This window comes from uncultured Anaerobiospirillum sp. (genome assembly GCF_902485895.1).
GTDB lineage: Bacteria > Pseudomonadota > Gammaproteobacteria > Enterobacterales > Succinivibrionaceae > Anaerobiospirillum > Anaerobiospirillum succiniciproducens.
The window spans coordinates 1-57,671 of sequence record NZ_CABTML010000109.1; the positions used below are offsets into that span (position 1 = coordinate 1).

General features: G+C 43.7%; 34 protein-coding genes (1 of these 34 running past the window's edge). 15 read left to right on the forward strand and 19 right to left on the reverse strand.

Annotated features, from left to right (window positions below):
- Positions 1-809 (forward strand): transposase (locus RDO37_RS09170; protein ID WP_308498861.1); only part of this gene is annotated, 809 nt, incomplete at its 5' end.
- A gap of 162 nt (positions 810-971) precedes the next feature.
- Here RDO37_RS09170 and RDO37_RS09175 read toward each other — a convergent pair.
- The 10 genes from RDO37_RS09175 to RDO37_RS09220 all read right to left on the reverse strand — a co-directional run bounded on the left by RDO37_RS09175 (position 972) and on the right by RDO37_RS09220 (position 15,579).
- Positions 972-2,315, reverse strand: coding sequence for an MFS transporter (locus RDO37_RS09175; protein ID WP_308498862.1), 1,344 nt, complete (start codon positions 2,313-2,315; stop codon positions 972-974).
- A gap of 1,232 nt (positions 2,316-3,547) precedes the next feature.
- Positions 3,548-4,516, reverse strand: coding sequence for a type IV secretion system protein (locus RDO37_RS09180; protein ID WP_308498863.1), 969 nt, complete (start codon positions 4,514-4,516; stop codon positions 3,548-3,550).
- Positions 4,517-4,781: 265 nt separating this feature from the next.
- On the reverse strand, positions 4,782-5,513 hold the full coding sequence (locus RDO37_RS09185) for a hypothetical protein (RefSeq protein WP_308498864.1): 732 nt from the start codon (positions 5,511-5,513) through the stop codon (positions 4,782-4,784).
- Positions 5,514-5,824: 311 nt separating this feature from the next.
- Positions 5,825-7,306: a hypothetical protein gene (locus tag RDO37_RS09190; protein WP_308498865.1), complete on the reverse strand. Its 1,482-nt coding sequence runs from the start codon at positions 7,304-7,306 to the stop codon at positions 5,825-5,827.
- Between the two features lie 376 nt (positions 7,307-7,682).
- Positions 7,683-9,020, reverse strand: a complete 1,338-nt coding sequence (locus tag RDO37_RS09195) for a TrbI/VirB10 family protein (RefSeq protein ID WP_308498866.1) — start codon at positions 9,018-9,020, stop codon at positions 7,683-7,685.
- 310 nt (positions 9,021-9,330) lie between these two features.
- Positions 9,331-11,598 (reverse strand): hypothetical protein, encoded by a 2,268-nt coding sequence (locus RDO37_RS09200; RefSeq protein WP_308498867.1) that lies wholly within the window; start codon positions 11,596-11,598, stop codon positions 9,331-9,333.
- A gap of 85 nt (positions 11,599-11,683) precedes the next feature.
- Positions 11,684-12,913 (reverse strand): TrbG/VirB9 family P-type conjugative transfer protein, encoded by a 1,230-nt coding sequence (locus RDO37_RS09205; protein ID WP_308498868.1) that lies wholly within the window; start codon positions 12,911-12,913, stop codon positions 11,684-11,686.
- A gap of 43 nt (positions 12,914-12,956) precedes the next feature.
- Positions 12,957-13,634: a type IV secretion system protein gene (locus RDO37_RS09210; protein WP_308498869.1), complete on the reverse strand. Its 678-nt coding sequence runs from the start codon at positions 13,632-13,634 to the stop codon at positions 12,957-12,959.
- A gap of 154 nt (positions 13,635-13,788) precedes the next feature.
- Positions 13,789-14,082 (reverse strand): VirB3 family type IV secretion system protein, encoded by a 294-nt coding sequence (locus RDO37_RS09215; protein WP_027939304.1) that lies wholly within the window; start codon positions 14,080-14,082, stop codon positions 13,789-13,791.
- Positions 14,083-14,220: 138 nt separating this feature from the next.
- Entirely contained in the window at positions 14,221-15,579 is a 1,359-nt protein-coding gene (locus RDO37_RS09220) for a TrbC/VirB2 family protein (protein ID WP_308498870.1), read from the reverse strand.
- A 2,333-nt stretch (positions 15,580-17,912) separates the two neighbouring features.
- On the opposite strand from RDO37_RS09220, the gene ybgF reads away from it, so the two are divergent.
- The 7 genes from ybgF to RDO37_RS09255 all read left to right on the forward strand — a co-directional run bounded on the left by ybgF (position 17,913) and on the right by RDO37_RS09255 (position 33,229).
- On the forward strand, positions 17,913-18,638 hold the full coding sequence (gene ybgF / locus RDO37_RS09225) for a tol-pal system protein YbgF (protein WP_027939302.1): 726 nt from the start codon (positions 17,913-17,915) through the stop codon (positions 18,636-18,638).
- A gap of 503 nt (positions 18,639-19,141) precedes the next feature.
- Entirely contained in the window at positions 19,142-21,628 is a 2,487-nt protein-coding gene (locus RDO37_RS09230) for a BamA/TamA family outer membrane protein (protein ID WP_308498871.1), read from the forward strand.
- A gap of 65 nt (positions 21,629-21,693) precedes the next feature.
- Positions 21,694-27,207: a translocation/assembly module TamB domain-containing protein gene (locus RDO37_RS09235; RefSeq protein WP_308498872.1), complete on the forward strand. Its 5,514-nt coding sequence runs from the start codon at positions 21,694-21,696 to the stop codon at positions 27,205-27,207.
- A 308-nt stretch (positions 27,208-27,515) separates the two neighbouring features.
- A complete protein-coding gene (locus tag RDO37_RS09240; protein ID WP_308498873.1) occupies positions 27,516-29,396 on the forward strand; it encodes an AMP-binding protein in 1,881 nt (626 codons plus the stop codon).
- Positions 29,397-29,555: 159 nt separating this feature from the next.
- Complete coding sequence (locus tag RDO37_RS09245; protein ID WP_308498874.1) at positions 29,556-29,762, forward strand: hypothetical protein; 207 nt, start codon at positions 29,556-29,558, stop codon at positions 29,760-29,762.
- Positions 29,763-29,943: 181 nt separating this feature from the next.
- Positions 29,944-30,909, forward strand: coding sequence for a hypothetical protein (locus RDO37_RS09250; RefSeq protein ID WP_308498875.1), 966 nt, complete (start codon positions 29,944-29,946; stop codon positions 30,907-30,909).
- A gap of 550 nt (positions 30,910-31,459) precedes the next feature.
- Positions 31,460-33,229, forward strand: coding sequence for a serine hydrolase (locus RDO37_RS09255; protein WP_308498876.1), 1,770 nt, complete (start codon positions 31,460-31,462; stop codon positions 33,227-33,229).
- 322 nt (positions 33,230-33,551) lie between these two features.
- On the opposite strand, the gene RDO37_RS09260 is transcribed toward RDO37_RS09255, so the two are convergent.
- The 3 genes from RDO37_RS09260 to RDO37_RS09270 all read right to left on the reverse strand — a co-directional run bounded on the left by RDO37_RS09260 (position 33,552) and on the right by RDO37_RS09270 (position 37,299).
- On the reverse strand, positions 33,552-34,553 hold the full coding sequence (locus RDO37_RS09260) for a flagellin (RefSeq protein ID WP_308498877.1): 1,002 nt from the start codon (positions 34,551-34,553) through the stop codon (positions 33,552-33,554).
- 200 nt (positions 34,554-34,753) lie between these two features.
- Positions 34,754-35,719, reverse strand: a complete 966-nt coding sequence (locus tag RDO37_RS09265; protein ID WP_308498878.1) for a flagellin — start codon at positions 35,717-35,719, stop codon at positions 34,754-34,756.
- Positions 35,720-36,159: 440 nt separating this feature from the next.
- Positions 36,160-37,299 (reverse strand): alpha/beta hydrolase, encoded by a 1,140-nt coding sequence (locus RDO37_RS09270; protein ID WP_308498879.1) that lies wholly within the window; start codon positions 37,297-37,299, stop codon positions 36,160-36,162.
- A 785-nt stretch (positions 37,300-38,084) separates the two neighbouring features.
- On the opposite strand from RDO37_RS09270, the gene hpt reads away from it, so the two are divergent.
- The 3 genes from hpt to RDO37_RS09285 all read left to right on the forward strand — a co-directional run bounded on the left by hpt (position 38,085) and on the right by RDO37_RS09285 (position 41,828).
- Complete coding sequence (gene hpt, locus RDO37_RS09275) at positions 38,085-38,633, forward strand: hypoxanthine phosphoribosyltransferase (protein ID WP_027938762.1); 549 nt, start codon at positions 38,085-38,087, stop codon at positions 38,631-38,633.
- A complete protein-coding gene (locus RDO37_RS09280) occupies positions 38,620-40,764 on the forward strand; it encodes a S16 family serine protease (RefSeq protein WP_308498880.1) in 2,145 nt (714 codons plus the stop codon). Before hpt ends, RDO37_RS09280 begins: the two co-directional genes overlap by 14 nt.
- 233 nt (positions 40,765-40,997) lie before the next feature.
- Entirely contained in the window at positions 40,998-41,828 is an 831-nt protein-coding gene (locus tag RDO37_RS09285; RefSeq protein ID WP_308498881.1) for a formyltransferase family protein, read from the forward strand.
- A gap of 89 nt (positions 41,829-41,917) precedes the next feature.
- Here the strand turns inward: RDO37_RS09285 and RDO37_RS09290 are convergent, their stop codons facing one another.
- The 3 genes from RDO37_RS09290 to RDO37_RS09300 all read right to left on the reverse strand — a co-directional run bounded on the left by RDO37_RS09290 (position 41,918) and on the right by RDO37_RS09300 (position 44,624).
- Positions 41,918-42,418 (reverse strand): threonine/serine exporter family protein, encoded by a 501-nt coding sequence (locus RDO37_RS09290; protein ID WP_308498882.1) that lies wholly within the window; start codon positions 42,416-42,418, stop codon positions 41,918-41,920.
- 178 nt (positions 42,419-42,596) lie between these two features.
- A complete protein-coding gene (locus tag RDO37_RS09295) occupies positions 42,597-44,213 on the reverse strand; it encodes a threonine/serine exporter family protein (RefSeq protein ID WP_308498883.1) in 1,617 nt (538 codons plus the stop codon).
- Positions 44,214-44,315: 102 nt separating this feature from the next.
- Positions 44,316-44,624, reverse strand: coding sequence for a hypothetical protein (locus tag RDO37_RS09300; protein WP_308498884.1), 309 nt, complete (start codon positions 44,622-44,624; stop codon positions 44,316-44,318).
- Between the two features lie 818 nt (positions 44,625-45,442).
- On the opposite strand from RDO37_RS09300, the gene RDO37_RS09305 reads away from it, so the two are divergent.
- Entirely contained in the window at positions 45,443-46,753 is a 1,311-nt protein-coding gene (locus RDO37_RS09305) for an SDR family oxidoreductase (RefSeq protein ID WP_308498885.1), read from the forward strand.
- Positions 46,754-47,081: 328 nt separating this feature from the next.
- On the opposite strand, the gene RDO37_RS09310 is transcribed toward RDO37_RS09305, so the two are convergent.
- Entirely contained in the window at positions 47,082-47,954 is an 873-nt protein-coding gene (locus tag RDO37_RS09310; protein ID WP_308498886.1) for an NAD-dependent epimerase/dehydratase family protein, read from the reverse strand.
- An 889-nt stretch (positions 47,955-48,843) separates the two neighbouring features.
- Complete coding sequence (pta, locus tag RDO37_RS09315; RefSeq protein WP_273324563.1) at positions 48,844-50,868, reverse strand: phosphate acetyltransferase; 2,025 nt, start codon at positions 50,866-50,868, stop codon at positions 48,844-48,846.
- Positions 50,869-51,686: 818 nt separating this feature from the next.
- On the opposite strand from pta, the gene RDO37_RS09320 reads away from it, so the two are divergent.
- On the forward strand, positions 51,687-52,166 hold the full coding sequence (locus RDO37_RS09320) for a DUF412 family protein (RefSeq protein ID WP_308498887.1): 480 nt from the start codon (positions 51,687-51,689) through the stop codon (positions 52,164-52,166).
- A gap of 77 nt (positions 52,167-52,243) precedes the next feature.
- Here the strand turns inward: RDO37_RS09320 and RDO37_RS09325 are convergent, their stop codons facing one another.
- Positions 52,244-52,963: a hypothetical protein gene (locus RDO37_RS09325; protein ID WP_308498888.1), complete on the reverse strand. Its 720-nt coding sequence runs from the start codon at positions 52,961-52,963 to the stop codon at positions 52,244-52,246.
- A gap of 1,389 nt (positions 52,964-54,352) precedes the next feature.
- Between RDO37_RS09325 and RDO37_RS09330 the strand changes: the two genes are divergently transcribed.
- Together RDO37_RS09330 and phoA are read left to right on the forward strand one after the other, a co-directional pair.
- Complete coding sequence (locus RDO37_RS09330; protein WP_308498889.1) at positions 54,353-55,759, forward strand: ammonium transporter; 1,407 nt, start codon at positions 54,353-54,355, stop codon at positions 55,757-55,759.
- Between the two features lie 788 nt (positions 55,760-56,547).
- Positions 56,548-57,671: the 5' portion of an alkaline phosphatase gene (phoA, locus tag RDO37_RS09335; protein ID WP_308498890.1), read on the forward strand. 328 nt of this gene lie beyond the right edge of the window; only the first 1,124 of its 1,452 coding nucleotides appear in the window; the start codon lies at positions 56,548-56,550; its stop codon lies off the right edge, out of view.

Here is a 57,671-nt window from a genome sequence, read left to right on the forward strand (position 1 = left end):
CTATATACATGAGATATGTTTCCGGCGACATAGTCGACGTCTCTACCTTACTAACCGCTATAGCTGAGCTTAAAGCTATGAAAGTGGATACTAAGTTCGCAATTCTGGATGCAGGATATCTAACACTTGATAGCCTTGATGTTTTGCTAGAGAACAAAATATCCTTCTTATCAAGGCTCAAGAAAAACTGGACACTATACAAGCATATTATTAAAGATCATTTAGCGTCTTTAGAGCATAAAGCTAATATGCACCTATATAACGGTCGCATTGTTTATTTAAAACGAATCCAAGCTACATTACCCTCAGGCAAAACCGTGTATGCCTACTTAGGTATTGACGATGACATAAGATGGTCAGAGAGAAAACAAATCGCAAAGACTGCAGATGAGGATGAGCTAAGCGTAGATGATATTCAGGCTAAGCTTGAAAAGGTTGGCGTCTTTATGCTTTTATCTTCACGAAGAATAGCTACAGAGGACTTATTACCTCTATACTATTCGAGACAAGACATTGAACAGGTCTTCGATATATCCAAGAGTTACGCAAAGGCAATGCCTCTATGTGTTCAGTCTGAAGAAACCTTTAGAGGGCATCTGCTTATGGTATTCATAAGCACAATCATACTCAGAATGTTACAGCAAGACCTAAAGAGCACTACGTACTCATTAGATGACGTGCTAATGATTATGAAGAATCAGAAGGCTAAGGTGTTCGATGATTGCGTCGTTCCCCTCGAGCCAACGAAAAAGCAAAACGACCTGTACAAGCTTATTGGTGTAAAACATCAAACTTCCATCAGTCGATAATGCTATTTCATTGGTATATTTTATGTAGCACTAAAATTAACGCGGGAATTCAAGTTAATCGATATAGGCGCATCAAAGTGCCATAAGGCGCGACCATAGCAAAAAGGCCCAACCATGTTGGGCCTTTTGCGTAATGAAACTAACTTTTTTGCTGGCAATGGCCTAGTCGATAGTGCGCTCTTCGAGATCGTGATTGTTGTGCTTACGCACTGATTTGGTTGCAGCCTGCTCGGCCTCAAGCTGTGAGGCAATTTCTGATGCCACTTGCTCCTTAATCTCAGCAATAGCATCGTGAGAGCGAGTTTCTTTGGCGCAAGTAGATGGCGCAGCCTTTAAGGATGCTGGAGCCTTGAGCACAACAAAAAGAGCAATGCACAAAAGTGTACAGCCCGAGAGTAAGAAGATAGAGGCTAGGTTTAAATAGGTTGCAATCGCACCGCCAATGATTGGGCCAATGGTTCCACCCACCTGCTGAGCAGAGAAGAGCATGCCAAACATCGAACCACGCTCAAGTGGGCTAGTTAAATTGATAGCCATAGAGTTAGCTGATGGGAAGATGCCAGAAAAGCCTAAACCTACACAGAACTGCAGCATGGCAAAAGGCACTAAAGTGTTAGGAATAAACTGCAGTGCAATTAAGAGTCCTGAGGCTGTAAGTCCCGTGACCATAGTGCGGTAAAAGCCAATAGCCTGACCTTTTCGACCCCAAATTGGAGCTGCAATAGCTCCGGCAAAGCCAGATAAAGAGAATACAAAGCCTGAGATCATGATGAGGTTTTCATCCGAGCCGCGTAACTCTCCTACATACAAGGTCAAAATAGGCTGCAAGAGCATGATAACCATGTTGGTAAGGCCGGCAGCAATCAAGATAACCATGACGCCGTCACGATGCAGTAACTCTTTGTAGCTAGTAGGCTTGGCTTTCTTATTTTTGTCAGTTGCAGGTGGTTCTTTAATTAAGACTAAGGTGAGCACTGTAATAATCACTAAGGCGCAACCTGCAATCATGAAAGAGGTGCGAATACCAAAGTACTGTGCGAGTATGCCGCCAAAGAGTGGGCCTAAAATACCACCGCAAATATTGGCTGACTGCATCACACCCATAGAAAGACCAACTTTGTTAGCTGGAGTATAGGCTGAGGTCAGGGCTAAAGATGCTGGCCATAAACCGGCTGCAAAGCCTTGGAAGGCACGGACTAAGAAGAGCTGAAATGGAGTTTGAACAAAAGCACCGGCAAAATAGCTAATGGCAATCATGGTGCTAGAGCGCAGCAACATGAGCTTTTTGCCTTTAGAGTCGGACATCTTACCCCAAATAGGAGCCATGACCGCACATACAGCAAAGGAGACAGCGAAAATCGCACCTGACCACAGATTAAGCGAGTCAGGGGATGCGCCGAGCTCATTTTTGAGGTACAAAGGCAAAAACGGAATTAACATGGTATAACTTGCAGACATCAGCACGACATTGCAGGTCATAAGGCCCAAAACTACTTTCCAGTTCACTAAAAAAGCTCCAGAAGTCCAAAACAATACGATGGCCTAAGTTCCCAAGTACTATGCCCATGGACTCATGGCATATAAATGCATTAATTCCATGTGCTTATCTGTGATTATCAATTCCATCTTGCCAAGTGCTCTTTTCATGTAGCTGTAATGCACGAACTTAAGTTATCTTCAAAGACTTCGTAGCACTAGCTTGATTAATTAAAAGAATACAAGACCGTGCCAAAAGCCCAAGGCCTTTAGCCAGATCTATTGCAAGACTGATAATTAACTACAGATAATCAAGCTCACTTATCATGGCTTAGATGGGTATAAGACTAAGAGCCCTTTAAAGCCATGTGAGCAGCGCTGTTTAGCAAAATAAATACAGTGTTATGTAGAATTTTGTATCTAAGCATTTTTCATTATCAAGCGCCTTTCGATGACAGTTAATAGCATGCAAATTTTTCAAAATCTTGCAGACACTCTAGTCTCTCTAGCGCCTTGATAAGCATCATTGCTTAGTGCTTAATTTGGGAAGCTATTACAAAGTATATGCTCATTTGAGATAGTGTCTAGCTTGATGCAAAACTTTTTTCACTAGCCCTCAATTACAGTCAAAATAAGACTGATTGAACTGAAAATCACCCATCCTCAATGGCATACAAGCAAGCGCTTTTGCAATAAATTGCAAAGCCGCCGCCACCGACTCACCAAGCAAGCTGCGATCAAGCAATAGAGCAATCAAGCAAGCTGCCATCAAGTTAGCAGCCATCAAACAAGCGCTCAAGTATGCATCTATACAGCAATAGAGCTATCAGGCTTGCGATCAAACTGCCCATCAAGGCAGTGTTCATCGAGCAAGCATGGCAAATGGGATACATGTATAGCACTCTTATGCATACAGTGCGGACAGATGCTGTGCTTACGAAGTAAGAGCAATTAACAGCGAGTGAATCTTGATAATCGTGGCAAACGTAACGAGCATGCTCATAGCTTCTCGAGAGCTAAAAGTATCAGGCTTTTGTGTAGTCAGGTAGTAATTGCGGGACATAAATTAGCTGATTTTATGGCTGCAGGTAGGAAAAGATGGTAGGAACTGCTCGCCTGATTAAGTGGGACGAGATAGGCGAGCAGCACTTGCTGGAAAGATAGGTTGTAAGGCTTTAAGCTTGCCAAACGGCAGCAAGCTATTAAGTGAGCTTGGCAATTAGGATGCAGAGGAGTCTTTTGCTGCTGTTTAGCTTGATTGGCTAAACAATGTGGTTATTTGGGCGCAAGCTTAAGCGCGTAAAATAGTTAAAGGAGCTTACAGATACCAAGGATGACATCATGCTAGGTAGCTTAAATCCCATGCCAACTACAAAAAGCATGACCATAACAATGTAGCCAGCGTCCTGTAGATGGATAGTGCCACCAGAGGCAATATAGTTATTGATTCTGACTGTAAGCAGTCTAATCACGTCTATACCAATGATGTAGATGATGGTGAGGGTCATCAAGGCTATACCTGTAGCTAATACGGCTCTAAAGTAGCTAATAGCTAAACCACGAGTAGAGGCAAGAGCACCAAAAGGAATAAGAATCATGCCGGCTACACACAAGAGCATTGACCAGACGTAGAGAGTGACATAGCGCAAGATGAAGGCAACTAAGAGCACAAACATTACAGTTAAGAAGACGTAATAATAAACTTTGCTCTTGCCGGCCATTTGCTTGGCGTAATTGTCAGCTAAGGTAAAGAACGACTCAATTAACTGCAGCATGCCCTCTAAGTTTCCTCTATGCTCATCACCAGCACCAAGTTGAATTAATGAGTTGATGACATCCGAGGCAAATTCATAGCCATTGAAAATGAGAAAGTAGATCGCACCAAAAGTTAGAATAATGCGGATCATGGCTGTGAAGATGTAGAAGTAATCGGCATGCCTTAAGATAGCCTTAGACCCCTCGATTACCAGGCTAATAGCGCCTAAGTAGAACATCATAGTCTGACAAAAACTCATGATGCTCATACGCATATCTAAAAGCTTGTACTCATAGAGCTTAAGCACTTCTGCAAGACTGATTTCATCACTAAGACTAGTGCTTGCTGCCTTGCACTCAATGCTCATTAAAGCAAGGACAAGCGCAGTAAGCACAAGATAAGCACCACACACATAAAGAGTGTGCATTGCGCTTTTATTAGGCTGTGCATTGCCGTATTGCTGTGGCAACACCATATCTTTAACCTCACTCACCATGCACCTTTGCATTTTGCACATGTGCATTAACTTTGTGGATAGAGCACCTTCCACAGTTTTGGATAAATTGCCATCCATAGTTTTTGGATAAAACACCTTCCATAGTTTCTGGAGAAAACATCATCCCATGCAGGTAGATAAAACAAGATAACAAGCAACAGCCACAAAGTGCGCCTATCTTGCTTAGATGAAGGCTGAGCTACTAAGCTAAGCTAGGCTGAGCTGATGGGGCACTGCTGTGTGGCTATGGCAAGCGAGTGGGAAGAGTTTCTACTTTTTTGGAAGTGCTTTTGGCAACCTCTCTAAAGTAAAACTCATCTGCCAGGGCTTGATTGCTCTGCTTAGCTAGTGCATGTCCTTGCAGCTTAGTAAGCTGCGCTACTTGTGCATTGAGATCAATCATGGAGGAGGCTACTGAGCCGTTAATCTTTGACAGACCATCTAATGTGGCAGCTTGCGAGTTAGTGTTTTGTGTTTCATCTGCAATGCGTTGGAGCTTATCAATCTGCACTAAGAGTTTGTCATTCATTTGCTCGGCATTTTTATAAGCCTGCATGGCCTGAGAGATGGAGCTATCCTCAAGATTTTGTAAGGTCTGAGAGAAAGTACAATTGCCAGATTGCATGCACTGATCCCAAGCCTGAGCTTTTCTAAATGAAGTGTAATAGCGATTAGCTGAGCCAAACTCATCCCAGATTGCTTTGGAAGCGTAGAGCATGGCCATAGTGTCTTGCTGCAGCTTGTGAATATACTCCCAGGTGTATTTGTTATCCATGGTGTAATTCTTGTCCATGAGCATTTGCGTATCACTAGCAATGGTATTACCTGAGAGCAGCTCATTAATTTGCCTAGCCTGATTGATGTTATCGCGAGCCCATTGCTCTACGGCTAGCACTTGTTCCTGTATAGTCTGAGCAAGTACAGCACCATCAAAGACCGGCATTGCTCCATGAGCATTGGTGTAATTTAGTGCCATAAAAAGAGCCACAGAAAGCTTAATGCTAGATGCTGCACGGTAAGATGGGCCTCTTTTGAGCTGCGATGATGCTTTTGATGCAAGGCTTTGCGGAGCCTTAGACTCATGCATATTTACCAAAAAAGGCTTGATGGCGTTGCTAAACAATCTGCGAGCAACGCTTAAGGCAGAAAATAAAGAATCTTGGTGCTTAGACATAGTTAATCGGACCACAAGGGCCATGAGCATAGTCAAGCTCTCCGCCCCTTGGAGCCGTCCTCCTAAAAAAATATAGAGTTACAAGGGCTTTTGTCCCGATCTAGAGCTTTATATCAACAAGTAGTGGCAGCTTTTTGCGTGAATGAGTTTGCCTGTAAGTGCTTAACAAAGCGCTGCCGTGCATTGATATAGGCAGCGATAGCTAAGAAGTTTTCAAACTTAATAGCTCGTTCATTAGTGATATGGTGCAAGCGGCAGTCATACAGCAGGCAAGCATCGTTATCTAACAGCTCAGGGCTGCTAAAGAAGCGCTTGTTCTCTTTGGAGCGATTGATATCGTGCTCAATTTGCATAGCGGCTAAATCATGAGGCACATCTTTGATGGCATCGCGATTAAACAGCTGTGCGGCGGCATAGTCTCTAAAGAGAGTGAAGCTATCTTGCATGATGGAGCACCACTCATTGTCCTTGCTGTAATCAAAGCACAGACGATAAAGGCCTAGGAGACGTACAAACAGACGGATCTTGGGGCTGACTTCCACATCAAGCGGCATGGCGCTAACTTCATAGTTATTCACTGGTTCAAAAGGCACATAGTTATGCAAGCTACGATGGGCACCATCTAAAGCACACAGAGTTTCATAGAGCTGTGCAATGAGTTTGATACTCATATAACGATAGCCAGCCTCAGTGAAAATCTTCATAACCTCATCTTGGTAGCTCTGTTTGGCAAGAGCTGCACCGCCATGCTGCTTCTTGTTTTGCAGGGCACAGCTATACTCACTAGAGAGCGACTTAACCTTTAAGCTAATGTCATGTACTTCATCTTGAGAAAAGGCAGCTTGTGAGTCGTACAAATGCTTTATATAGCCTTTGTTTTCAAAGGAGTGAAAGTACGATCCATCAGATGCTTTGATGTTGATAAACTTGCCGTTGGACAGGGCATACACAATAGGACGCAAAGTAGTATCCGAAGCATACTGGCTCATGGCATTGCAATTGAGTGCCTCTTCAAAGCCATGCTCAAACTCATCGCCATGCACAAGCTTTGCAACCCCTTCAAGTCCATTGCTAGTAGCCTTAGCAACACCTTCAAGTCCATTGCTAGTAAACTGAGCTCCATCTTCAAACACTGCCATGGCATCACTTGGTATGTTCATATCGCTAAGTGACTTATCCACGCTGCAAACAGACTTAGCAGCAGCGGCCTTGGCAGAAGATAGAGCACGCTTTGATGTAGAAGTAAGCTTAGATGGTTTGCTCTTTACTGGATTCAGCTTGTCAAAGTCTGGGAGTCTGTCAAAGAGCACTTCTTGTATAGCGCGTTCTTTAATGGCATTGAGGTGCTCAAAGACTCTCTCTACGATAGCTGCAGCAGAGGTAATGCTATGTGACAGAGTGAGGCAGTCATTAGATTCAAAGTGCTCAATGAGCTTGAGGCCTTCTTCATAACAAGAGCTATCTAATGACTCATCGTTTAAAGAGACGAGTACATTGTCGATAGTGCTCTTAGCTTTGAATTTTGGCTCATAGCTTACTTTGCGCTTTAACTTGTTCCATTCGATCGTTGGGGCAACAGCTTGAAGTAGTCCCATATCCACGCCACTAGGTAGTACATAGCTAATATGTCTATGATCGTACATACGCAAATCAGTGCGTAGCCTCTTGTTAAAGAGGCCCGTGTGCTGCCCTCCAATGTAAAAGTTTTAAAGTTTGCCAAGAGCACAAACAAATCCGTTCAACAGTGAACGCTGCGCCAACATAACGAAGCACTAAGCTACGTCGCACTAAACTACATAGCACTAAGCTACGCCGTACACGAGCAAATATGCAAATGCTAGCGCTTGTAACAGCAATCATTAGCTATCAATGAGGCATGACTTAAATAAGAGTCAGGAATTAACCTCGCTTAAGTGATGCGCTATGTGCTTATGCTTGGGCTTGGCAAAAGGGTTAATGGTTTAAATCAACTTACTGTGCAAAGTTGATATCTTGCATGAGCGTGATATTGAACTCATAGCCTGGTTTGATAGTCAGTGTCGGCGCGATATTCATATTGCGCTCGATAATCTGCGTGATGACACGACCCACGGATTGGCCAAGGCCTTGGGAAAGAGCTCCGTTGAGAGTGAGATCGCCATTAGCGTCACGATTGTTATCATCAACGCTCAGAGCAATGCCGGCAGTGACACCGCCTAATAAAATGGCATTGCCAAGAATTTCAAAGAAGCGATTGTCTACATTAGCGCCAATGCCGGCATAACCATCTCGTGAACTTGCAGGCATTGATCCTAATTGCATAGAGCGACCGTTTGGGAAGATAAGGCGATTAAAGCCAAACATCATGCGCTTTTGGCCACGCATTGGACCTGAAGCGTACTGGCCTAAAAGCTTTGAGCCTTTAGGAATGAGTACATGCTCGCCGCTAGTAGAGTCATAAACATCTGAGATTACCTGGGCTTGTACCATGCCTGGAACATCAGAGTTAACGCCAGTTAAAAGTACGCATGGAACTACTGAGCCTTGCATTAAAGTAAAGGCAGAGGCTGCTTTTTGCATGGTGGTGTCAAAGTGTGAGCCAGCATAAGCAAGCGAATTATATGCATCCATAGTTCTGCCATCTAAAGCAGTGCCTAAAGAGTTTGCACCTGATGTATAAACGCCACTGTCGCTAGCTAAGGAAGCTGAGTTAAGGGCATTTAATCGTGCTGAGGCATCACTTAGATATTGCTGAGCATTAACCCCAACTGCATGACCATCACGTGCTGCTTCGTAGCCATGGCCAGAGACAAGCTTTGCAGAGGTAGCAAGATTGGTCTTATCTTGCATAACAGACTCAACTGCTACAGATGAGGACAAGGCCTTAAGTAGCGCTGAGGCACGGCGCTCTTGTAGTGCTTTGACAGCTTTATCGTGGGCACTCTCAACTACTACCTCTGGTGCTTGGCTCTCAATTTGTACCCGTGCAACTTTCTCTTGAGCTTGTGGCAGTAGCTCCTCAGCTTTATGCTCATTAAAGCTTGCACCTTCATAAAGTCCGGTGTAGTTAACTAAGTCGCTTAAGAAGTCATCAGTTGAGGTTAAAGCGATATGCTCTTTTTCTGAGGATGACTTAAGCTCAGTTAAGATGGCAGAGCTATGGGCAGTTGTTATCGCATCCTCTTCATCTTCCATAGTTTGACTACGCTCAGATTGGCCTAAGGAGCTGAGCATGGAGAGCACACTGACGCCTGCAGATATACCCAAAAGCAGGTACAAAGGTGCTTTAGTTGCTCGTGAGGAGCTAACTTTTTGATTAAGGCATTCCATAACAATTACGCAATCACACCCAAAGCACGCCCAGCCCAGCCATAAAGCCAAGCCTGTCCAAACCAAGCTAGCCGTAAAGCCAAGTTAAGCTAAACCCAGCACAGCACAGCACAGCTTAGTGAAGCAAGCCTAGCGAGCATGCCATCAAGAAAGGTGAAATTGCGTCTCCTTTTTATAGTTTAAGAATATGTACAGCAAGATCTTGGTCGTTAACTCATGGCTAGAGATTGCTAATATGCTCATTGCCATGAGATAAGATTTGGCAATGAATCTGTGTGCAAGACCAAGAGTTAAACCTGCTTGCAAGGCGCTAAGCACTTAGTATTTGGTGCTCATAAGCAGCATCGTTAGGTTTAGCGGTTAAGTGCTGTACATAAGACTTAGTTAAGTAATTCATGACATCTTTTGATAAATACTTAGATAAAGCAAAGTGGCCATAGTAGGCTGCAGGGCAATCATAATGTGGTGCACTATGATCCTCATGTGGCTGCACGTACTTGAATATCATTAAGTTCTTGTAGTCATTCATCATCAGCTGCTCTTCATATGGAGCGAGGTATTTAGTTAAGTACTTAGAAGAGGCAAAGTCCGACAGATCGGTTAAAGGTTTTAAAGTTAAATCGAGGGTTTTACCTTCTTTAACCATGGTAGTGACCTTAGCAAAAGTAACTTCATCACTATCGGTAACTTCCCAAGGGTATGCATCTGGTACAGTTCTTTTCTTGGCCTCATGGATGGCTGCAGCAAACTGACGGCTAAAGATCTCTTCTTCCTCCTTGGTGTACTTAGTTCTAATAGTGCCATCATGAGCAAAGTAAACCTGATGCTCATCAAAATTGAAGCCCTTGGCATCCAAACGCTCTTTAATCCAGTACTTATCCTTTGTATGAGCTATTGGTGAGACATCATGTAAAGCATCCTGCTGCTCTTGTGGATGGACCTTAATACACATGTAGTTAAGGTAATCAATATCGGCCCTGAACAGGTCAGGATTGGTCTTAGCTGCATCAAGTGCCAGCATTTGCTCAAGCTCAATACGTTTAGCTTCTTGTAATTCAGGATGAAACTTCCAGATTACAGAGTTGCCATATAAGTTTTTGTATTGAATATCTCTGACAAATCCTTCAAGCGGATTGGTGTTACTTACCTTTTGTGGCTTAATACTCACTTCCTTAAGTTGGTCAGGGATGGGTATTGGATCTTGTTTGCTCGCTAATTGTCCGGTGCTGGTATTTTCTAGTTCTGACTTTTGCCTCACCGTATCCTTAGCCAAATCCATAGCCTCACCAAGCCCCATGGCGTTGGCAGATGATATGCCCAAGAGACGACTTAGCCAATTTGCTCCAATAGATGACTTGCGCTCCTCGCTCTTTACGCCATTATCTTGAGCACTCAAGCTGCTATCAGGCGCACTCATCCTAGTTTTGGTCTCATCAGCAACACTTCCCTTAACCTCGGCAGCACCTTTAGTACTGATTGACTCACTTACCAGCATGCCAGTTAATGAAGATCCCTCGACATTCTGATTCACTCTAAGCTTTGCGCTCATCGTGTCTAAAGCCGGAAAGAGACTCTCACTGCGCTTGCTAGCGCCTGCACTCTCACCAATCTTAGATGCTGCACTAACATCATTAACTTGAGCTAGTGAAGCACCTTCGCTCTTGGCATTCGAGCTAGCGATAGCATTGGCATATGCAGATGCATTGCTTGAGGTAGCTGATGCAGATGTTGATGCGTAAGCTGCTGGAGATGCAGAGTTTGTTGTGGTGCGGGCGATGGCCTTGCTCTTAGTCTTGTTTACTGATCTTGATTTATTTGAGGCCTTTAACTTAGTTGATTTGCTTGCTTTAGTTGCTGTGCTAGTTGAGGTGGCGGCAGCAGCGATTGCACCAGTGATGTTTGCAGTGGCCTGAGCGTTTTCATCAATGAACATATCTTGAGTTTGCTCAATGGTCTGTGCACGGTATGCATTTAACAGTTGCTCTTGTGCTTGTGCCTCAAAGTCTTGAGCGCTGCGGTATTGATTAGGCTCGGTAAGCTTGCTGCGATAGAGGGCCTTCTTATGCGATAAGACACTCATTGGTCCTAAAGATTCGCCTTGAGTGGTGTAAAGACGAGAGAGCTTGAGCTTATTGGTATTCACATTAACCATGTAGATACTGTCATCTTGAGATTTGATTAAGGAGCTGTTAACGACAGTTGCTCGGCCTTTGCAGCTTGCTTTACTACGGCATACTGCAGCACCATGTTGCTGCATGACATCAGCTAAGGCCTCATAGTGCTGCTTAAGTTCATCAGGAGCTTTATCATCGGCATACACTGCAAAGGTAGTACGATTTAATGCATAGTAGTGAGACAGTGCTGGGACGAAGTCTAAGCAGACATATTTTGAGTACAGATACTGCTGTTTAAGCTCGAGTTCATGGCTATCGATCTGAACACCACCAAAGTCACGAAATGAATTAGCAAAGTCATTCAGGTTGCAAGCATTTAACAGTATGGTTGAGCAGGCTGCAGTGAGTGCAAGTGCAAGCTTGCTGCGAGATAAGATGCACTGATGCTGTGTGGAGTTAATCATAATTAATCGCAAACCTCTCTTAAGAGGAGTAATTGCTTTGAGCGCAATAAAACAAGTGTTATGAGTGTGAGCGCTATGGGTGATATTAGGAATTGCGGATAATATCGGCGCTCATAGCTCGTCCTGAGTCTTCATTTCCAATAAAGAGGCGTAGATGGCGTGGAATGCCATCGACCACAAAGTTATTGCCCTGCAAACGATAGTTAGTTACTGCAGTGGCGTCTTCAGAGAAGACATGGGTTTGTGTCACCTCAACTATGGCTGGCAACATGCCCTCAGAGAGCTTTTGCGGCATTTGTACATAAGTATGTTTGCCATCATTAAAGACACGTAGAGGAATGACTTCCTTATCGCCACTAACCTGATAGTTAAAGTCCAGGCCGGAAAGTAGTGCTACAGAGCTTTTAGCGCGTTTGCGTCCAGGTATAGCTGCAGTCTCTGATACATACTCATCTTCATCAGCTAGCGCTAGCTCCTCGCCACTTGCTGACAAGTTCAGCTCGTTATTACGTTTGCGAGCGAGCAGTTCGTTTTTGATGTTTTGATAGCGCTGCATACTCTGTTCGGTATAAATAAAACTTACATTAGGCATGAAGTCTTTAGCTGAGGACTTAATGTCAATGGAGTAACTGCGCTTATCAGTGTAGATAGTGAGATTAGACTCAAGACCAATGTCGGTAGGCTTAATCGTTACATGCTCTACCATGCCTTGAGCAGAACCATGAGCTGATCTGCCTACAACCCATCGAGCTGAATCGCCAGTTTGCACATCTACCACGCTCTCGCCAGGTTCAAGTGAAATGTCACACACATGCAGTAAAGAACACACCACCGTAGGCCTGCCTGCACCATAGACAAAGCGTACTTCGCCAGGACGCTCAACGATTGGTCGGCTTACTGCTGACTTTTTAGCTTTAGGATTGTTGGAAGCCTCTAAAGCCTTAAGAATCTCAATATCTTGCTTAGAGAGGGTATTTTGATTACCTCCTAAAGCAATGATGTCATCAAGGGCACTATCAGCATGAGCAAGACTAAAGCAAGTAGGCACACTCGTAAGCAGCAAGGCGCTCATGCATAAACAGGCACAGGTATTAAGCTTAAGATTCGAAAAAGTGCGCTTACCCAGCATCCTACTTCCCAGCTTGCAAGTATCCTGCATGCTAGTACCCAGCATGCTTGTACCATGCATGGCTTGGCGCAGCCAGGTGTAGTATGGTGCTGCATTGGTAGCAGCAAACTCGTATACAGCTGCAGCTTCATCAGATGCTGCTGCAGGGGCTGCTATATTATTTTGAAAAGACTTGCGTAAGTTCATAAGTTCTCCCAGAAGGCCTGCTAGTAAGTTTTAAGTGTTGTTATCAGGCGATCACGTCTGAGATTAAGAGTTCGGATATGTACAGCTGCAATGGATTGTCTAAGTAGTTAGCGGCAGTCTTTTGATTAGCATCAGCAAAACTAAAGCTAATGAGAGCCCGCTTTTTATGGACTTTGACTTTGAGATCGCGCTTAGAGCTAATCGACTCTTTCCAGTCCACTTGCACAGTGTGGTTGTCTAGATGAATCAAGTTGGCAATATCAACTTGCACCGATAAGCCTCCAAGGTTGGTGCTCATGGGATTATTGTCTGTGTAAAAGTTATTGATCTTTTGGTGCACTGCCGAGCCTTGCTCAATATAGGCATAGACCTTATTGATAAGCTGTGCTTGCAGTTGTTTATCTAAAGTTACAGTGCGTAGATCGCGGATAAAGTCAGACACAAGTGAGTCAATGACAGCTGCTGGCACCTCATCTTTTGAAGTGAGCTTGTGACTAATACGCCCTTGATTTAAGACCACACCATGTGAGTCCACACTAATCAAATAAGGCTCAATGATGCTTTGCTCGGTGCGGCTGATGTAGGCAGCGAGCAGAAGAAAACTTAAAGAGAGCGATAAAACGCACACTGAGGCTACGCTGCCATGTCGCTTAAGTTCATTTACGGTACTTACCACCTTGGCAAGTCCAGAGAGTCTTACAACTCCATCTTGCTGTTTCATAAAAGCCCTTCAATGTAGTGCCCAATCTAAAGGCTAGTGCTTCTCATTGCCTAAACCGGCGCTGAGAACTCATTGCCTAATGTTGCACTGACTTAACCATGCCTAATGAGGCACCGACTAAACCATGCCATTACAGGCGTGGACTAAAGTTGCTTTAACGCTTGGCGTAAAAGCTTTGGTTTGAGTATTGGCAATGCGCGGTGTAGTAGTTTTTGTAGCGCAAAGATCTAAGCCACACCTGGCGCATACGCGTATCGTATTTGCCCATTTGATAGAGGCAAAAGTAGATCATCAAACACATGGTGAATGTGATGATTAAGGTGACGAAGTTGTACGTGAAGATACTTAAGGTGACTAAAGCTAAGGTGTTACACATAAACAGCTCACGGTCGCAGCCTAAGATCTGCGTGCAATTGCCTAAAGCCTTATAAACTCGATGTTCTCGCATAAACTAAATCAGCAAATTGTCTGTCTGTATGAATGTGTCAGAGCTATCTTCTAAGCTTGTTTGAGTGCTGTATCTTTGGTCTTTAACAAAGCTAAAGAAAAAGATGAGGTTTAAACACAAGATCAGCACTGGAGCAATTCAGGATAGGCGCGTGTCTTTAAGGTCAAGGTGGCTTGGCATAAAGCCCTTTAAAGTGCGACTTGAGAACTCAAATAGCTGTAGTTCTAAATCACCATTGCTGCCTTGTGACATCTTTACCGTAAGCTCGTTATTCATCAGAGGTAGTGGTGATGACTGATAAGAGTTAAGGTCATAAACCTCGCTTAGAGCGCTTAAGGTCTTGTTAAAGTAAGGGTGAGAGCTATACACACTTTCTTTAGGCACAAAGACTGATGGATGTTTGTACTTATCGGTGTCTTTGGTATTGGAGTTATTGGCATTAGACTGATTAGAAGAGTCCATACCATAGCCATTAAGGAGGCCTGAGATAAAGCGATCAATATGCTCTTCGTATGTAAGATCTGGATTGATGGCTAAGAAGTCTTGTCGTAACTCCTCTAGTGCCTCATCTACAACAATTAAGTCATGTGATGAGTTTGCGCTGCTCTGTCTTTGCTGAGCAAAAACTGATGGCTTAAGCTCTCTACGTGCCATATCCTGAGCTTGCTTGTTATAAGCAGCGCTGTTGTATGCTAAAGAAAGTGGATCAGCACCATAAGCCGCAAGAGGATCTACAGCAGGCTTGGCGCTTTCATTTAGCGCTGCAGCTGCAGCATCGCTGTCAGATGCGAAAGTTCCTGTGGAAGTGTCGGCCTTGTGTGAGCGATCTGCTGCGTACTTATCAGCATTATTCTGTGCACCTTCTGCTGCAGCATTCTGTGAGCTTGATTTTGCATCTGCGCTCTTAGCGTCCACAGGTGGATTGATAGAAGCGCCATTAAAGAAGTTGGTCATGAGGGAATTAGCGCCTAGCAAGAGAGTCATCACCAAAATAATGTAGATGATAGAGCGCATAAAACGGCTGATTTCACCACCAGCAAAGATGAGGGTAGCGCCACAACCAATAATGCCTAAAAGCGCAATGGTAAAAGCAATTGGGCCGGTGGCTGAACGCTGCAGAGCTGAAAGCCACACTTCATATGGCAGACCTGAACCAGCGCTAGCTGCTGATGCATTGGCATCTGGCATACAAAAGATGCTCAGATACACAATGAGCAGCATGACTGATATATAGCTTAATGCCATCAACATGCTGATGGTAAAGGTAGACAAACGTGGTGCGGTGCAGTCAGCATATGAACAGTTAGCAGCACCATGGCTACGAGTATTTCTATTTACAGCATCTGACTTTTGTCCATGCGGATTCCACAGAAGTACTCCATCAGCGCTGTATGAGGCGAGGGTAGCATCAACACATGGTTGCTTAGGAGCATGACTGCTAGTGGCAGTCTTGTTAACTTGAGGGGCTAAACGAGCTCCGAAACAGGCTAGTGACATAGTAAAAACTCCAGAGGCCAAGGCCTCTTTAATACATTTGAATGTCTGAATAGCTCAGGCAGTGTTGTTCTTTTTGTGCATGCAAATGCGATAAATATCGTATTTGTTTGAGTGCAGTAAGCTTAATTTGGGCGTGCAAAGGCCTATGGTGCTAGCCATGCTCAGCATCAGCATCAACATGGAATTAGTCCATGCATCGGCCGTAGCTGAAGTCTTTTGGCTGTGCTGCGTCTAATGGCTGTGGCTTAGCACCTTTATCTTTGAACTTAGAAAAGCGTGGATTACTAGGCGCTGCTACGTCCTAAGCGTGTACATAGCTGACGCTGATACACTTGAGCTAAGAGTGCAGCATCCTGATGGAGTGCCCATTTAGAGTGGGGAGTAATGCTCTTGTTTAAGAGTCGGTGGTAGTAATTAGTTTTGCTAAAAGCAAGATCATTTAGCTCAGTTGACCAAGCTGCATGCACGAAAGCCTGGGAATGAGCAAGGGCATTGGAACAAGTCATAAATAATGGGAAAACTCTTAAGCACCGCCACAATTGGTGATAGAGTCTTCCTCCTCCGAAAAGCAAAATTAGTTGCGCATATTGAAGCTTGACTAAGTCGAGCTTGCAGCTTTGTAATCTGTCTTGTTTGCAATCATCAAGGCTATGCATAAGTAACACATGGCCTTAGTTACAAACGGTAGTCTTCTTCAGTGAAACCAACCAATGAAAGCTATTGAGTGTTAGCGCTGCAGCATAAGCAACTGCGTGGCTAAAGCTAAGGGAACGTAAGCGCCAAAGCATAGGCTCTGTGCACTTTCAGTTGGTAGATATCGTGAGAACTACTTAGGCGGTGGCGGGGGCGCTATTGAATGCTGCTCGGGTCATCGTCTTTTGAGGCAATGATAGACCCATGGGCGGATTTTCAAAAATTTGCCCAAATAATGATTCATAGTAGATTCAAATGTACGTTTGGGTATTTTGCTAAGGTGATTGCTATTTAGACAAAGTAGGCTTAGTTATTTGACAAATTTGCCATATTTGTATCTATTTAAATGGCTTAAATACGGCGTTTGTCAGCATGACAGAGACAGAAATGGCCAGAGCAGTGCTGAAAAGCAAGTGTGAGCTTGATCACGCTTGGTTAGCGATTTTTGCATGAGCCGTTTGTGCGGGCTTAAATGGCATATATATGGGCTTTTAGTAGCTACTTTGGGGTGTAAAGTGAAAGTGCTTGCAAATTCTGTGAGCCAGTTCTCAATTATTAGGCCTTTAAAAGTGGTATACAAAAACCGTTTTACAAAAGAGAGCTTGGTGGGCACTTGTTAAAAGTGTGAACTACCATTCAAAATCGATACAAGATTTTGAAATTTCGTGCAGAAAATATTTTTTGTGCTATGGCGTCCTTTACGGCTCTTGACGAAGGCAAATTGCTGTAGTCGCAATCAAAATAGGCAGGCTTTACAGATAAGCTCAGTCACAATGCGCCGTAATCGTGAAAAATGTCGGCAAAAAGTGTGATCTCAAAAGCTCAAAAATCTCAAGCCATCATAGATGCAATCTAGCTTCATGGCTGGTTTTAGATGAAATTTTTTTACTAAAAATCGACCTCAAGCTAAGTAACAAAAAAGATTGCTCATAAACAAGGTTAATTGCAGTGCAATTGCAACAAAAGCTTATGAGGGCTGACGATACGCCACTACTGGGCTATAATCTAAGCTTAACTGTATTGTCAACATGCAAAGGCTAGCGAAAGCGGCAGTAGCTGCACGCTAGTTAAGATAGTAGTCTGTCTTAGAGCTATGCCTTTTGTGATGTAATTGCTAGGCTAACTCTCATGCATATTAAGCATGTGCAAAACACGGCAAGGCAATGAAGGCAATGAAATGCAATGCTACGAAAGGAAAAGCAATGCCACTCTTTCTTGAGCAACGCTTACCTAAGTTAAGCTGAACGTGCCATTGTTTTGCAACGCTTACGCTTTTGTACGGGTGCTTATAAGCATGGTGCACATAGCATCTTAAGATGCTGTAGCCTCTAGCATAGTTGCTGAGCATGACCAAGCTTAGTATTGAGCGAGGATAGGCTTTATTCATAACCTGTCTGATGCTCTAGGATTTTTAGGCACAAAGTGCCGCATCTTGCTAACCATGTGGTTTAGCAAGATTACTTGCATATCTTGCTTAGTATGCAAGTTTAAGGATTTTGGTGTAATGCCTGAGGGCATTGCAAACAAGCTTTTGCAAGTACTTGCTTGCACATAAAAGATAATGGCAAGGTAGTCATCATGCGCTCTATTAGTAGATTAGATGCACCGCCATATGTCTATGGGGTAAGGGAGAATAACCAGTGAAGTTTAAGGTAGGATTTATCTTTTTGCTTGGTATGCTGACAGGTACCATTGCAACAATGTTGTTAACCAACGCAATGGCTGATGAGGCTAGTTTGCAGCGTCAGCTTGATGCACAGCAGCGCACCATGAATGCTCAGCAAAATCAGATTTATCAGCTGCAGCAGGACATTGCGACCTTACGTGGTGAGCTTGAGCAGTTACGTTATTTAGCAAGCCGCCAGGGTGGAGTTTCAAGCTCAAACAATAACACTGTAGTCAATCTTCCAGTTGGCAATACCCCAAGTGCAGCTCCTGCAGCTCCAAGCAACAATGCTGCCTCATCTTCAACTGGTAAGCTCACTGGCGTAACTGATGAGTCTCGCAAGGCTTATAACGATGCTTATGCCAAGGTACAGAATAACGACTTAAATGGCGCAGCAGCTGCATTTAAGGCCTACGTTGAGAAGTATCCTGACAATGCCTTAACTCCAAATGCTTGGTACTGGCTCGGTCAGGTTCAGTACTCTCAGGCAAACTACGAGCAGGCACGTTTAAGCTTCTTAAACGTAGCTCGTTTTGCCGACTCACAAAAGCGTCCTGATGCCTTATACAAACTTGGCATGATCTCTAAGTTCTTAGGCGATAAGGATAAGGCTACTCGCTACTTCCAATTAGTAGTTCAGACTTATCCAAACGATGCCGCTGCTACTTTATCTTCACGTGAGCTGCAGCGTCTTAAGTAATTGCATATCGCGCCGCACCCACGCAAAAAGCTCAGCTAAGCAGCGCTTGACGCTAGCAGATGCGGCACGATGAGAGTAGATAGAGGCATCACTACACTACTCTAAACATTCTGACGATAAGCTAGGATTAATTTTGTAGCTATGGTCCACGCTCGCTAAAGAGCGCTATGGTGGCTACGCCCTTGCGCTCGAGGTTTAGAGGCTTCATGTTAGAGGGACGCAAGCATGTAGCTTAGATGACTTTTGTCAGATGGATTAAAGCATTTAGCTTAGCGCAACAATAAAAGCTACAGCTTAAGCAAGTTACAGCTGAGGCATTGCATAGTTCAAGGCATTAGCTAAAAGTAGCACTATGCAGTCTCATTCATCGTATCTGTAAAGTGCTTGCTTAGATAGTGATATTGTGGTGGCAAAGCAAACTTGGCTTTTATTGTCGAAGCTGATAGCAGCTACTAAATTAAGTGGCTAATTAGCACTTTTCTTGTGTTGCAACGGAGAAATAGATGCTCAAGAGCATAGTTTCAGCATTAAGTCAGCGTTTACCAGTAAAACAAATTACTGGTAATCCTACGCTCCATTGCACCCAAAATCTTTATAAACACTCTGCAGTAAACGAATCTAAGAGCTCTTGTAATTTCTCCCAAGCATCTGTTGCCAACATGGCAGCAGATACTACTAAGCAAGAGCAAAACAATTCTAACTGCGCTGCAGTGCGTGCTAATACATCCTCTAAGGCCTTTAGAAATACAGCTAAACGAGCCAACAAATCATCAAGCAAGACAGCTAAACGAGCCAACAAATCATCAAGCAAGAGCCGTAAGCACTCTAATAAGCACTACAAGGCCTCCAAGTCATATAAGCAAAGCCATGTCGTTGTTCGCAATGGCAAGGATGAGGTTTGCAGTAGCCTTGCTGCAGTGTCTTTAGCTACATCAGCTCAGGAAAATAGCAGTTTAGCTTCATCGGCTGCTAATCAGGCTCTTGAATCTAAGCTCAAGCCAAGTTGCGTAGCTCAATGTGTGCGCCAAGAGATTAATAAGACAGCAAAGACTGTTGCCATGAACTTTGGCAGCGAGAAGGACTTTGCCTCTAGCGTTGCTGCGGGTGTGCCTTCTATCTTAGATAGTGGCAAGGCAGATGCGCTAGCATCTTCTGTCGCATCCCACACAGCTCCTGTTACATCTCCATTAGCCTCGTTTATGGCGGTGGGCGGTAAGTACTTACGTCTGTCTGTATGGGCAGCTATGCTTGGCTGTGCATCGGTGGCACTTAGTTCATGCTCAACTAATGATGATTTACCTGAGCGTGAAGTTTTAGTTGAAGATCCTGTGTCCTTTAGCGTTAGTGGTGTATCTGGAGAGCTGTTAACTAATGTTGAGGCGCACTTAGGATCTCTTGCTGTTATTCCAAAGAAGCGTGCCTTTTTCTATATTCGTGAGATTAAGGAAGTTACCACTAAGGCCTTACGTGCCTATGGTTACTATCATCCAAAGATCAAAGTTACTCTGCCTGAGAAAGACAAAAAAGAAGATACAGTAGTTAAGGTTGAGGTAGAACAAGGCAAGCCTTTGTACATTCGTCAGTCTAGGATTGAGGTTTTAGGCGAGGGCGTTAAGTACAAGGTCTTTGAAGATCTGCTTAAAAATACTGAACTTGGCTCATACAAGATACTTAATCATGGTGTCTATGAAGAGTTAAAGAACGCTATTCATAACACAGCTTTATCCATGGGCTTCTTTGACGGTAAGTTCACCTCAAAGCGTATCATGGTTTATCAAAACCAAAACTTTGCTGATATCGAGCTCGTTTACGATTCTGGCAAGCGTTATGACTTTGGTGACCTCATCATGAATGATGAGACTGCTGAGCTTTATAAGCCAAGCCATCCGCTGCAAAACTTTAAGACAGGCGATAAGTTTGCCACTAAGAAGATCAATAACTTTGTATCTTCTTTAAATCAGACTGGCTATTACAATTCTGTAGACGTGCGTCCGGTATTGGATAAGGCTGAGAACTTCCGTGTGCCTGTAGAGATGCATTTAGAGCGTCGTGCCAATAACAATATGCGTATTGGTCTTGGCTATAGCACTGATGAAGGCCCTCGTGTATTACTTGAGTGGAATAAGCCACTTTTGAACTCTCGTGGTGACTCATTAAGCACGCTGATGACCTTAACTAAGATCACTCAGGATGCACAGCTCGTTTACAAGATCCCTGGCGAAAATCCAAATCTTGACTATTACACCATTAATGCAGCTCAGACTCATACTGACTTTAACGACACTTTATCTGATCGCACGCAGCTTGCGGTGCACTATATTGCTAATCAGACTGGTCGTTGGAGACGTGATTATGCTTTGCGTTTGGAGTATGAAGACTTTAATCAGGCTAAAGAAGAGGGCCGTACCCTCAACTTAATGCCGGCAGTGTCTTTGACCCGTCGTGAAAGCTCTGGTGGCTATGATCCAACTCGTGGCTACTCTATAACTTTAGAGGCTTTGGGTGCAGCAGGTGCGATCTCAGATAGCAGTTTTGTGCAGGTCAAAGGCACATACAAGGGTGTGATTGCGCCAAGTGAGAACACTCGCTTCTTGTTCCGTTTAGAACAAGGTGCTAACTTTGGTCCTGATGCTGGTGAAGTCCCTCCATCACTGCGTTTCTTTGCAGGTGGCGACAACTCCATTCGTGGTTTTGGCTATCGTGATAGATCGGCAATGCAGCCATGGGGTGGACTTAAAGGTGCTAAGTACTTAACTGTGGGTAGTGCAGAGTTTCAATTCCCAATGGGTATTAGTAACTCACGTTTAGCGCTATTTTGCGATGTAGGTACAGCAACTGATGATTACAAAGATGAGTTAATGTATGGCCCAGGTCTAGGCTATCGTTTCTTATCTTCATACGGTATTGTCCGTGTAGATGTGGCAGTGGGTCTGCAAAAGAACGAAGAACAGGTCTATCAGCTCCACTTTGCCTTTGGTCCTGAATTTTAGTAAAGGTCGAAAATATGTACTTCAAGCATAAAGCTTCGGCCTTGGACCGAAACGAGAAAAACCACATGAGTGCTCAAGGAGGAGCATCCTCCTCTGACGCAGCTAAAAAAGATTCAGCAAAAGATGCTCAGAGCAGTACAGTAGCATCTAAGATCACAGCTACTAGCAAGCTCAATGGCAAGCCACGTCAGAGCCTTAAAAGACGCATGCTTAAGTGCTTTAAGCATATGCTCTGTGCACTATTTGTATTCATGTGCATTCTCTTTGGCGTGCTCTATTACTTCTTAGGCACTTTATCTGGTGCTCGCAATGCTTTAGCTCTTTCGCAACGCTTTATTCCTGATTTCATCATTATCGATACCACCATTGAGTCAGGCTCAGTTTTAAGCGGTCTAAAGCTTGGTCATACCTTAGTTGATATCCGTGATGTAGTAGCGATCTCCGCTGATGAACTGACCTTAGATTATGATCTGTCAGACATCACCTCTATGCTCGTCACAGTTAATAATTTAGAGGCACATAAGCTTACTGTAGCGCTGTCCGACAAGCTCTTTGAAGGCCCATCAAAAGAGAAGCAAGAGCCAAGCACTGAGCCATTTAGAATGTCATTCCCAGTGGATATTGATATTCACCGCTTTGACGTATCTGACTTTGCATTCCGCTCACAAATTGTGGATGTAGAGTTAAGCTCCTTAAACTCTGCTTTATGGGCACGTTCGGATAAAGTAGGTTCTAAGCATCTGTATGTAGATGGCACTACCGTTCATTTAAAGAACGAGGCCGATGTTGCTGAAGAGAACGCCGACAATGAGGCCGTTAACCGAGTAGATAGCTCACTTGCTGTTATGGTGGATGGTCAGATCATTCGTCTTAGCGATCTGGATGATGCCTCTAAGGCCTTAGTTGCTGCAGCTAAGCAAGGCAAGACCGTAGAAATGGTGATTGCCTCTGAGCACAACGAGCGCCAAGCTGAAGTTGCCGAAGATGAGCTCTTTAAAGACTTCAACCCAGCCACCGCCTCAGCTACTATCGACAGCCCAGAAGAGCTTTCCGCAGCTAAAACCACAGCCGATAAGCAAGCATCCAAGGATAAGAGCGCAGCCGGTGATAAGAGTGCGGCCAAGGGTGAGCGCAAGATTACTATTCGTCCAGATAGTCTTGTCTACAAAGATCCTGAAGAGTTTGCCAAGGCCATGGAAAGCGCTCTGTTTAACGAGCATAAAGTGCCAGTGCTCTTAAGCGAAAAGCCAAGCATTACCCGTCCACAAGATACTAAGCCTCACAAGGCAAAGAAAGATGGCGTGATTCGTAGCCATGAGCTTACCAATGTCGATGACTATGAAAAAGCTTTACTCAAGGGTATCAATGCTTACTCTAATGCCAATAATGGTGCTGCTCTAAACGTAGATAAGAATCACTCAAGCGCAAGCAATGCCTCTAGAAGCTCTATGGCAAGCAATGCTGCAAGCAGTTCTATGGCCCAAAACTCAAAGGCCGCAGCACCATCTAATGGTGTTGCTAGCAATGGCAAAGTCATGAGCGAGCATGAGCGTGTTATGTCCATTGAGGCAAGTAAGCAAAGCATCTCTGAACAAATTCATGCGCAATCTGAGGCTGCAGCTCTCAATGCAGCTGACTTTATTGATGCAGTAACTGGCGCTACTGCTAGCACAATTGCTCAGCAGATTCGCTTAGAAAAATCTCACAAGGGTGAAGAGGTTATTGCCAAGCACAATGCTAAGTTAAAGAAGCCACATGCTGCAGTTAAGGCATTTGGATCAGGGGATGGTTCTATTGAGTTCTTACCTTCTATCGTATTGCCTTTTGATATTACTGTAGAGAAGTTTAAGGCAACCAAGGTTCGCTACTATCAAGAGGGCTTTGACACTCTGAGCGCTGACATTGAGGCTGATGCTTCATGGGTGGGAACTGAGCTTAAGGTAAGCAAGCTTAATGTAGATCATGTCTTTGGCAAGGTGCAGGCTGTTGGCGATCTTAACTTTGATAAGTATTTTGATCTCAACTTTACTCTCTCAGGTGAGGGCTATAAAAACGACAAGACTCATGACTTCTTGCAAGGTCTGTTATACGGCTTAAGTGGCGAGGTCTCAGTTGAGGGTGACTTAACTGATCTGCGTCTTCACAGCCTATTAAACCTTGGTGGTAGCTCTGAGCTTAATGTTCACGCTAATGTCTTATCCGGCGCTCTTCCAGTTATCATTGATTTAAAGACTAAAGATATTACTTACCCAATCTTTGGTAAGCCAATTGTTAATGCTAAGAAGCTCGATTTACATACTGCAGGTAACTTAGCAGATGGTATTGATTTAGAGCTAAAGGCAGATATCTCAGGCTATGGTTTTGAGAATGTAGTTACTAACATCAAGTCTAGTATCGCTTATGAAAGAGCTCATATCTATACCTTTAAGATCAACGGCAAATACAAGAACGATGACATGATGGCCGATATCACCGGAGATTTGTTCTATGGTGAAGTCTATGGTGCTGATCTTAAAGCTAAGGGCAAGATTAGTGATTTATCATTTGTCTCTCCAATGCTTGCAGGCTCCTTTAGCCTCGATAGTGACTTAGTGGCTATCCTGAACAGAAAGGAAAATGCCCCAAGTGCGTTAGCTGTTGCAGGTGAGCCAGCTTATCTTGCTAACCGTATTCCTAAGACCTCAGTAAAGCTTGAAGACTTCGATGCAGACTCTTTAGAGGCTCGTTTACTTGCTGAGGTAAAGAAAAGCGGTGTAACTGGCAAGGCTAAGGTTCTCAAGGTAGCCAATGCAGTAGAGAAAAACACTGCTAAGGATGGTTCTCAAGATCCAGCCGATGATAAAGCTAGAAGTGTACAAAGAGCAAAGAGCTCTGCACTGATGGCCTTTGGTGCGATTGACGCAAGTGAGATTGCTGATGCTGAAGAGGCATTGCTCTCAGGCAACACTGAGGCTGCGCAAGCTTTAGTTGCAACTCCTGCAGCTGTTGAGGCTGTCTCAAAAGGTCAGTCATTAGCGGCAGTACGTCCTCTTGCAAGAACAACAGCTTGGGCTGATGGTGTAGCCGATAATCCAACTGATCTACTGATCTCTCAGCAAGAATACGTTGATGCAGTGCGCTTTATCGATGAGCCAAATAAAATTGGCTCTTATACTGACTCCACAGGCATTGCCTCTGGAGTGCAAGCAAAACCAGCCACTATGCTTGAGCAAATCTTTAGTAAAGATTTGCCAGAGGTCATGGCCAATGTTCGCTTTATCCGTGGTGAGGTGCATTTAAATGGTCACAAGGCATCGTTTGATATTGAGGATGTCGTAGGCGATATTCACAACGGCTTTAGAGTTGATAGCCTCAGAGTTACCCAAAGCGAGAACACGGTAATCGCCTCAGGAAAGGTAGCGCCAAATGGTGCTGACTTAAGCGCGGTGATTGATATTAAGAACCTTGAGTACATCTATCCAAAACTACTTGGCGGTGTCTCACTGTTTATCAATAGCACTGGCTCATTGCAGGATCTCAACTTTGAAATCTCAGGATCTGCTCCACGTATTAAGTATGGTGATACTGTACTGCGCAAGGTGATCTTAAATGCTGGCTTTAACACTCAAACTCGTGCATTAAACCTCACTGCACTTGCAGATCGTGTACGTCTAACCAAGGCGCTAGCTGCTAACCGTAATTGCTTTATCGATCTGTCTGGTACTCCACTGCGTCACAATCTCTCAGCAAGTTGCGGCGGTGCATCATCTGCATACGTTACTGTTGATGGTAGCTTGAACTTCCTTGATAAGCTCTATACAGCAAACTTGTTAGAACTGTATCTGTCTACCGATAAAGCAGGTAGCATTTCCTTAGAAACTCCAGTCTTTGCTGATATTGATTTTGGTAAGGTTAAAGGTAGCGTAACTCCAATTGAACTCACGGGTGAAATTGGCAAGATCCACGTAGCTAAGACTGAGTTTGAAAAAGACAATCTCAAGACTTCAGTGCAAATCAACGACTTTGATGTATCAAGCTTAAGTGTCTTTATGCCTGAAGGCATGAGCATGCGTGTACCACTACAGGCATCAGCCGATGTGGAGCTTATAAATGGCAAGCCAAATATTGATTTAAGAGTAGACAGTGCTGATGGCTATGTCTTCCATGAGGTGGGAGCTGGCGTCGTTTACGACTCATTCAACCTTACCTCACATATCGGTCAGAACATCATGCACAACACCGTCAATATGAAGTTACGTGGTGGCCGGGGAGAGATTGACTCAGTATTAGATATCAAAAATCCTGCCACCGATGCTAAGCTTGCTGGTTACTTTAAGATTATCGATTTTGATTTAGAGACCTTATCCAATGTTGGTAGAAGCTTTACTGAGCTTAAGGGTATGGTTAACTTAGATAGCAAGATCGGTGGTAACCTTTCAAGCCCATTACTCGTTGGCAATATGACTGCCAAGGGTAGCGCTGTACCTCGCTACGATGTTGGTCAGGTCAATGACTTTGACTTTAAGGTTGGCTTAAATGGTCAAAGAGGTGATTTAGATGGCACTATCGTGCTTAATGGTGGTAGCTTAAAGCTTGATGGTGATTTAGACTGGTCTACAGGTGCAGACGGCTCGTTAGTCGCTCAAGCCAAGAAGCTGCCACTGTTCTTAGTTGGCTATGGTACAGCTGTAGCTGATATCAACACCAAGGTAACCTTAGGCGAAGTTCTTGATATCTCTGGTGATGTAGAGATTAATACTGCTCGTATTACTGTGCATGATGTTGCCGCTAGTGGTAAGTCGGTATCCTCAGATGAAATCTTAGTTCCGGATGATGGTTCGCTATCTCTGATGCAAAAGGCTCGTGAGCCACAGTTTAAGAGCACTATCGACTTAGGCGTGAAGTTTGGTGATGACGTGCGCTTTGCGGCTATGGGCATGGTTAAAGGTAATCTTGCTGGCGGCATTGATATCTACAAGAAGTTAGAACATAAAGACATTAGATCAGCAGGTGAGATTCGCGTTGTCGACGGTACTGCTGACGTCTATGGTCGTAAGTTTAACTTTGCCACTGCACGTGTGATCTTCAATGGCGAAATTGCTAACCCAACTTTAAATGTTGAAGTGGTCGCCGATCCTGAGTCAATTGAAGGCGATGTTGTAGTGGGTGCTCGTGTAACTGGTACCGCTCAGGCTCCTGATATCAAGCTCTTCTCTAAGCCAAGTATGAGTGAAAACGAGGTGCTCTCTTACATTCTCTACGGCCACGGCCTCGATAAGAATGTAGCTAACCAAGATAGCAACAACTCCAATATGATCTTAGGTTTAGGCGTCTCAGGACTCTCTGGCCTTGCTCAAGGTGTTGCAGGTGCCTTTGGTGTAGATAATGTGCAGCTTGGTACACAAGGTCGTGGTGACAATACTCAAGTTGAAGTTCAAGGCTACGTGACACGCAAGCTGCGTCTGTCCTATGGCTACGGCGTGTTTAACTCCGTTGGCGAATTCAAGATTCGCTACGAGCTCATCCGTAACCTCTACGCCGAATTTGTCTCATCCATCGACCAGGCTGTCGACATCATCTACTCTTTCGAGTTCGACTAGCCAACAATAGAGCTTTATCCATGAACGTGCATAGCATGCAGATGGGGTAGGCCTGCACCAATAGCCTTATGTTCTATGCGCTTAGTCTGCACAAGCAAACATATGATCACTGATGATCTATGTAAGTAGGCTTGCCCAGCAAAAACATGATCTATGCGACTAGGCTGACACAAACAGACTTATGTTCTATGCTCATTAGTTGACATCATGTATCATAATGATTAGACATAACCACAATGCTCTGTTGTAAGCTATCTAAACTTTTGCAACAGAGTGATATAGCATGACATAAGGTTTTTGAGGTAATTATGCAGGACAAGGCAGACTTAGTAGTGGATAGTTGTGAGTCTATTGCAGATAAACTTTTTAATGCAATTAACCATGCTAAGGATCCAAATAAGACAGCACTCATCGTCAAAAAAGAGCGCTGTAGCTATGCAAACCTGCGTGATCGCTCTTTTTCTTTAGCGGCACTGCTCCTTGCTAACAAGGTCAGCCGTGTAGCTTTGTGTACTGGCCGTACATTTGATATGTACACCACCATTGCAGCAAGCATTATGAGCGGAGTAACTTATGTTCCGCTTACTTTGATTAATCCATGTGAAAAATCGGCCTTTATTTGTGCCCATTCACAAAGCTCGCACATCTTTATTGCTCCAGAGGCGGTTTCATATGCAGCTAAGATGCTGCTCAATATGCCTCAAGAGACCCTCAAGTCTATCCAAATCATCTGCAGCAAGAACGTATCCTGTGAGCTAAAGAATGACGTGCAAGAAGCCATTGCCAATACTCAAAGCGTTGCAGATGCAAACACTCAGGGACATGTCGATGCCAATAGCCAAGGCCAAGCAGATGCAGTTACTCAAGGCGCTGCAGAGATAAGCGCACAAACCATTGAGCTTATCAACGCTATCATCGCTAAGTCCATCATTTATGATGACACTGCAGAGTCAATGGCTGCACAAGCGCAGCTATTTGACTTTGAGTTAGCACGTAGCAAGATGTCCTCTTCAGATATCATGCACATTCTCTATACCTCAGGCACTACAGGAGCGCCTAAGGGAGTTATGGTTACCCGTGCTAACTGGTCTAAGTATTTTGATACCATTACCAAGATCTATCGCTATCAAGAGTCTGATATCTTCTCTAACTTTGCTGAGATAACTTTTGATATCTCGTTGCAAGATCCAGTTTGTGCATGGATTTGTGGAGCAACTGTTGTATGCGCTACTAAGCGTGATGTGATGAATGCTGTTAAGTTTATTGAAAAGAACAGTATCACCATCGTGCACATCACTCCTGCCATGGTCTCATATATCAAGAAATCTGGTATGTTCAAAGTAGGCGCTTTGCCTAGCGTTCGTCTGAGCATATTTATTGGCGAGGCTTTGTGGTATAAGCAGGCGTATGATTACTCTTTACTGTGTCCAAACACAGTTATCTACAATACTTATGGCCCAACTGAAGCAACCGTAGCGGTATCGATCTTTGAGGTTGAAAAATCTGTCTTATCTAATATGCAACAAGATGAGGCTGGTGCAGAGGACTCCAAAGTAGATTCGGCAAAAACACCGCTGCTGCACGACATTGTGCCTCTTGGCTATGCCTTTGATGGCGTAGAGTTTTACGTGTGTGATGAAGATGGAGTAGAAAAAGGCGAAGGTGAAGTCGGTGAGTTACTCATCGGCGGCCCACAAGTAACCGCTGGCTATTGGCAAATGCCTGAGAAAAATGCCAGCGCCTTCATTGAGCGCAATGGCTCAAAGTACTATCGCACCGGCGATTTAGTATGCTTTAGATTAGATGAGAACTCAAAGAGAGTTTTTTACTACATCGGTCGTGATGGCGACATGCTCAAACTGCATGGTTTTAGAGTATCTTTGTACGAAGTAGATGAGCAGTTCGGCGCATTAACTAACTATGTAGTTCGAGCTATTGCTTATGAAGTACCTGATGAGGGCGGTCGCTCAAATGAACTAGTGCTTGCCGTAGAAGGTGCCGACGAAAAGGAGTGTGAGCTCCTGTATCAAAAAGGACGTGCACATGTTGCTGTGTATATGCAGCCAGCTTATGTCTTAGCGCTACAAGATTTCCCACTGAATGTTAATGGCAAAGTTGATCGTAAGGCCATCAAACAGATGTTAATGAGTAAATACTGTGAGTTAAGTGGCTATACCGATGTAAGCTAAATGCTAAACAGCAAACTTGCTGCTAGACTAGGCCATTCTTATTCAGAACAACTACTCATAGTCACTGCAGCTGTCTGTTAGCATGCATATGACTATGATTGCAAAGTATAACCAGACAGATCGTATAGCCATATTTGGCTCAGTCATTTCGAGAAAATCATGGACAAAGTAGAATTTTACAAACTGATTGGCAAGCACCTGAATAGCGAAATCTCTGATGATACTGATATCTCAGAGCTGCCAGAATACTCCTCTATCACAATCTTTAGCCTGATCGAGGAGCTAGCTACTCATGGTGTAAAGGTTGAGGTTGGCGATATTTTAGATGCTGATACCGTCTTAGAACTGTATGAGAACATTTTTTAATTAACTCATACAAATGCCCATTGCTCATGGGCAATACAGACCACATCTTAAGCATACATACAGTTTGCTAATACTCATGGCAGCATGCCACTGAGAATGTCCAGATGCTGTAAAAACAACCTCTGTACACTGTTAAGAAGAGTCAACTAAGGGTCACAAAGCATTACGTTTGGAGCTAACTATGCCTCTAAGTTCAGCAGACACTCAAAATATGAATAAGAAAGCATCGCGCTTTACTTTTGATGAGCTCGTGCATGCTATTCAAGCTACTGGACTTAAGCAGTCAGATACGGTGATTGCGTTTTGTTCCCTGTTTAAGTTGGGGCGACCAATTCTAGACGGTAGAGAGCTCGAACGTTTCTATTTGGATGCAATTTTTGAAGTGATTGCAGACGATGGTCTGTTGGTTCTGCCAGCTTTTTCATACTCGTTTTGCAAGCATGAGCAATACGATCCTAAGACAACACTGTCAGATGTAAATGTGCTTAGCAATTACTGCATCAAGCACGGCATTGGTGTACGTAGTTTAGACCCAAACTTTTCTTACATCTTTTTAACTAAGTCTGATCTGTACAAAGAGACCAAGAGCTCTGTTGCACTCGAGATTAGAGATTTAAAGTTCTCTAATGTTAGTTTTGATTGCGATGAAGAACCATCAATTCCACGCTTCTTATTAAGTCGCAATAGCCGCTTTTTAAATTTAAGTGCTGTTCCGTACTGCACCTTGTTGCATAACGTTGAGCAAAAGCTCGATGTGAATACTCGTTACTACAAGCTGTTTACTGGCTCGATTAAGCGAGATAACGAAGTACTAGATGATGTCAAAATCTATTATTTCTGCCGCAAGTATTATCCAAATACAGAAGTTGATATGGGTAAGCTTGATCATTTTTTCAGACAGCTTGAGAGCGACACTAAGCATAATGCCCAAATAGTTCGTGTACCAATTGGCAAGGCCGATATCTTAGGCGGATCTATTGAGGGTATCTTAAGTGGTTTTATTGAGGCATTTACCGAGAACCCATATGTGGTATCTAAAGGCCCTCATCTAACAGCAGAGCAGATAGACTCAGTAGATGATCCATTTAAGGTAGCGGTCAGTGATATAGATCGTCAGCTATTCAACGTAGTAGATCTAGAATCTTAAGCCATGTAATACATGTTAAGAGCAATTACGATCTTACAAGGCGTGAAGCCTAGTAAAAATGCCTATTTAAGCAGGCTCAAGGCCGCTAGTTTTTAGCGGTGAAACACATGCTTTAGCGTATGTACAACACTTGATGAAACATCTCATTCTTTACGTGTAAAAGCTGTTCAGGAAGCAGCTACGAGCCACAGAATTTGTACTTAATTCGCAAAAATTGGGCAGAGCAGTGGCTATCTGATAGCTACATGCATTTTTAGGATACAATAATGGTATTCGTACCTTTTCATACGGTATGTCTATCTGCACTTGTGATGATGATGATTCACAATCTTAATAGCTTTAGCTAGATTTGTTTTCTTTACTAGTTAAGATTAGTACTTTAGCTTTCTTAATCTCATTGCTTCTATTGTGCACGATAATAACTAAAAATGGTGCCATAGATATAATATGGCACGAACATCGCTATAGAGTTTTGTGAAGCGTTAAATGAAGCTGCAGCTATAACAACTTAGTTATCGAACTGCATAAGATAGTACTCAAGGAGAGTGTCATGTTCTGCACTAATGATGAATCTGATAAGCACAGCCTTGCCAATTCGTTAAAGTGTCACAAGCGAATCTTTAAGTCTAGCCTATTGTCTAAGGCGGTAATGACTACTCTGAGTGCATCATTAATTGCTTCAAGTGTAGCAATGATAAGCAGCGCTTATGCTATGCCTGTTGAATATCAGATGTGGTATGAAGACGAACACGCATCTGAAGAGAAGCTACACAACGTAACCTTAAAGAACAGCACCATTTTTGTTCCAGCTCCGGATCCAAAAGTTAACTATGGTGCCAATACAGTTTATGCCAAGCACGGCAACTTAAGTGCTAATTACAGCAGCTATACTGCAACAGCAGCACAGGCAGAAGAGGAAAATCCTTTAGCCTCTCCTTACTACGATCCAATCACTGGAACTGTCAAAAAGCCAGCTCATGTCTTAGCAGAGGAGCGCAGGCAGCGTGCACTCGAGGCAAGTCAGTCCGCTTTAAATGATCAGCAAGAACGTTTAGAGCGTTATGACAATGAGCAGCGTGAGACACGTAATAGCGATCCAAACTACAAGCCTTTTGGCGACTTTTCTAAGCATGATCGTATATTCAAGCGTCTACCTCAAACAGCTAATTTATTCTTCCTTGAAAATGAAGATGATGCCACCGAGCTCATTCGCGATATTCAGCGTGTTGAAAAAGATTTAAATGCAGAGCTAAGCTTTGTTTTAATGGACGAGAATGGCATTATTGCGCTTAAAGACAACCGTGATTACCCACTCTTTGGTCTGAGCAAATTCCACTTAGCTTATGCAGTCGGATCTTTAATGTCAGCACGATCTGATGGTCCAGACTATCGTGTTTCTTTTGACGTATCGCAGCTTAATCGCTCTGTATTTTCTCCTTTAGTTGAGATCCTTTTTGCTACCGTAGGTCGAGATATTTTGGACCCAACTGGCGAGCTTATTGGTGGTGCAGCTCACAGACAAAGTAAAGCTCAAAAGCGAAGCCAGCTGTCAGGTGCGGTTAAAGCATTCCAATCAGGTGATGTCAGTGCCGCTCGAGAACAGGCCAAACTCCATAGCCAGCCACAAGGTACATACGAACAGTACAATCAAGAGGTTGAGGCACTCAAGAATGCCGACTCTCGTCGTCTGTCTATGAGCATCAAGGAACTGATGCAGTACTCTTTAGGCCAGTCAGACTCTAATGCTAGCGGCATTCTTCTTTCTTACATCGGCAGTTTACCTACCTTAGATGTGTTCTGTAAGACTAAGGGTGTAGAGCGTATGCACTACAGATATAACGATGTGGATACTTTCTTAAATCCAAATCTGGTCTACGAGAACGCAGCTCCACTCTATGAGTCAGCAAAACTCATGGCTAATTATTTCCAGGATGACTACATTAACTCTGATGTGCGTACCTTCATCAACGATATCATGTACTTCAATCCAAGTAGTCAGAAAACCATCCAAAAGGGTGTGCGTAATGCTCTGATTCAGGAGACTGATTCATCTAACTTACGAATCTACTCACTCGAGGGTGTTGGTGGCTTTATGGAGATGCCAGGTCACATTTCAGTGGTAAATGACATGGCCTACATTGAGTGGAGAGGACATCGTATGGTTATGGCTGTTTCCGTACGTAATGTAAAGGGCACTCCATCACGTGCACAGCGTATTGGTGAGATGACTATTTCAGCAACTGCCAAGGCTCTCATGGAATACCAAATCATGCGTACAGGCTCTGGTAACCGTCCAATGCTCCACTTCAATAAGAAGTAAGCCGCAATACAAATTACAAGACCAAATATAACAAAAGGGACACCATCGGTGTCCCTTTGCATATGCATCAAATAACGAACAAAGGCCATGCACATATTCTCTGCATACCTTCCAGTGCACAAGATGAACAAGATGCATGCACATTCATACCTGATGCAGCAGCCCAATCGGCCTACACATTCATAGCTTTCTAATCCAGGAGCTATCATAGCTTTCTAAGCAGTGAGCGATCATAGCTTTATACACGAGCGCCATAAACAAATAAGGCCGCAATAATTGCGGCCTTAGGATATGAAAAACTGAAAACTATGTACTAACTTGATTAACGGCCTAACAGGCTCAGTGCCACAGTAGGACGCTGGTTAGCCTGGCTTAAAATAGTCTGAGAGGCCTGCTGGATGATCTGGTTCTGAGTTAATGCAGCAGTTTCAGATGCAAAGTCAGTATCGCGAATACGTGAGCGGGCGTCAGACTCATTCTCAGCAATAGAGCTCTGATTGCGGATAGTGCTTTCCATACGATTTTGCACTGCGCCTAGGGCCGCACGTCTTGAGTCAATAGCTTCAATAAAACTATCAATACCAGCAAGAGTGGCCTGTGCACAGCTAGGAGTTGCTACAACCCATCTTAAAGCTGACCATTTGTTTTGTGCTGACATATACAGTCCCATCTTGCCATTTTCACCAGCCTTTGACATTTTGGTACTTTGTTCTACAGCATTTGGTTGAATTCCTAGCATAGACATGATGCCTTTCATGTGGAATCCACTAGACATTGCTAGTTTAATCATGTCTTGAGAGTTTGCGCCTACTTGGAAGTAATACTCTCCATCTGCATTTTTAAGGGTATCAAGAGCTTTAGCGTTATTTCCTGGTGCTCCGTTAGGTGCGTTAGTAGCACCTATACTCATAAGAACATGAGCACCGGCGAATGTTGTCTTATAGCCAATACGAGTGATCTCTTGGCATAAAGAATCTACTTCTTCTTGCAGGGCCTTACGATCCTTTTGGGTATTAGTACCGTTAGCTGCCTGTACGGCTAAGGTACGAATACGTTGCAGCATGTTGGTAGTTTCGTCGAGTGCACCTTCAATGGTCTGAGCTAATGCGATACCGTCGTTCGCGTTACGATTTCCCTGATTTAAGCCATTTATCTGGGATGTTAAGCGATCAGAGATCTGCAGACCAGCAGCGTCGTCCTTAGAGCTATTGATACGAAGACCACTAGAGAGTCTCTGATAAGAGGTATTGAGGGCTAAAGTGGAGTTAGCCAGCTTACGTTGAGCATTAATGGAGCTCACGTTGGTATTGACGTATAGAGCCATGATCTATCTCTCCGATTGTATTAGTCGGTAGAGAGATGCCCCTTGGCTCAGTCTCCACCTTGCATGTTGCAATCAATGTATTCGTAAAGGACATACATGCCACTTACGAATAAACTGTCTGCTAGAGATGTTTTTCTAAAAAGGCCGCAATGGAGAGTTAGCGGCCTTGGCGATATAGAGAATCGATAACTGCTAGGTGGCTATCTGCCGCCTAACAGGTTCAGCGCAACAGTTGGGCGCTGGTTAGCTTGTGTCAGAATGGTCTGAGAGGCCTGTTGAATAATCTGGTTCTGAGTTAAAGCTGCAGTTTCAGACGCAAAGTCAGTATCGCGAATACGGCTGCGAGCATCTGATTCGTTCTCAGAAATTGAGCTCTGATTGCGGATAGTTGATTCCATTCTGTTCTGTATTGCGCCTAGGGCCGCACGCTTAGAATCAACGTATTCAATGAACTTATCGATAGTATTCAGGGTGTTCTGAGCAGCCTGAGGAGTCTTTACCAACCAACGGACCTCATTAGTACCATTTGCCTTTGAAAGACCTGCTTTTGACCAGTCGGTACCAACAGTTCCTTGATTAGCACTAATGGCAGGCAAAGTGCCTACACTGAGGGTGTCTGCAATGGCCTTCATAGTAAAGGCACCGCATTCTAGAGATATTTCGTCGTTGGCGTTGGCTCCGACCTGGAAGAAGTACTCATACTTGTTGGTGTTACCAATCTTACGCATTAATGAGTTGTTGCCGCCGCCGTCGAGAACTTGTGCGCCAGCAAAGGTGGTCTTCTTGGCGATACGGGTAACTTCTTCAGAAAGGGCATTTACCTCTTCTTGAAGAGCTTGGCGATCTTTTTGAGTATTGGTACCGTTAGCGGCCTGAACAGCTAAGGTACGAATACGCTGGAGCATGTTGGTGGTTTCGTCTAAGGCACCTTCAATGGTTTGGGCCAAGGCGATACCGTCGTTAGCGTTACGATTTCCCTGATTTAAGCCATTTATCTGGGCAGTTAAGCGATCTGAGATCTGTAGACCCGCAGCGTCATCTTTGGAGCTGTTGATACGAAGACCTGATGAGAGTCTTTGGTATGAAGTATTCAGGGCTAAGGTCGAGTTAGCCAGCTTACGTTGAGCATTAATGGAGCTCACGTTGGTATTGACGTACAGAGCCATAGTCGTTATCTCTCATAACTTGCCATGAGCTATCTGTGGACATCATGGCCATTTGGAATCGTAATCTATAAAGTGCATAAGGTGTGCCTATCTACTAAATTGCTTTTGCAATTTTTTTGTTATAAGCCTATTTAAGCCAAGGAATTGCTAGGTTTATGGAACTGATTAGGTGATTTAAGCGCCGCTAATTTTGTGCAATTAATCATTACACTCGAACTTGACTGTTTAGATTGTCTATCGTTAATAGTTAGTTTGACAATTTGACTAGCTTTTGCCGCTATGTTTTATGTTTGTCTAAGGGAGGATGGGGTGGCAGGCTGTTTTAATGGGTTTGCAAAGAAAAAGGCCATCAGGGCATGCCGAAGTTGGCTGTGCAGCTGGTGGCCTAATGGGGTGCTAGAAGTTATTGCTAGCAGCTATTGATGTGGAGTAGTGGCTGATTAGTGGACGCCGTACATGCGGTCAGCCATGAAGTTAAAGAGAGCCTTGCGATACTTTGCAGACTCATCTGCCTCTGGAACGATGTAGTCAAAGCAGTGGTAGACGCCGTTCTCAACGTGCAGCTCAACCTCGTTACCAGCATTAACTAACTGGTTGGCAAAGTTTAAGGACTCACTAACAAAGAGATCGATGTCGCCTACATAAATGAAGCTAGCAGGCATGTTGCTTAAGTCCTGAGCAAAGGTTGGTGAGAAGTAGCCTAAGTAGTCACTCTTCTGGATGAGCTTCTTGCGAGCATCTGGGGCCATATGAGCTACTTCTTTGGCATCACCATATTGACTCCAAGCAAATACATTGCTCTCAGGAGTCCATAAGACCTCGCCAGTCTTCTCGGCCTTAACAACTTCGTTGGTGCCAGTGCGGTAATCAAGCATTGGATAAGTCAGAACCTGGCCAGCAATTGGGAAGTCGTAATGATCGCGATTAAATAAAGACATACCAGCAGCTAAGCCACCGCCAGCGCTTTCACCCATTAACACAATAGCATCAGTATTAATGCGGTACTTATCTGCGTTCTGATAGAAGTAAGTAAGCGCACTGTAGCTATCATGAAGCTGTGCAGGGAATGGCTTTTCAGTAGATAGACGGTACTTTGGTACGATTACGTTAGCTTGCAGAGTGTTTGCGATTGTCTGATAGTAGTTAGACATGTAATAGGCATTGCGTAAGAGGAAACCGCCGCCGTGAAGAAATACTACTAAAGGACGATCCATGCGGCGATCTTGCTTAACGGCAACATCTGCATATACAGGGCACTTGTCAGATGGCTCAGTGCAAGCTTGTGGCTTGTATAAGGAAACTTCAACTTCACCTTGCTCAAACTCATTTGGAACCTTGATGATTTCAGGCTTGATGGTGCCAAACTCTTCCTTGAAGTTCTTGGTAAAGTTCTTCACGTCTTCAAGACTGGTCAGGCTTAACATATTTGCAGAGGCTCCATCACGATAAGCAGGAGCAATGCGCTCCATGTATTTGATCTCTGATGCTGTTGCGCTAGTGGTGAACAGCACAGCGCCTAAAGCAGCGCTTAAAGCACTGATGGCAACCATCTTAGACAGTTTCTTGCTACCAAAAATCATTCTGTTTTCCTTATTTGTTTAACTCACAAGCACAGTTGACCATGCTTAATCACAGCTAAGATTTTAGCTAATGCTGCATTGGGTAAAGTTAGCCTTCGCTGGGTAAGACTATCTTCACTGCTTAGTCCTCAAATAGACTATACCTTAGAATACTTAGTATAGTCTTATGAAAGCAATAATCATTGTGTACAAACAAAAATATGAGCAACTAAAGACGTGTTTATATGCTGTGATCTTTTGCAGCAGTATGCTCATTCATATGATCGCAATGATCTTAACGTAAGAGCATTTCATGTAAGTAGCATGAGGTTGAGCCTTTGATTACTTTGTAGAGGCATGGGCTGCACTGGTCGCTAAAGAAGTAAGTGAATTGTTTTTTTGGGGCGACAGCCTATTTGTCACTAGTTTTAAATTGTTTATACATCTAATGAAAGGCCGTGTGGTTAAATGATGGTTACTTTGTAAATTGTGTTGAGTATCTTTTGGGTGCTTAAATTGGCTTAACCGTGAGTATTATGTTCTCAAAAAGGTAGACAGCACGGCGCTTATACGCCTTTTTACTGATGACTTTAACTTGTAGGTTAGCTATAATCGATCAAATTTCTCATAATTTGTGATGGGCGGTTAGCTAGGCATTATCTAATGCTTTATCAAGTAAGTAACTGCCATGGCTCACATTAACAATCACGTATGCTGTAGTTGAATTACCTTAGCAAGTATCATCAAAGCTAAAGTACATACTTCACTGTTCTAACGTACGTCTTTGCACAACTGGAGCGGCTTCTATGTCAAGCGAATTAAAAGTTAAAGAACTTATCCCTCTGTATACCAAGGAGCAACTACATGAGCGTGTAGTTGAGATGGGCAAACAGATTAGTGCTGACTACAAGGACAAGAAGCTCTGTGCTGTATGCATCTTAAAAGGCGCTATTCCATTTTTCTCTGATCTGATTCGTCAGATCGACAACATGGATATGACCATCGATACTTTACGTGCATCTTCATATGGTTCAGGCACTGGTTCTTCAGGTGTAGTTAAATTCATCAAAGATGTTGAACAGGATGTTAAAGGTAAAGACGTACTGTTAATCGAAGACGTGGTAGATACTGGTTTAACCATGAAAGAGATCGTGGCTCATATGTATGAGCTCGGCGCTGCTAGTGTTAAGATTGCAGTATGTATCGATAAGCACGAGCGTCGTGAGATCGATATTAATGTTGATTACTATGCATATGAGCTTGAGCAAGGCTTTATCGTAGGCTACGGTCTTGATTTAGCTGAGCGTTATAGACAGCTCGATGGAATTTACGAGGTTGTTCTTGAAGGCAATTAAGTTCAAGCTTAAAGACGGCAGCATGTCTGAAGAGATCAAAGGCGTAACTATGCTTGAAAGCAGCGATTTATATCCTGCTTTTCCAGAGCAGTTATATCATGATTTAGACAGCTCAAATAGTGCTTTACCAAAAGGCGATGCAAAGCTTACTGAGGGCGATCAGTTATCTGACAAGATTGCTCCTCGTTCTTTTGCATCTTTACAGCTGCGTGCAAAAAATGCCATGCGCAGTTTGTTTGCGCTCAAGCGTGAGCGCATGCTGGTCATGTGCACTGGTCGTTTGATCGATCCTTTAGCTACTGCCTATGACATGGTCAAAGAGGTCTCAGGCATTGAGGCCGTGATCGCTTATGCTCCGACTAAGTTTGAGCTCTTTGGCAATGACAAAGAGGATGGCATTTTAACCGCTAACTACTGTCTGATGTCAGCAAGCGGTGCTAGTGTTAAGCTCGCTGGTCAAGCTCGTAAGAGCAATCGTGTGACTCGTATTTGCGATGAAGGTTTATTTACTACTAAGCAGGTTACTGCAGCAGTAGTTGAGGAAGAGACCTCTGAGCAAAATAAAGACTCTAAAGAGCTGGGCAAAGACGATCACAAGGTAGCTTTAACTTCTCTTACCTCAGTTTGCCAAGATGGTCTGTTTGAGGCTGGCACTTTAGCTGCCGCATCTGGACAAGATGACAGCCACGAGGGTGATGCTAAATCATCTGATTACGCTGATAAGGCTGCTTGTTCTCAGGGCAAAGCAAACTACAACGTCATCATCATGCCATGTGTGCATTTAATTGAGCATAGCAAGTGGCTTGGAATGATTGACGCTTGCTTAGCTGAAAATGATGCCTTAAAGCTCATCTTAGTTGGCGATGCTACTGATGTAGCACAGCTAAGCTTACTGTGGTCAACTCTCGATAGTGCCATTCATACTGACGTCGTATTAGAGTTCCCAGTAGTGGGTGCTTTACATACCCTTGGCGGTCTGATTAACCACTACCGTCTTAATGATAGATCAGGCTCTGATCTCTTGCCGTTTTCACGCGATGCTTTAGCGCTACTTGCAGCTTATAGCTGCCGTATTAGCGGCGATCGACGTTATTTAGGCTTAACTGAACTTTCTTTAAAGAGTCTCATTTATGAGGCAAATCGTTTTGCTCTGCGCAACTTAAAAGATGATCAGTGTCCAGAAGCTAAAGAAAACGCTGCAGATTCACAAGATCATGTCTCATGCTCATTTGTAAGTCGTTACCATGTGTTAAAGGCTATTGCAGCTTTAGACTTTAGAAACAACTTCTTAGCTGAGTCGGTATTGCGTGAACACCGTGATCGTCAGCTCTTGATCTCAACTCAAGGTGCAGTAGTTGGTCAAATCAATGGCCTGTCCGTGATTGAGACCTTAGGCACTTCATATGAGTATGGCGAGCCAGTACGTATCACTGCTACTTTAAGAGCAGGTGGTGAAGGCGACGTTATTGATATTGAGCGTAAGGCCGAGCTTGCTGGTCAAATCCACGCTAAGGCCATGATGATCATTAACGGCTTCCTCACCAAAGAGTTTGGTTCAGAGCAGCCTCTGCCAGTATCAGCAAGCCTAGTATTTGAGCAAAGCTACAGTGAGGTTGATGGCGATTCAGCTAGCTTAACTGGCCTGTGTGCGGTGATCTCTGTACTTGCAGGTCTGCCAATTCGCCAGGGCTTAGCGGTAACTGGTGCTGTAGATCAGTTTGGTGATGTGCAAGCTGTTGGTGGCGTAAATGAGAAGATTGAGGGCTTCTATCGCGTCTGCCGTCTCCATGGTTTAACTGGAGAGCAGGGCGTTATTATCCCAAGCTCATGCGTCAATCAGCTGGTATTGCGTCCTGCTGTTGTGAAAGCTGTGGCTGAAGGTAAGTTCCATATCTTTACTGTGTCTCATGTAACCGAAGCTGTAAAGATGCTTACTACTGTTGACTGGGGTGACGCAGAGACCGAGAACACTGTTTGCTATCGCATTAGCGAGCGCCTCAATAATGTAATTGCTGGTGCCCAAGAGCAAACTTGGTACGAAGAGTTAACCGAGAAGGTCAAAGACGTCTTCGCTAAGCTCACTGGTAAGTCAGATAGCAAAGACGACAAGGATGACAAGGCTGCAAAATAAGCCTCCCACCATTCATTTATAACAAGGCTGCAAAATAAGCCTCTTACCATACATTTATAAAAAGGCTGCAGATGCAGCCTTGTTAACATGCTTATATCTACAATCTACCCTGCCTTTTATTGTTTTAGCACTTCTCCTCTCTATCAAGGCAGCGCGGCAAACTTAGCACAGTTTTGTTGACTGCAAATGCTATAATCGATGGCTGTAGAACTAAGCTGATCTAAGGATTTTTGATGAATACAACAGTCAATGATAATCAGAAAGTTTGTACCGACGATCAGGTTATGGCAAAGCTTAAGTCTTTTAGCTGCATATACTTTGTGGGTATTGAGCCCATGCTTTCTAAGTTTTATGAGCGCTTTAACGAGTGTTTTAACGCATCTGCAGACTTAAAAGTAGTTAAGGTTGTTAGTACGACTCAAAAGAGTAAGGATGATGGGATTGAAGCCGCTTTAAAGGGTGTAAAAGACGCTCTTATCATTAGCGCCTACAATCTGTACATCTTTAAAGATGAGACTGTCGATAACAACACCATCATCAACTATCACAATGCTCTGCTCCCGTGGCATCGTGGTGTCATGGCTACGGTATGGGCTGTTTGGGCTGGCGATAGTGAGGCTGGTATGAGCTGGCATATCGTTGATCGTGGCATCGATACTGGGGCTGTTCTTGTACAACGCTCTGTTGAGGTTGCACCTGATTTAGACTCCATTACTCTCTCAGCTCAAATCAACAGTCTTGCTTTGCAATCTTTGAGTGAGGCCATTGAAAACTTAGTGCATGGCAAGAGGGCAACATTAACACGCACGGTTGACGATGAGTTGCATGGTTACCATGCACTAAAAGATCATCCAAACAATGGTGTTTTTGACCGAACCTGGGATCAAGCAACGGCATCGCGCTTTTTAAGAGCTATGTATGCAGCCAAGATGAATCAGGTGAAAGCCCCTGAGATTGAGATTGATGGTAAGAAGCATGCTTTCTTAAAATGGAAATTTAAAGAAAACATACTTACTATCAAGACAGTAGATGGTATTAGTGAAACTATAGAGTACAAAGACTGATTTTTACCTGCTAAGTGATCATGGCTGCTCTTATGCGGAAGCCATTTGTAGCAGCCATGTTCTGACTACCTTGTTTACTCTCTGTAAGATTAAAGCTTAACGTGGCGGTACTTGTAGAAGAACAGTGGTGGAATAGCAAGGCCAATGGCAATAGAGAAGATAATGCCGATGCTACGCATGCCGCTGTGGAAGAGTACTAAGATTTGATCATTTAAAACGGCAGTGCTTTCTGGCTCAGCTACGTTCATCAGTGCAACTAAGGCGTTGAATGCATCTACTCCAGGAATCATGGAGATAATGCAAGGTACAGTGAAAATAGGGCGTGGTACTTTTAATCGTGGGCCAAAGTAAATAAAGATCAAAGAGCAGATGCTACAGGCAATGAAAGTAGCAGGGATCACTTCAACATTCATCATCACAAGCATGTCACGTGATCCGCGACTTAAAGCGGAAACAAGAGCGATTAAAGTTAGATAGCGTCCTGGAACAGTAAAGAGCATAGCAAAGGCAGGTCCAATCACAGCTGCAGCTAGTGCATGGTACATTACGGTGAGCCATTGCTCGTTAGTGAGCATGAGGTGCAAATCCATTTGAGTCTGTCCTGATCCCATGCCTTTGGGCATAGGATTTGTAAAAGTTAATCTGTGCGTCCAAGCGGCTAGTTCCATTAGCTAGCCTTGAAAAAGAGCTACTGCATTGTGAATACGGGGCGCATTTAGTATGAGCTCATTGACAGTGCAGCTTAGGCCTTAGGATCGATAGATAGTACTAGCCGAATATAGCGGTTACGCTTGAGTAGATAAATGAGGTCATTAATAAGCCGACTGCAGCTGACACTATCAATACCAAAGCAATCACGATACGGTTTAGACCAATTGGTACATGGCCTTTAAAAATGTCCAAAAAGCCATTTATGAGCGGGAAGCCTGGTACTAAGAGTAAGGTTGAGGCGGTTGCTGCAAGCATTACATTGCTTTGAGTGCCATTAAAGAGGTAGTGGCAACATAAAGCGGCTATGGATGATCCAATACATGCACATAGCATGAAGGTAAAGGATTCAAAGAAGCCTCGTCTAATAAACAAGAAGCGGTAATACATTAAGAACAAACAGCCAATTAAAGCTCCTAAGCAAACGGCTGCATTGCCGCCATTGAGGTAGGCAAAGCAACCTCCAGCAATTGCCTCAATAAAGATGAGTTGCTTGTGTTGATAATGACGTGGTCTTACTGCACGAATAGCTAAGAAGATCTGGTGAGGATCGCTAAGTGAGCCATTGGAAACACGCAAGCAAATCTGATGGAGCCGACAAAGCGAATCCATGTTGATGGCAAAGTGCTTGATCTCTTTAAAATCAACAGCAATGTTACTGCCACGGCGTAACTTGACCATGATGCCATCACGTGAGATAGATAAATCGATATTGCGACAGCCCAGATCATGAGACATCTTCTTTACTGACTGCACAATAAGTCGAGTTTCAGCTCCCACTGAAGCCATACGCCAGCCTAATGTGGATAAGAGCTTGGCTTTCAGGGCTAAATCTTCATTATCTGATCCTGGAGTGACATAAGTATCAGCAAAGAGAGCCTCGTCTTCAACACTATCTAAGTGCACGCCGTTAGCATCCTTGAGAACATGAGCTGATGATTTGCTCTTGCTAGCTGCAGATAAAGCGTGCGAAGCTTGAGTATAAGCTTCACCTTGCTTAGTTACTGAGTTGTGGCCGCTTGTATTGTCATTGCTTATAGCAGAGTTATTGCAGCTACCGTTGTCATTGCTTATAGCAGAGTTATTGCAGCTACCGTTGTCATTGCTTGTAGCCGAGTTGTGGGCGATATTGTTTTCATTACTTACAGCAGATGCGTTATTAGTAAAGACGCTATGGTCATTTCTATAGCCGTTAGCTAAAGCATCGGCATAGCTGTTCACGCAATCTATAGTTTCTGATTTGTACGCCATGCTTGCATGTGGGTGCAGTATGCTTTGGTCGTGGTCGTTACTAAAGTTTGCTCTGTTTAAGAGGTTGTGACACTCGCCTAGATGTGATTGCAGATCAATGTGAACGGAGTCTGTAGTGTTGTAGTGCTCAATGCAATGGTGCTTGTGTGAGCTGTCGCTCTTATGGCCTGCACGTGCTACGTGAGGGATAACACTTTCAAGTGGCTCAGGGAAAATTGCCTTGGAGCCGATGTCATGAATGCGGCCTAGAATGCCTTTTACATTATGATGTTGGATATGCATCTGCTGCTCATCATTACATGGACTTGGCTGTTCGTTAGAAGCGTAATGAGAGGGCTTAAATGAGCCATGACTAACATTATGTAATTGCTTTGAGCCATGATGCTTATGCTCTAGCAGTTCATCGTCCAAGACTGCTTCAGGCATGATATCTCCTAATTTAGCAAGAGAAAATTAAGTCTTACAATCTATGTCAATATGAGCCATCGTGATTTTGGATGGCTCAGGCAAAGTAAAGGCAAGTAAACACTACTTGCGCTTAATTAGTCGGATTATGTGGTGACGCTTTGGATTGGTCTTAACCTCACTACCATCCTTGATGCGTGAGCAGAAGTTGCTATCGAGTGAGTCAATGCTGCTGTAGCCAGTAGCGCTGCTCTTGAAAAGACTGTCAGCCTTTTCCTCTTCAAAGCTTTGCTCTTCTAAAGCCTGAGCATCAGCATGATTGAGGCGTGCTAAAGCATCTTCGTAGGCTTCACCTGAAGAAAAGTTAAGGTGAGATGGGTGGTCTTTGTTAGGTTGTGTTTTGACAGTGTTGCGATTGTAGATAGTGAACATATCTGCCTCTAAAGCATGATCAAAAGTTTTGTTCGTCTCTTGGTTTAAGCGCTTAACTGTTGAGTAAGAACGTTGTGTAAAACTGTTTACGTAGCCTATTTTTATCCTAGCTATGCACACCGTCAAACATACATATCGAAATTGGTAAGTGATCTGCATCAAAATAAATCACTTTAAATGGCGTGAATATGCCGCTTTGTGTGAAGTGGATCACTTTAAAATGCAGGTCGAAAAATCTTTTTGGCACAACGACGATGCAAGATCAACTCTTTGCTATTTCTTGCAAGCAGCAATTTGAGTGGGCAATTTTCATCATTTTTAACCTAGTAAGCGCTTTTCAAGCGCACAATTGCATAGTGCTCCCCCGTCTACAAGATAAATAAGCCAACGAGCCGTACGCAAAACCAGCAAAATGTAGTGCACAAACTCATCAAATGCACATTGCTTACACTTATGCTCTTTGCGTTTTTTGTAGAGTGGATTGCAATTCTTGTTAGCTTAGTGCAACTTAGCGCATGCAACATTGATTGCTTGACAAAACTTGCATATGTTAGATGCAATCAATTCTATAAAATGGCGTATTTATGCCATTTATCAGAAAAATATGCGCACATGTGCTTAAAAATTTACATAAGGCACTGACATCATATACTTATGTAAGTGATTAGTACCTTGAGGAAACTGCGTTAGTCTGATGGCTTTTAACAGTTATTGCGGTCTTATATGTGGCATGTAACCCAAGAAAAGATGCTTAGTGATGCTATCGAGCTTTGTCTTTGCTAGAATCACAGTGTTAGACCAATGGAGATTTTCTAACCATGGATATGGCTAAGTTTAAGGCTACTTGGGGTGAGTTTAAGAACATCCGTTTTGTAATCACTCCGTATAAGGAATCACCAACTAAAAAGGTTTATGGTGTATCCCTGTACAACAATATACGTAAGACTGATGGTAGCAATGGCTATACAGTAAAGACCGCTCGTATTGGTATCATCAATAACTCCGAGCCATTCGGTCTAATTGAGTTTACAGAGGCTTACTTAGACGAGCATCCAGAGATGCGTTTTGTCACTGTAACTCGTTGCAAGGATACAGACGGTGCGGTTTATTTTGAGTTTGGTACCCGCTCTTCTCCTCAAAAGCCAATTGAGTCTACTCCAAAGCGTATCTTGGCCCAAAAAGAAGCGGTACGTCAGGCAGCCCGTAAGTATGTCAAAAAAGCTAAAGCATCTGAGTATGATTCAGATATTGATGATGACTTATTAGAGATCGAGGATGATGCTCATGTACATGCAGCAGAGTCTCATGCTATCGATGCTACTTCTAAGCAAGTCTCTCACAGGGCTAATGGCGATAAGAGCAAGGTAATTGCCATTACAGGTGCGGCTGCAGGTATCGGTCGTGCCACCGTGCTTAAGTTTCTTGCTGAAGGCTGGCGCGTGGCTTTTTGCGATATTGAAGAGAAAGCCTGTGTTGCTCTACAAAAAGAGATTAGATCTTTAGGCTATGCTGATGCTACTTTCTACTTATCTAAAGTAGATGTTAAAGATCGCACCGAGGTAAACACTTGGATTAGCGGTGCTGCTACTTTCTTTGGCCGTATTGACGCTCTCTTTGCCAATGCTGGTATTCACCGCTCCAATACCATCATGAACATCACCGATAACGAGCTTGATCTCATGATGAATACCAACATCAAAGGCACCATAATTACTATTCAAGAGACCTTACCTTTCCTAAAGGATGCAGACAAAGGCTCCATCGTAATTAACTGCTCAGATCAGTTCTTCATCGGCAAGAGCAATAACTTTGGTTATGGACTCACTAAAGGCGCTTTAGGTCAAATTACTCGCTCTTTAGCCGTGGACTTAGCTCCAATGGGTATTCGTGTGAATGCTGTGTGCCCAGGTACCATCCGCACTCCTCTGTCAGAGGCTGCAATTAAGCGCTATGCTGATAAGGTAGGTATCTCATCTGAGGAAGCATGGGCTGAAGAGGGACAGCTATTCTTATCTGGCCGCTGTGGTACCTCCGATGAGGTTGCAGAGGTAGTCTACTTCTTAACCGAGAAGGGCACCTTCACCACCGGCTCCCATTACCTCGTAGATGGCGGCATCTGCGCTCGTTAACAAGCAAAGAGTAGCTCTCACAGGCTCGCTCTACGTTGCTCGCTAGCATGCAAAGCGTAGATCGCTAGTACGCACCAAGTTGCTCGCTAGCATGCAAAGCGTAGCTCGCAGGCCCTCATTTAATTGCTTGTTAACAAGCACTGCATTTAGCAAGCGCTCAATTGCTTGCTAACAAATTCTAGTAGCTCGCATGTGAGAGCTACTTTAGCAATCATGATTAGGCCCATCCATTGTGATGGGCTTTTTCGTATCTGCATGAGGCAAAGACAAAAACAGCCCCAGTGTTACGTGGAGCTGCTTTAGTTTTCTGTAGCTGTTAGCTGTAGTTCTAATCGACCTTTGAGATGTCTGGAGTATAGAACTTAAAGCCGTGTTGTAAGAGCACATTTGGCTTAACGTCTTGATCTGCCTTCAACAGAATCATACGGCGATCACCAAGCTTTAAGAAACCAGTCATGATTGGGATTGGTGGCAGCTTGGAGTGCTTGAAACAGCAAGCTAAAAGCTCTTTTAAAGTAGCGCTCTGAGGAGAAACGAGGTTAACTGGGCCTGATGGTAAAGTACCTTCAGTCATCAGCATTAAGGCATTGAGAGTGTCGTGCAGCTCAATGAATGGAACCTTGTTCTCGGCATGTAAAATGGTAAATGGAGGGGTGAAAGCTGACTTCTTAATAAAGCCACCATTGCGGTGGAGCACGATACCAAAGCGTGCAATATAGAAGTGCTTGAAGTTGAAGCGCTCATTTAATTCTTGAGCTGCAGCTTCTAACTTACGAGTAAGCTCAGCAATCTCGTTGTCGCCATTAGTTGGGCTGTTCTCGTCGATCTCACCATTGCCCTTGTCATCATAAATAGCCACAGCACTTGCCTGTACATAGATTGGCGGCAGGGTGATGAGGGATTTAAACTTATTGATGATGTCTAAACGGCTAGATAAGAGCAGGTTAAGACGACGGGTGGTAATTGCCTTTGCACCAAAGCTCTCGCCTGCAAAGTTGAACAATACATCGCCTTCGCCGTTGTAATCATCGTAAGAGATGAGATTGACTTTACCTGACAGACCGTGGTGTTTCTCAAGACGAGCGTTGATCACTGCGATATCGGAATGAGTAAGCACAGTAACCTGGTGACGCTGTTCAATCAGCATTTTGGCAAAGTATCCGCCGACGAAGCCAGATCCACCTGCGATAACTACGTGCATTTTTTCCTCCAACTATCACAAGCTACGCACAACGTTGCTAAGGTACATCATAGACCACACATAAAAGGCTCTAAACACAAAATCGCAGTCAAAGACAAGCAAATATACATGTATGTGCCTAGAGTGCCGTTTAGCAGTGATACCACTGCTCACAAAAGGTGTTTTGCATTATAGCGCACGCTCTTTTAATGTGTTCCATGTCACGCTAGGTTTGTTATGGCTTTGTGAGCATTGCCGCGCATTGAACAAAAATTGAGCGAAAAATCCACAGCTTATACTCATTTAGCGTGACAAACGCTCATTTGTGTGATGCACATTTGAACACCGATAAAAAGAGCACAAAAAGGCTTTACAAGTGATACGAATTATCACATAAGTGCAAACGTTACCACGGAAAATGCGATGTAAATGCGATTGGTTGGTTTTTTATCAAAAAAGTTGCACTCTACTAACTTGCTATTCGGCGTATCGGCACGTACAACTGATTGTGAAGATAGCTTTACAAAGACAGGTGCAACTCTGCACTAGTATTGTCCATAGCAGGATATTGGACATAGGATAGCTGCATTTACCGTGGATCAAAAGCATGCAGCTACAAAAGTATTATGCGTTAGACACATAGAATCGTTTCGCACTTGCATCACAAGAATTTAGCTTTAGCACATCTCATGCGCTTGCAAAGGCAGCGTTTGAGCACTTGCATGCACAAGGACAAAGCTTTTTAAAACGGCACATGCACTTGCAAAGGCCGTGCGTTTTGGCACTTGCAGGTAATTGCATGCAGTACAAATGAAAAGGGCATCGTTGATTGCTCAGCGATGCCCTTTGAGGCCTAAAGTTGTGTTTTTCAACTTAGGCCTAGTTTAGTTACTTATGGTGTAACTATGAATTACTTGTCCTGCTGACCAGCCTGGATAGCGGTGATGGCAACGGTGTAAACGATGTCATCAACTAAAGCACCACGGGAGAGGTCGTTTACAGGCTTGTTGAGGCCCTGCAGCATAGGACCGATAGCAACAACGTCAGCTGAACGCTGTACAGCCTTGTAAACAGTGTTACCAGTGGAGAGGCTTGGGAAGATGAATACGGTAGCCTTACCAGCAACCTTAGAACCTGGAGCCTTCTGAGCTGCAACGTCAGGCATTACAGATGCGTCGTACTGGAGTGGGCCGTCGATTACGAGGTCTGGACGTAATTCCTGAGCCTTCTTGGTAGCCTCGGTCATGAGGTCAACATCTGGACCCTTACCTGACTTGCCAGTTGAGTAAGTGATCATAGCAACGCGTGGATCGATGCCGAATGCCTTAGCGGTATCAGCAGACTGAATAGCGATCTGAGCGAGCTGATCTGCATCTGGGTTGAGGTTTAAGGCGCAGTCACCAAATACGTATACCTGCTCCTTCATGAGCATGAAGAAGATAGCGGATACTAAAGAAGCACCTGGAGCGGTCTTGATAACCTGAAGAGCTGGACGGATGGTATTAGCGGTGGTGTGAACAGCGCCAGATACTAAGCCGTGAACCTCATTAGCCTCAAGCATCATGGTGGCTAAGAATACGTTGTCCTGGAGAAGTGCACGAGCGTCTTCTTCAGTTAAGCCCTTGGACTTACGCAGCTCAACTAAACGTGGAACATACTTCTCGCGGATATCCTCTGGATCGATGAACTCAACGCCCTCGTCAAGAGAAACACCCTGCTCCTTAGCAACAGCTAAGATAGCGTCCTTCTTACCGTAGAGAACTGGTACTGCAATCTTAGCAGCAGCAACACGAGCAGCTGCACATACAGTACGTGGCTCATCACCCTCAGGAAGAGCAATGCGCTTGTTAGCAGCACGAGCAAGCTCGGTGAGCTTGTAACGGAAAGCTGCTGGGCTCATGAGTGGGAACTCTTTTGCACATACCTTAGCTAAGGAAGCAACTAACTCGCCATTGAAGAATTGAGCAGCAAACTCGCCTGATAACTGAGCACGCTCGCAGTCGTCTGAGTAGATAACAGCTGGAAGCATGGAGAAGGTCTCTGCTACAGCCCATACTGAGGACTTGGTGCAGATAGTAGCCTTGCCTGCCTGACCCTCAACGCCATCACACAGTACAACAACTGCAGCATTGGTTGAAGCAGGAACGGTAGCGGTGATTAATACCTCGTGCTCTTGAGCAGAAGCAGCATCAAAAGATACGCCGCAAACACGTACGTTCTCGTCGCCAACTAAAGCACCCTCTAAGAAGGAAGCTAAGTCAGAAGCGCGTAAAGCGTAGTTCTTGCAGTTGTATGGGATGTTAGCCAGCATGGTAACTGGGCACTTGCCCTCAGCTGAGCAAGAAGCACCAGCCTCTGGAGCCTTAGGAGCGGAGCAACCGCATGAAGAGTTGCAGCCACACTCGCTCTTGCCAGCTAATACGAGCTTCTTGCGGCCAGTAGCGTCACGTGGAGCGTCTTCGTTTAATAAGATACCGCCAACTACGCGATCCTTGCCTGAATCACCGAAGTAACCCATAGCGATGCGTACCATGGAGTGAGCCTTCTTGCAGGCACCGATGGATACAGGAATCAGGTCAGCATCTAAAGCAAGGCAGATAGCAGCGTTGATCTCGTTCTGGTCAAAACGATCAGCAACAACACCCTCAACAACTACAACATCAGCACCAGTGTCCTTTAACAGACGGTTGTAGTTAGCTAAAACAGCCTCGATGAGCTCGCTCTTCTGGCCATTGGCGATGTACTTAACAGCTTCGCACTTTGACATTGAGTAAGTGCTGCAGCTGCATGCACCCTTGGCGTTCTTGCAAACGTCAAATGGACGGAAGACGGTAGCCTTGGCACCCTTATCCTGTAAAGCCTTAACAAGACCGTTAGCAGCAACAAATAAACCGTCAGCTTTGCCGGTTGGTAAAAGCATTAATGAACGTGACACATCAATCTCCAAATTATTTAGGTGCCAAACTAAGAACGCAAGAGAGGTTATAACAGATCCACGTACTTGCAGGCTGCATTAAAGAGCCTTATGTAAGGCTTGAGATGACTTACATAAGGCACTTTGGCACAAGTCTTAGTCCTTGAGCACATTAGCATCATCTATCAGGGCTGTTAACTTTTAAGATTAACTCATTAAGCACTCATAAAAGAGCCCAATTAAACTGACAGATGCAAGTTGATTCTATAAAGGATAGCGCAAATGATGTAAGAGTGCTTTGCTTTTGCTCAAAAAATTGGCTTTAGGCCATATTAAGCCACAACAGTTATTAGCTTAGATGGTAAAGATGTCTACCTTAGATACTAACAAGGTTAGTTGCGCTAAAGGCAACTAAGCCTCAAGTAAAATCTTTGTGCGCTGCATGTTGCCGTTTTTTAAAAGGCGTGCTCACAAAGCCCGCAGCCTTGGGATAGTCCCACGCAATACCATGGATCCAAGCTTGGTACGAAATGCACGGACAATTATTACAATGACTTTATTAAGTCTCTTTACAAAAGATTCGAGGCTGTATAGTAGTCGGTCTTTTTGTACGCAAAGCCCGTGTTAAAAGAGTTTGATGGGTGAGATTGCACTAAGTTATAGCAAGTATTTATAAGAATATCTTATTCAACGGTGGAAAATATTTGTTTACAGTTGGCGTAGATGGGCTAGTTGCAAAGTTTGGTCTAACTAAATTAGGTCACAATAGAGCTTGAGCTGTTAAAATACCGCACTCAAAGAAAGTTGTGGCTAAAGATAAATGTTCAAGGAGATGGCGCATGTCGTTGATTCAGGTAATTAAACGCGGTAATGATTATATGAACGCATGGCCTGATGAGCCGATATTGATGGCTATTTTTCCAGAGATGCGCGTAAAAGCCATGCTCGCTACCTCTAAGAAGTTTGTGCCACCTGCAGTTGCGCTGCTCGTCTTTTGGATTTATTACATCTGTGGCGGCTTTCATGGCCTCTATCGACTCTTTACCGCTCCACAGGCTGGATCGATGACTTTCTATATGGCAGTAACTAGCCTGATTATCATCATTCCCATCCTCATCTATTTACCCATCCACGGCATTATTTGGTTTGGCTATCAGGCTGATAAACAACTAAACAAGCGCCAAACTTTGTTCTATCGTAATGTTTGCTCCAAGCTAGGCCGTGAGCCTAAATCAGATCCGGTGATGTTTGATCTTATCAGTATCATCAATGACGGCATTAAGAATCTTGAGGATAAAGAATTTTTAAACGAGCTCTAAGCAAAGTTTAGAGCTATCAAAAACAAAAAGGCCTCTACACATAGAGGCCTTTTTGTCATAGCTAAACGAAAATAAGCTTATGGAGCGTTCTTCTTAGCTTCCTGCTCGACGAAGCTTTCAAACTGCTTAATCTTGAGGTCGTAGTCAGCAACATCATCACATGAGTCTTGATTACCAAGGTCACAAGCACGCTTATGGTATTCAAAAGAAAGCTTAGCGATCTTGATGTCCTTAAGCACATAAGCCTCAGAGAAAGTAATTACAGCAAGCTGACGGCAGCCAGTTGGGTCTTTAAGGTTGCAAGCTTTCTGACCATACTCACCAGCCTTAACTAAGTCCTGATCTACATGCTCGCCTAAGAAGTAGAGATTAGATAAGAGTAAGCAGCCGTAAGCGTCACCCTTTTCACATAAGTAATCAGCAATCTGAGTACCACGAGCATAGTCGTTGAGGTTGTAAGTGCTGTCAGTGAACAAGGTTGCTACAGCTGTACAGGTCTTTAAAGCAGCAGGATCATCGGAGTAGCAGATCTTGGTTAAGTACTTAGCGGCGTGCTGGAACTCCTTACGCTCTAAGTATTGTTGAGCTAAGAAGTTGCACTCTGCCATGGAGCCAGTTTCGCACTTGATGATAGCGTCTTGTTCGCCTTTGAAGTTTTCTTTTGCCCATTCAACTTCGGTGTTTGCCTGAGCAGTTGAGGAGAGGCTCACTAATGAAGCTGCAGCCATGATGCACGCAATAGTAGCTGCGGATCTAAAAGGGCGCAGACCAGATTTGATAAAGCTTAATGGGTTCATAAAATTCTCTTTTCTGTCAAACTCGATCAAGAATGCTTTTCAACACTCAAAAGGCATTGCATTTGATCTAAGTAACGGCAGTTTTTGCAGAAAACATACAACAGGTGCAAAAAAATCTTTAGCTAGCGCCAATTGTTTGTTAACTAGCCAACTGTAACAGCTACAGTTAAAACGCAGTAGTAGCTCATGATTATAAGCTTGCACGCTTAGATCGCTAATACTTGTTAACTAGTATGACAGTGTTTTTAACCAAATAGTGTTTATTATGTCCGTTTTTAGACATAAGCAACATCTTGCGCACGTGTTGTATATAAGTTTGCGCAAAACTATAAGCCAAATCTTGCAAAAATGCATCTAAACTGGCGGCCCTTTTTCAGTAATGTTATCTAGGTCTTATCTTAAGCTCAGTTTGTAGCGAACCAAGCTAAATAAGCGCTCATTAACTTGAAACATTAACTACTACCAAAAATTAAAGCTCAGCTAGCGAGAAAATAAGCACCACTACACAAAAAAGTGTCAGGGCACATGCTCAAGCATGCCAATCTGAACATGCGCTAGCATACCTTTATAAAAGTCCATCGAGCGCTTTGAACCATGAGCTAGCTTAGCAAGCCTCGATGACACTCTTATCGATCAAGCTGTGAGAATGGTTGAGCAAAAGTTAAAAGATAAAGAGAAGATTAGTCTTAGAAAAGGTGGCTATGCCGATTATGCAACTACAAAAGACTGGACACTACCCAAAAGACAACAGTGATGGTCGCGAGTTACAAGTGTTAATCAAGAGTATGCCAAGAAGAAAAGAGCGATTGCAGGCTATACCTGAATAGTATTTTCGTCGCCAGAAGATTGTGATTTAGCCAATCAAATAAGTGCTGATAAAGTTGCTGCGCTGTATGGCTAGCTTAATCGCATTTAAGGGTGCATTAGGATTATGAAGAGCAACCTTTGGCTAAGGCCCATGTATGTGTATACATCTACATATGTCAAACAATGGTAGGTCTATATCGTCTTCCATCTGTAGTATCCAAAACAAAACTTTCTGCGTGTCAGCCAACTAAGTTCACTCTCACAGAAGCAGACTCCATATACATCTAATGGGGTTATTTACATTATCGTAGACTAATTGACGGGATAGAATGCCTTGTTTATCGGCCTCTGTCTCGTTTTTTAAGGCCTAACTGCTAAACTCGGGGAACTTACATATATCTTATTGCCAATTTTGTGCGCCAGATCCAAATTTGCATAGCAATGCAGCAAAACGTGCTTGATTTACATGCAAATCCATAAAATCGCGCTAGATTATTGGGCAAATGATTTTAATTAATTGCCAAAAGTCATGCTTACATCAAAAAATACAGATGTACACAAACTTGAAAAAGGGCAATTATCATGCGAAGTTTCTTTATTGTAGTCATGCTTTTTGTAAGCATGCTTTTTTGTCAAGGTTCCTTAGCCGAGCATTTATCTGGGGATATTGCAGTTTCTAGTAGTACTACAGACATTAACACTACTACAGAGCAATATCCCCCAAGTAATGAGGCTGAAACTAAAAGTGAGCCTTCTATAGCAGATAATGCTTTTGTAGTTACCTGCGCTATTTTAGTAATTTTAATGTCAGTGCCAGGAATCGCACTTTTCTATGGTGGATTGGTAAGAAGCAAAAACGTACTGTCTATATTGCAACAGTGTATGGTTGTTTTCGGTATCTGCTTTTTACTATGGTTCATAGTCGGATATACTTGGGCCTTTGGCAGTACGGGCGATGCTAGCTCGTGGTTTAGCCTAATTATAGGTAGTAGCGACAAACTTTTTCTTAGCAATATTTCTCCTGATTCATTATCAGGAACCTTATCTGAGTACAACTTTGTTGTTTTCCAAGGAGCTTTTTGCGCTATCTCAGCTTGTCTAATTGTTGGAGCTACAGCTGAGCGTATTAAATTTGGCGCATTAGTAATGGGCATTTCTTTATGGGCCCTCTTCTCCTATATCCCTCTTGCTCATATGGTATGGGGTAATGGCCTAATAGAATATTGGTTTGAGGCTTGGGATTTTGCTGGTGGTACCGTAGTACATATTAATGCTGCTGTTGCAGGTATTGTTGCCGCCTTTATGACAGGCCCTCGCATTGATCTCAATCGCGTCGCTATCACCCCTCACTCTCTACCATTTACTTATACTGGCTGTGCTCTCTTATGGGTAGGTTGGTTTGGATTTAACGCAGGTTCTGAACTTAGTGCCGATGGTGTAAGTGCACTAGCTTTTATTAATACAGTGTTAGCCCCAGCCGCTGGCGCTTTAGTCTGGTCTGTAAGCGAAAAATTTATTAGTGGTCATTCATCATCATTAGGCTCAAGCTCAGGCGTACTTGCAGGCTTAGTAGCCATTACTCCAGCTTGTGCTTTTGTAAGTCCTTTAGCTTCAGTAATTATTGGTGCAATATCTACTTTAGTATGCTTATGGGGTGTACGTGGTTTTAAGAAGCTTACTAGAGTAGATGACAGCTTGGATGTATTTGGTATTCACGGCTTAGGAGCAATTGTAGGCGCTATTCTTACAGGTATCTTTTGCTCTCCAGACCTTGGCGGCACAGGCTTTAAGGGTAGCCATGATGGCATGGTCAGCCAAACTTTAGGTCAAATAGGCAGTGTCATCATTACTATTATTTGGTCAGGCGTAATATCAGTGCTAGCCTTTGGTATTGCTGGAAAATTATTTGGCTCCCTTCATGTATCTCATGATGATGAGCGCACTGGACTTGATTTGACCTTCCATGGTGAGCGTGGCTATAACCACTAACAAATAGCTAACATTTATTCACCAAATAGTAAAAGCCTCATAGAGAAATCTAAGAGGCTTTTAATTTTTGGCTAAGCCTAAAAGGCTTTTTTATCACAAGTTTGACATTACTTAAAAGTTTAAAACTTTTTGGAACTACATAGCCTTTGATTCTAAGAGTAGTCATCAGTGCCATAGCTGTTGCTCTTGGTATTTGTTTGCCCTGTGTTAGATAGTCATGTTGTTTGTTAAGTGGCTCAAATGCAGCTTTTGCGCTAGTAACTAACAGGCAAAGTAAGTTGCAATTGAGTTTTTTAATTTTTATGGGGAGAGTGCAGGACTTACGATCGGCGATTTTTTGTAAGTTGCAATGATGGTTGTTGTGGGATCTTTTCTCTTATTTATCGGGTTTTGATGGCGGTGTTAAGTATAGTGTGGGTTTCTTAACAAAGATCTTGAAAGTTTAACTTTAGATTTACGATCGTACGTAACAGCCTTAACAAAGGCCCTCTATCATGCAAAGCGTCAGATTAAGCAGCAACACCGTATGGGAAAGCTCAAGAAAATAAAACGGCGTCAAGTAGGCTGCTTATCTGTCCACCTTTATCACTAAGCAATACCAAATCAGACAAACATATGGAGTCTAAAGCGGTATGGAGCGCCAAGAAGAGATCATTAAATTACTCATTGGCAAAAACAACAAAGCATAGGCTACTTAACAGGTAAGCAAAAAAAATAAGTAGGCATCTACAAGCTTTTAATTGCTCAGTGGCATCGGTGAATTTGGGATAGTACTAAAGGAAAATTACATGTTAATGTTCGACTGCTCATTATTAGCCAAAGCTGTGACCATCGCTGTAGCTTGTGCAACTGTATCAGCTTGTAACTCAACTCAGAGCAAGATTGATGACAGCGCACTGTATGTTCGCTCAGCTCAGGGTGATATCACTCAGTTTGCAGGGGCTCGTCGTATTCATGACAATCAGGTAGAACTTTACGAGCAGGCATTAGCTTTAGCTAAGGTTCAGCATGCCAAAAACGTAATCTTACTCATTGGCGACGGCATGGGTGATTCAGAAATCACTGCAGCTCGTAACTTTGCTAAGGGTGCTGGCGGCTACTTCGAGGGTATCGACGCTCTGCCATTTACTGGCCAGTACACTCATTACTCTTTATCAAAGAACACTCAGAAGCCAGACTACGTAACTGACTCAGCTGCTTCTGCAACTGCCTGGTCAACTGGTGTTAAGTCTTACAACGGCGCTATCGGCGTTGACGTATACGGTCAGCCACATCAGACCTTAGTTGAAATGGCCAAGGCTAAAGGTTTAGCTACTGGTGTTGTTTCAACTTCTGAAATCCAGGATGCTACTCCTGCAGCTCAGATTGCTCACGTAGTTCACAGAAAGTGCTATGGCCCTAATTCAGTAACCAAGCTTTGCCCTGCTAACGCTCTTGAGAACGGCGGCCCAGGTTCTATCAGCGAGCAGATTTTAGCTCTGCGTCCTGATGTGGTTTTAGGCGGCGGTGCAGCATCCTTCCGTGAGGCAGCTAAGGCTGGTGATTACAAGGGCATGACCTTACTTGAGCAGGCACAAAAGCGCGGCTTCAAGTTTGTTGATAACTTAGATGATCTCAAGAACGTTAACATTGCAGACCAAAAGCAGCCTCTGTTAGGCCTCTTTGCTGAGGGCAACATGCCAATTCGCTTAAAGGGCCCACAGGCATCACTGCATGGCAACCTTAACAAGCCAGCCGTTAAGTGCGAAGTTAACGCTGAGCGTGGTGCACAAGTTCCAGTATTAGCTGACATGACCTCTAAGGCCATCGAGCTCTTATCCAAGAACGAGAATGGCTTCTTCTTACAGGTTGAAGGTGCATCTATCGATAAGCAGGCTCACGCATCTAACCCATGCGGCCAGTTTGGTGAGAC

Bases quoted from the DNA above. Each gene is read 5' to 3' on its own strand.
- RDO37_RS09210 (WP_308498869.1), bottom strand. From the start codon at position 13,634: ATGAAACAGCAAGATGGAGTTGTAAGACTCTCTGGACTTGCCAAGGTG.
- RDO37_RS09305 (WP_308498885.1), top strand. From the start codon at position 45,443: ATGGATATGGCTAAGTTTAAGGCTACTTGGGGTGAGTTTAAGAACATC.
- RDO37_RS09185 (WP_308498864.1), bottom strand. From the start codon at position 5,513: ATGGCACTAAATTACACCAATGCTCATGGAGCAATGCCGGTCTTTGAT.
- RDO37_RS09200 (WP_308498867.1), bottom strand. From the start codon at position 11,598: ATGATTAACTCCACACAGCATCAGTGCATCTTATCTCGCAGCAAGCTT.
- RDO37_RS09325 (WP_308498888.1), bottom strand. From the start codon at position 52,963: ATGAACCCATTAAGCTTTATCAAATCTGGTCTGCGCCCTTTTAGATCC.
- RDO37_RS09245 (WP_308498874.1), top strand. From the start codon at position 29,556: ATGGACAAAGTAGAATTTTACAAACTGATTGGCAAGCACCTGAATAGC.
- hpt (WP_027938762.1), top strand. From the start codon at position 38,085: ATGTCAAGCGAATTAAAAGTTAAAGAACTTATCCCTCTGTATACCAAG.
- RDO37_RS09205 (WP_308498868.1), bottom strand. From the start codon at position 12,913: ATGAACTTACGCAAGTCTTTTCAAAATAATATAGCAGCCCCTGCAGCA.
- RDO37_RS09270 (WP_308498879.1), bottom strand. From the start codon at position 37,299: ATGATTTTTGGTAGCAAGAAACTGTCTAAGATGGTTGCCATCAGTGCT.
- RDO37_RS09320 (WP_308498887.1), top strand. From the start codon at position 51,687: ATGTCGTTGATTCAGGTAATTAAACGCGGTAATGATTATATGAACGCA.
- RDO37_RS09195 (WP_308498866.1), bottom strand. From the start codon at position 9,020: ATGGAATGCCTTAATCAAAAAGTTAGCTCCTCACGAGCAACTAAAGCA.
- RDO37_RS09285 (WP_308498881.1), top strand. From the start codon at position 40,998: ATGAATACAACAGTCAATGATAATCAGAAAGTTTGTACCGACGATCAG.
- RDO37_RS09310 (WP_308498886.1), bottom strand. From the start codon at position 47,954: ATGCACGTAGTTATCGCAGGTGGATCTGGCTTCGTCGGCGGATACTTT.
- RDO37_RS09250 (WP_308498875.1), top strand. From the start codon at position 29,944: ATGCCTCTAAGTTCAGCAGACACTCAAAATATGAATAAGAAAGCATCG.
- RDO37_RS09190 (WP_308498865.1), bottom strand. From the start codon at position 7,306: ATGGGACTACTTCAAGCTGTTGCCCCAACGATCGAATGGAACAAGTTA.
- RDO37_RS09265 (WP_308498878.1), bottom strand. From the start codon at position 35,719: ATGGCTCTGTACGTCAATACCAACGTGAGCTCCATTAATGCTCAACGT.
- RDO37_RS09180 (WP_308498863.1), bottom strand. From the start codon at position 4,516: ATGGTGTTGCCACAGCAATACGGCAATGCACAGCCTAATAAAAGCGCA.
- RDO37_RS09330 (WP_308498889.1), top strand. From the start codon at position 54,353: ATGCGAAGTTTCTTTATTGTAGTCATGCTTTTTGTAAGCATGCTTTTT.
- RDO37_RS09220 (WP_308498870.1), bottom strand. From the start codon at position 15,579: ATGTCACTAGCCTGTTTCGGAGCTCGTTTAGCCCCTCAAGTTAACAAG.
- RDO37_RS09235 (WP_308498872.1), top strand. From the start codon at position 21,694: ATGAGTGCTCAAGGAGGAGCATCCTCCTCTGACGCAGCTAAAAAAGAT.
- RDO37_RS09240 (WP_308498873.1), top strand. From the start codon at position 27,516: ATGCAGGACAAGGCAGACTTAGTAGTGGATAGTTGTGAGTCTATTGCA.
- RDO37_RS09295 (WP_308498883.1), bottom strand. From the start codon at position 44,213: ATGCCTGAAGCAGTCTTGGACGATGAACTGCTAGAGCATAAGCATCAT.
- RDO37_RS09290 (WP_308498882.1), bottom strand. From the start codon at position 42,418: ATGGATTTGCACCTCATGCTCACTAACGAGCAATGGCTCACCGTAATG.
- RDO37_RS09260 (WP_308498877.1), bottom strand. From the start codon at position 34,553: ATGGCTCTATACGTCAATACCAACGTGAGCTCCATTAATGCTCAACGT.
- RDO37_RS09230 (WP_308498871.1), top strand. From the start codon at position 19,142: ATGCTCAAGAGCATAGTTTCAGCATTAAGTCAGCGTTTACCAGTAAAA.
- RDO37_RS09255 (WP_308498876.1), top strand. From the start codon at position 31,460: ATGTTCTGCACTAATGATGAATCTGATAAGCACAGCCTTGCCAATTCG.
- RDO37_RS09300 (WP_308498884.1), bottom strand. From the start codon at position 44,624: ATGTTCACTATCTACAATCGCAACACTGTCAAAACACAACCTAACAAA.
- RDO37_RS09215 (WP_027939304.1), bottom strand. From the start codon at position 14,082: ATGCGAGAACATCGAGTTTATAAGGCTTTAGGCAATTGCACGCAGATC.